General features: G+C 64.3%; 41 protein-coding genes (2 of these 41 only partly in view). 26 read left to right on the top strand and 15 right to left on the bottom strand.

Going from position 1 to position 57,671, the window contains the following annotated elements:
- The 10 genes from JVX90_RS03895 to groES all read left to right on the top strand — a co-directional run.
- Window positions 1-745 carry the 3' portion of an alpha/beta hydrolase gene (locus tag JVX90_RS03895; protein ID WP_205331136.1) on the top strand. 155 nt of this gene lie to the left of the window's left edge, so the window shows 745 of its 900 coding nt (coding positions 156-900); its start codon lies off the left edge, out of view; it ends in the stop codon at window positions 743-745.
- An 18-nt stretch (window positions 746-763) separates the two neighbouring features.
- On the top strand, window positions 764-2,626 hold the full coding sequence (gene glmS / locus JVX90_RS03900) for a glutamine--fructose-6-phosphate transaminase (isomerizing) (RefSeq protein ID WP_205331137.1): 1,863 nt from the start codon (window positions 764-766) through the stop codon (window positions 2,624-2,626).
- Between the two features lie 12 nt (window positions 2,627-2,638).
- The gene (locus JVX90_RS03905; protein WP_205331138.1) at window positions 2,639-4,111 is read left to right on the top strand and encodes an NAD(P)H-hydrate epimerase; all 1,473 of its coding nucleotides are present in this window, start codon (window positions 2,639-2,641) and stop codon (window positions 4,109-4,111) included.
- On the top strand, window positions 4,108-5,268 hold the full coding sequence (gene alr, locus JVX90_RS03910) for an alanine racemase (RefSeq protein ID WP_205331139.1): 1,161 nt from the start codon (window positions 4,108-4,110) through the stop codon (window positions 5,266-5,268). Before JVX90_RS03905 ends, alr begins: the two co-directional genes overlap by 4 nt.
- Before the next feature lies 1 nt (window position 5,269).
- Entirely contained in the window at window positions 5,270-6,463 is a 1,194-nt protein-coding gene (locus tag JVX90_RS03915; RefSeq protein ID WP_205331140.1) for an alpha/beta hydrolase, read from the top strand.
- Entirely contained in the window at window positions 6,460-6,951 is a 492-nt protein-coding gene (gene tsaE, locus JVX90_RS03920) for a tRNA (adenosine(37)-N6)-threonylcarbamoyltransferase complex ATPase subunit type 1 TsaE (protein ID WP_205331141.1), read from the top strand. Before JVX90_RS03915 ends, tsaE begins: the two co-directional genes overlap by 4 nt.
- Window positions 6,948-7,709, top strand: coding sequence for a tRNA (adenosine(37)-N6)-threonylcarbamoyltransferase complex dimerization subunit type 1 TsaB (tsaB, locus tag JVX90_RS03925; protein ID WP_205331142.1), 762 nt, complete (start codon window positions 6,948-6,950; stop codon window positions 7,707-7,709). The genes tsaE and tsaB overlap by 4 nt, the downstream gene beginning before the upstream one ends.
- A complete protein-coding gene (gene rimI / locus JVX90_RS03930) occupies window positions 7,702-8,199 on the top strand; it encodes a ribosomal protein S18-alanine N-acetyltransferase (RefSeq protein ID WP_205331143.1) in 498 nt (165 codons plus the stop codon). The genes tsaB and rimI overlap by 8 nt, the downstream gene beginning before the upstream one ends.
- The gene (gene tsaD, locus JVX90_RS03935) at window positions 8,196-9,224 is read left to right on the top strand and encodes a tRNA (adenosine(37)-N6)-threonylcarbamoyltransferase complex transferase subunit TsaD (protein WP_205331144.1); all 1,029 of its coding nucleotides are present in this window, start codon (window positions 8,196-8,198) and stop codon (window positions 9,222-9,224) included. Before rimI ends, tsaD begins: the two co-directional genes overlap by 4 nt.
- A 159-nt stretch (window positions 9,225-9,383) precedes the next feature.
- Complete coding sequence (groES, locus tag JVX90_RS03940) at window positions 9,384-9,680, top strand: co-chaperone GroES (protein ID WP_008379778.1); 297 nt, start codon at window positions 9,384-9,386, stop codon at window positions 9,678-9,680.
- Window positions 9,681-9,749: 69 nt separating this feature from the next.
- Here the strand turns inward: groES and JVX90_RS03945 are convergent, their stop codons facing one another.
- Entirely contained in the window at window positions 9,750-9,989 is a 240-nt protein-coding gene (locus JVX90_RS03945; protein ID WP_052005413.1) for a WhiB family transcriptional regulator, read from the bottom strand.
- Window positions 9,990-10,485: 496 nt separating this feature from the next.
- Here JVX90_RS03945 and JVX90_RS03950 point away from each other — a divergent pair, with 496 nt between their 5' ends.
- The 3 genes from JVX90_RS03950 (at window position 10,486) to JVX90_RS03960 (ending at window position 12,880) form a co-directional block, all read left to right on the top strand.
- Window positions 10,486-11,373: a hypothetical protein gene (locus tag JVX90_RS03950; protein ID WP_240194048.1), complete on the top strand. Its 888-nt coding sequence runs from the start codon at window positions 10,486-10,488 to the stop codon at window positions 11,371-11,373.
- Between the two features lie 122 nt (window positions 11,374-11,495).
- Complete coding sequence (locus JVX90_RS03955) at window positions 11,496-12,071, top strand: sigma-70 family RNA polymerase sigma factor (protein ID WP_205331145.1); 576 nt, start codon at window positions 11,496-11,498, stop codon at window positions 12,069-12,071.
- Complete coding sequence (locus tag JVX90_RS03960) at window positions 12,068-12,880, top strand: anti-sigma-D factor RsdA (protein ID WP_205331146.1); 813 nt, start codon at window positions 12,068-12,070, stop codon at window positions 12,878-12,880. The genes JVX90_RS03955 and JVX90_RS03960 overlap by 4 nt, the downstream gene beginning before the upstream one ends.
- Window positions 12,881-13,054: 174 nt before the next feature.
- Here JVX90_RS03960 and JVX90_RS03965 read toward each other — a convergent pair whose 3' ends face one another.
- Window positions 13,055-13,444: a DUF5319 domain-containing protein gene (locus JVX90_RS03965; RefSeq protein WP_205331147.1), complete on the bottom strand. Its 390-nt coding sequence runs from the start codon at window positions 13,442-13,444 to the stop codon at window positions 13,055-13,057.
- 65 nt (window positions 13,445-13,509) lie between these two features.
- Between JVX90_RS03965 and guaB the strand changes: the two genes are divergently transcribed.
- The 5 genes from guaB (at window position 13,510) to JVX90_RS03990 (ending at window position 18,853) form a co-directional block, all read left to right on the top strand.
- Entirely contained in the window at window positions 13,510-15,021 is a 1,512-nt protein-coding gene (gene guaB / locus JVX90_RS03970; RefSeq protein WP_008382074.1) for an IMP dehydrogenase, read from the top strand.
- Window positions 15,022-15,054: 33 nt separating this feature from the next.
- Window positions 15,055-16,218: a GuaB3 family IMP dehydrogenase-related protein gene (locus JVX90_RS03975; RefSeq protein WP_205331148.1), complete on the top strand. Its 1,164-nt coding sequence runs from the start codon at window positions 15,055-15,057 to the stop codon at window positions 16,216-16,218.
- A gap of 213 nt (window positions 16,219-16,431) precedes the next feature.
- Entirely contained in the window at window positions 16,432-16,722 is a 291-nt protein-coding gene (locus JVX90_RS03980; RefSeq protein ID WP_205331149.1) for a DUF4287 domain-containing protein, read from the top strand.
- 50 nt (window positions 16,723-16,772) lie between these two features.
- Window positions 16,773-18,503 (top strand): GMC family oxidoreductase, encoded by a 1,731-nt coding sequence (locus JVX90_RS03985; protein WP_205331150.1) that lies wholly within the window; start codon window positions 16,773-16,775, stop codon window positions 18,501-18,503.
- Window positions 18,504-18,514: 11 nt separating this feature from the next.
- Window positions 18,515-18,853 carry a DUF1801 domain-containing protein gene (locus JVX90_RS03990; RefSeq protein ID WP_205331151.1) on the top strand — a complete coding sequence of 113 codons (339 nt, stop codon included), beginning with the start codon at window positions 18,515-18,517 and terminating at the stop codon, window positions 18,851-18,853.
- Between the two features lie 322 nt (window positions 18,854-19,175).
- On the opposite strand, the gene JVX90_RS03995 is transcribed toward JVX90_RS03990, so the two are convergent.
- The 3 genes from JVX90_RS03995 to JVX90_RS04005 form a co-directional block, all read right to left on the bottom strand.
- On the bottom strand, window positions 19,176-19,772 hold the full coding sequence (locus JVX90_RS03995) for an energy-coupling factor transporter transmembrane protein EcfT (RefSeq protein ID WP_205331152.1): 597 nt from the start codon (window positions 19,770-19,772) through the stop codon (window positions 19,176-19,178).
- Window positions 19,773-19,851: 79 nt separating this feature from the next.
- Window positions 19,852-20,538, bottom strand: coding sequence for an ABC transporter ATP-binding protein (locus JVX90_RS04000; protein ID WP_205331153.1), 687 nt, complete (start codon window positions 20,536-20,538; stop codon window positions 19,852-19,854).
- Window positions 20,531-21,136, bottom strand: a complete 606-nt coding sequence (locus tag JVX90_RS04005; RefSeq protein ID WP_205331154.1) for a biotin transporter BioY — start codon at window positions 21,134-21,136, stop codon at window positions 20,531-20,533. The genes JVX90_RS04000 and JVX90_RS04005 overlap by 8 nt, the downstream gene beginning before the upstream one ends.
- An 87-nt stretch (window positions 21,137-21,223) precedes the next feature.
- On the opposite strand from JVX90_RS04005, the gene JVX90_RS04010 reads away from it, so the two are divergent.
- Window positions 21,224-21,946 (top strand): AAA family ATPase, encoded by a 723-nt coding sequence (locus JVX90_RS04010; RefSeq protein ID WP_275889938.1) that lies wholly within the window; start codon window positions 21,224-21,226, stop codon window positions 21,944-21,946.
- 177 nt (window positions 21,947-22,123) lie between these two features.
- On the opposite strand, the gene JVX90_RS04015 is transcribed toward JVX90_RS04010, so the two are convergent.
- Window positions 22,124-22,954 (bottom strand): sigma-70 family RNA polymerase sigma factor, encoded by an 831-nt coding sequence (locus JVX90_RS04015; RefSeq protein WP_205331155.1) that lies wholly within the window; start codon window positions 22,952-22,954, stop codon window positions 22,124-22,126.
- Window positions 22,955-23,069: 115 nt separating this feature from the next.
- Here JVX90_RS04015 and JVX90_RS04020 point away from each other — a divergent pair, with 115 nt between their 5' ends.
- The 4 genes from JVX90_RS04020 to JVX90_RS04035 all read left to right on the top strand — a co-directional run bounded on the left by JVX90_RS04020 (window position 23,070) and on the right by JVX90_RS04035 (window position 28,670).
- Complete coding sequence (locus JVX90_RS04020; protein WP_240194050.1) at window positions 23,070-23,516, top strand: carboxymuconolactone decarboxylase family protein; 447 nt, start codon at window positions 23,070-23,072, stop codon at window positions 23,514-23,516.
- Between the two features lie 278 nt (window positions 23,517-23,794).
- Window positions 23,795-24,328, top strand: coding sequence for a hypothetical protein (locus JVX90_RS04025; RefSeq protein ID WP_205331157.1), 534 nt, complete (start codon window positions 23,795-23,797; stop codon window positions 24,326-24,328).
- A 170-nt stretch (window positions 24,329-24,498) separates the two neighbouring features.
- On the top strand, window positions 24,499-25,869 hold the full coding sequence (locus JVX90_RS04030; RefSeq protein WP_205331158.1) for a serine/threonine-protein kinase: 1,371 nt from the start codon (window positions 24,499-24,501) through the stop codon (window positions 25,867-25,869).
- Between the two features lie 902 nt (window positions 25,870-26,771).
- Window positions 26,772-28,670: a hypothetical protein gene (locus JVX90_RS04035; protein WP_205331159.1), complete on the top strand. Its 1,899-nt coding sequence runs from the start codon at window positions 26,772-26,774 to the stop codon at window positions 28,668-28,670.
- Window positions 28,671-28,731: 61 nt separating this feature from the next.
- On the opposite strand, the gene JVX90_RS04040 is transcribed toward JVX90_RS04035, so the two are convergent.
- Window positions 28,732-29,247, bottom strand: a complete 516-nt coding sequence (locus JVX90_RS04040) for a hypothetical protein (RefSeq protein WP_205331160.1) — start codon at window positions 29,245-29,247, stop codon at window positions 28,732-28,734.
- A gap of 66 nt (window positions 29,248-29,313) precedes the next feature.
- Window positions 29,314-29,874 (bottom strand): Uma2 family endonuclease, encoded by a 561-nt coding sequence (locus JVX90_RS04045; RefSeq protein WP_205331161.1) that lies wholly within the window; start codon window positions 29,872-29,874, stop codon window positions 29,314-29,316.
- Window positions 29,875-30,014: 140 nt separating this feature from the next.
- On the opposite strand from JVX90_RS04045, the gene JVX90_RS04050 reads away from it, so the two are divergent.
- Window positions 30,015-30,944 carry an HNH endonuclease gene (locus JVX90_RS04050; protein WP_205331162.1) on the top strand — a complete coding sequence of 310 codons (930 nt, stop codon included), beginning with the start codon at window positions 30,015-30,017 and terminating at the stop codon, window positions 30,942-30,944.
- 46 nt (window positions 30,945-30,990) lie between these two features.
- Here JVX90_RS04050 and JVX90_RS04055 read toward each other — a convergent pair whose 3' ends face one another.
- The 7 genes from JVX90_RS04055 to JVX90_RS04085 form a co-directional block, all read right to left on the bottom strand.
- Complete coding sequence (locus tag JVX90_RS04055; RefSeq protein WP_205331163.1) at window positions 30,991-32,667, bottom strand: AAA family ATPase; 1,677 nt, start codon at window positions 32,665-32,667, stop codon at window positions 30,991-30,993.
- 115 nt (window positions 32,668-32,782) lie between these two features.
- Window positions 32,783-35,005 carry a 3'-5' exonuclease gene (locus JVX90_RS04060; protein ID WP_205331164.1) on the bottom strand — a complete coding sequence of 741 codons (2,223 nt, stop codon included), beginning with the start codon at window positions 35,003-35,005 and terminating at the stop codon, window positions 32,783-32,785.
- Window positions 35,006-41,392, bottom strand: a complete 6,387-nt coding sequence (locus tag JVX90_RS04065) for a DEAD/DEAH box helicase (protein ID WP_205331165.1) — start codon at window positions 41,390-41,392, stop codon at window positions 35,006-35,008.
- A 51-nt stretch (window positions 41,393-41,443) separates the two neighbouring features.
- Entirely contained in the window at window positions 41,444-42,739 is a 1,296-nt protein-coding gene (locus tag JVX90_RS04070) for an ATP-binding protein (RefSeq protein ID WP_205331166.1), read from the bottom strand.
- A 437-nt stretch (window positions 42,740-43,176) separates the two neighbouring features.
- Entirely contained in the window at window positions 43,177-44,379 is a 1,203-nt protein-coding gene (locus JVX90_RS04075) for an SIR2 family protein (protein WP_205331167.1), read from the bottom strand.
- Window positions 44,380-44,448: 69 nt separating this feature from the next.
- Window positions 44,449-49,065 (bottom strand): DNA methyltransferase, encoded by a 4,617-nt coding sequence (locus JVX90_RS04080; RefSeq protein ID WP_205331168.1) that lies wholly within the window; start codon window positions 49,063-49,065, stop codon window positions 44,449-44,451.
- Window positions 49,066-49,068: 3 nt separating this feature from the next.
- Entirely contained in the window at window positions 49,069-51,951 is a 2,883-nt protein-coding gene (locus JVX90_RS04085) for a helicase-related protein (protein WP_205331169.1), read from the bottom strand.
- Window positions 51,952-52,104: 153 nt separating this feature from the next.
- Here JVX90_RS04085 and JVX90_RS04090 point away from each other — a divergent pair, with 153 nt between their 5' ends.
- Together JVX90_RS04090 and JVX90_RS04095 are read left to right on the top strand one after the other, a co-directional pair.
- Entirely contained in the window at window positions 52,105-55,512 is a 3,408-nt protein-coding gene (locus JVX90_RS04090; RefSeq protein ID WP_240194051.1) for a hypothetical protein, read from the top strand.
- A protein-coding gene (locus tag JVX90_RS04095; RefSeq protein ID WP_205331170.1) for a DEAD/DEAH box helicase crosses the window boundary here: on the top strand, window positions 55,509-57,671 show its start. 2,769 nt of this gene lie beyond the right edge of the window; the window shows 2,163 of its 4,932 coding nt (coding positions 1-2,163); the start codon lies at window positions 55,509-55,511; its stop codon lies off the right edge, out of view. Before JVX90_RS04090 ends, JVX90_RS04095 begins: the two co-directional genes overlap by 4 nt.

A 57,671-nucleotide genomic window follows, 5' to 3' on the forward strand; every position in this document is an offset into this window, starting at 1 on the left:
CGCTTTTGCACACGACTGGCTCGCCGCCAGCAGTCGCTACCGGGACCTCGCGTTCCACCTCGCGTCGTGGGGCATCGTTGTCGCCGCACCCGACAGTGAGACAGGTGTGTTCGCGTCCGACGTCGAGCTGGCCACTGATCTCCGCGCCGCGGTGACCGTGCTGCAGAGCGTGCAGCTGGGTGACGGCAGCGTGACCGTCGACCCCGACCGGGTCGGCGTCGCAGGTCACGGCTTCGGTGCCGCTGCTGCGATTCGTGCGGCATCGGACACCGTGCTCCTCGGACGCCCGCCGATCCGATTGCGCGGCCTCGCCGCGGTGTTCCCGTCGCCGACCACCTCCGACCTGCTGTCGACTGCTTCGACGGTCACGGCGGCGTCGCTGGTCCTCGCTGCAGGCGGGCAACTCGACTCGATGACCAGCAACGCTCTCGCCGTCGCGGACGCACTGGGCGGCGATGTGGTGTTCCGCACGATCCCCGGAGCGGACAATCGGGGCCTTCTCGAACGTCGCAGCCTCAAGTCGTTCATCGGCGTCAACGGCGCAGACAAAGCCACCCACCGCCCGGTCCGTGCCCAACTCGCCGGATACCTCCTGCATACGCTCACCGGCGACGACCGCTACGCGGCGTTCTCCGATCCCGAGGCCACCACGGGAGACGCGATCGCGACGCCTGTCGCCGACACCGAACCCGCCGAACTCGACCACCTCTCACAGCTCCTCGGTGCAAAGCCGCCACGCAAGTAGCCGGTAGTCTTAACGACTATGTGCGGAATCGTTGGATACGTGGGCTCGCGTCCCGCGCTGGACATCGTCGTCGACGCCCTGAGGCGCATGGAGTACCGCGGATACGACTCCGCAGGTGTTGCCATCCTCGACGGTGAAGGCGGCCTGACGGTCGAGAAGAAGGCCGGTCGCCTCGAGAATCTCGACAAGCAGATCGCCGAGGTGGGACCCGACGCGCTCACCGGCACGACCGGCATGGGCCACACCCGGTGGGCCACGCACGGCCAGCCGACCGACCGCAACGCGCACCCGCACGTGAGCCACGACGGCAAACTCGCCGTCGTCCACAACGGCATCATCGAGAACTACGCGCCGCTGCGCGCCGAACTCGAAGACTCCGGCATCGAGTTCTCCTCCGACACCGACACCGAGACCGCCGTCCACCTGCTCGAACGCGAGTACAACTCGGGTGAGCACGCAGGCGACTTCGTGGCGGCCGCCTACTCGACGCTGCGCCGCCTCGAAGGTGCGTTCACGCTGGTCTTCACCCATTCCGATCACCCGGACACGATCGTCGCCGCACGCCGATCCACCCCGCTCGTGGTCGGTGTCGGCGACGGCGAGATGTTCCTCGCGTCCGATGTGACCGCATTCATCGAGCACACCCGCGAGGCCGTTGAACTCGGCCAGGACGAGGTCGTGGTGATCACCGCCGACAGCTATGCCGTCACCGACTTCGACGGAAACGTCACCGGCGGCACCCCGTTCCACATCGACTGGGACCTCGCCGCCGCCGAGAAGGGCGGCTACGACTACTTCATGCTCAAGGAGATCGCCGAGCAGCCCGCAGCGCTCTCGGACACCCTCCTCGGACACCTGCAGAACGGTCGCATCGTGCTCGACGAGCAGCGGCTCTCCGATCAGGACCTCCGCGACGTGGACAAGGTGTTCGTCGTCGCATGCGGCACCGCGTACCACGCGGGCATGATCGCGAAGTACGCCATCGAGCACTGGACCCGTCTGCCCGTCGAGGTGGAACTGGCGAGCGAGTTCCGCTACCGCGACCCGGTGCTCGACCGGTCGACGCTGGTGGTCGCCATCAGCCAGTCCGGCGAGACCGCCGACACCCTCGAAGCCGTGCGCCACGCCAAGGACCAGAAGGCGCGCGTTCTCGCGATCTGCAACACCAACGGTGCACAGATCCCACGTGAGTCCGACGCCGTCCTGTACACCCATGCGGGTCCGGAGATCGGTGTCGCATCGACCAAGTGCTTCCTCGCGCAGATCGCCGCCGCCTACATGGTCGGCCTTGCGCTCGCACAGGCTGTCGGCACCAAGTACCAGGACGAAGTGGTTCGCGAATTCGAGGCGCTCGAGCAGATCCCGGCGGCTGTCGAGAAAGTGCTCGAGCAGATGGAACCGGTGCGTGACCTGGCGCGTTCGTTCGCATCGTCCGACACCGTCCTGTTCCTCGGCCGCCATGTCGGATACCCGGTGGCCCTCGAGGGTGCGCTCAAGCTCAAGGAACTCGCCTACATCCACGCCGAGGGCTTCGCGGCAGGCGAGCTCAAGCACGGCCCGATCGCTCTCATCGAGGACGGTCTGCCGGTGATCATCGTGATGCCGTCGCCCACCGGCCGGGCGCTGCTGCATTCGAAGATGGTCAGCAACATCCGGGAGATCCAGGCGCGCGGTGCGACGACGATCGTCATCGCCGAACCCGACGACACCGCCGCCGCCGCCGTCGCCGATCACCTGATCCCGATCCCGCCGACGCCGACGCTGCTGCAGCCGCTCGTCTCGACGGTCCCGCTGCAGGTGTTCGCGGCGACTGTCGCGCAGGCGCGCGGGTACGACGTCGACAAGCCGCGTAACCTCGCCAAGTCGGTCACCGTCGAATAGGGCGTCTCCGCCGTGATCGCCTACTACAGGTCTGACGACATCAGATCAGCCGAGCAGGCCACGGCCGGATGGGCCGACGGCGCCCTGATGGCGCGGGCTGCTCACGCTGTCGCGTCGACGATCCTCGCCGAGCTCCGGCTGAGGACGGGCGCCGTGTACGGGCGGACCGTGGTCCTGCTCGTCGGCGCGGGAGACAACGGCGGCGACGCGTTGTACGCCGCGCGTCACCTGCGTGCGCGGGGTGTTCGGGTACTGGCGATTCGCACGTCGAGCCGAGTCCATGACGCGGGTCTCGCCGACTTCCTCAGTGTCGGCGGCCGAGTCGTCGAACATCTGCCGGAACAGGTTCATCTCGCAGTCGACGCGGTGGTTGGGCTCGGGGGCCGCGGTCCGCTGCGTGAACCCGCTGCCGGACTGGTCGCCGACCTGGCGGCGCGTCACATTCCGATCGTCGCGGTCGACCTGCCGTCCGGCATCGACGCCGACACCGGCGTCGCCGGAGAGCCCTCGGTGAAAGCCGACGTGTCCGTGACGTTCGGCGTGCACCGCATCGCGCATCTCCTCGCCGCACCGAACTGCGGCCGGATCGTGGTGGCCGACATCAACATCACGCCATCCGGCGGGTGGGACGAGCCTGCGGTGACCAGTCCGAGTGACGCGGAGGTCGCAGATCTGTGGCCGCTTCCCGGGCCGGACGACGACAAGTACAGCCAGGGCGTAGTCGGAGTGATCGCGGGGTCGGCCAGGTATCCGGGTGCCGCCGTCTTGTGCACCGGCGCTGCGATCGCGGCGAGTTCGGGGATGACCCGGTACGTCGGGCCCGCAGTGGACGAGGTCTTGGCGCGCACACCGGAAGCGGTCGCGGTGACCGACATCAGCGCCGCCGGACGTGTCCAGGCATGGGTTGTGGGCCCCGGATACGGCACAGACGCGCACAGCATAGAACTGCTGGAACGTGTTCTCGATCACGACGTGCCGGTGCTTGTCGACGCCGACGCACTCACGGTCCTGGCTGCGCACGAACACGTTCGGGACGTCGTTCGGGAGCGCACGGCGCCCACGCTTCTCACCCCTCATGCAGGGGAGTTCGTCCGAATCGCGACCGCCGCCGGTAGTGACGCGGCCGAGCTCATCACCACCGATCGGCTCGCGGCGGTACGTCGTCTCGCCGCCGATCTGGATGCGTCTGTGCTGCTCAAGGGGCGGGCGACACTGGTGTCCGATCCAGATGGAACCACTGGAGGCACCGAAGCGGGCTCGTCGTGGGCGGCGACCGCCGGGTCGGGTGACGTTCTCGCAGGCATCATCGGCGCACTCCTCGCCGCGGGTGTCGATCCGCGGGCCGCGGGTGTCGCCGGAGCACGTGTTCACGCTCGTGCAGCGGCGCACGCCAGTGGGGGAGCGCCGATCGGTGCGTCGGAGCTGGCCGCGGCGGTCCGTCCGGCTCTGCGTGAACTCATGCGTTTGCGACAATGGACTCGATGACAACCGCCAATCTGATCGCCACCGTCGACCTCGACGCCATCGCGCACAACGTCGGGGTACTCGGCGAACGCTCGGGCGCCGGGGTGATCGCCGTGGTCAAGGCCGACGGATACGGTCACGGTGCGGTGCCCGTCGCGAAAGCAGCATTGGCCGCCGGAGCCGCCGCCATCGGAACCGCAAGCATCCGCGAGGCGCGTGAACTCCGCGCAGGCGGCGTCGACGGTCACGTGATGGCGTGGCTGCATCGGCCCGACTCCGACTTCGCAGGCGCCGTCGCGGACCGGCTCGACATCGGCATCAGTTCACCCCGACAACTCGACGCGGTCGTGGCCGCGGCACGTGCTGCCGGCACGACGGCCACAGTCACCGTCAAGGTCGACACCGGTTTGGCGCGCAGCGGCGTCGCCGCCGAGGAATGGGACGCCGCCGCGTCCGCCGTCGCGGCGGCCGTCGCCGAGGGCGCGGTGGAACTGAGCGGCGTCATGTGCCACCTCGTATTCGGCGACGAGCCCGACAACCCGTTCAACGACGCACAGGCCGAGCGGCTCGACGTCGCCGTCGCCGACCTCACCCGCCGAGGAGCCCCACCGAGGATCGTGCACATGGCGAACTCGCCCGCAGCGCTGGCTCGACCCGATCTGGCTCGTGACCTCGTCCGACCGGGCATCGCGGTCTACGGCTACTCGCCGATCCCGTCGATGGGCGATTTTGGTCTCGTCCCCGCGATGACCCTCGAAACGCAGGTCTCACTGGTCAAGAAGGCCCAACAGGGCCAGGGTGTGTCGTACAGCCACACCTGGCATGCGCCGGCCGGCACCGTCCTCGGAGTGATTCCGGCAGGCTACGCCGACGGTGTGCCGCGTTCGCTGTCCGGCCGCCTGCAGGTGCACATCGGGGACCGACTGTTCCCGAACGTCGGCCGGATCTGCATGGACCAGTTCGTGGTCGACCTCGGCCCGGACGGCGGAGGCGTCGCCGAAGGCGACCGCGCAGTGCTCTTCGGTCCGGCGTCTGCGGCACCGGGCGAACGGGTTCCCACCGCTACGGACTGGGCTGACGCCCTCGGCACCATCGACTATGAGATCGTCTCGCGCATCGGCTCGCGACCGGAACGCCGCTATGTCGGCGGGCCGTTCGGACAACCTCAGGAGGGCTGACATGGCGCAGCGAAAGGTCTTCAAGCGGAAACCCAAGACCGCCAAGCGGACGCCCGCGTGGCGGTCCGGGCTGACCCAGGTCGGCTCCCTCGGAGCAGAGGCTGCGGGCGGTGTGATGCGGCGACGTCGGACACGGAAAGTGATCGGCGGCGTCGACCCGAACGAGCACATCGACTTCAAGCAGATCTACCGCGACGAGTCGTCGACCGTCACCGCGGACGACGGAGTGGCCCTTGCTGTTCGGTCGTTCGTGACCGGCCCGGACACGGACGACGGGCAGCCGTGGGGCCGGACCTCCACACCAGAGCTCACCGTGATCTTCGTCCACGGCTTCACCCTGCGGATGGCCTCGTGGCACTTCCAGCGGTACGCGCTCGCGCAGCGGTGGTCCGACCGCCGCATCAAGATGGTGTTCTACGACCAGCGCGGGCACGGCGCCAGCGATCTGTCGGCGGCGGAGACCTCCACGATGGCGCAGCTCGGCGACGATCTCGCAGCCGTCATCCGAACCATGGCGACCACCGGACCGGTTGTTCTCGTCGGCCATTCGATGGGCGGCATGTCGATCATGTCCCTCGCTCGGCGGCACCCGAGGCTGTTCGGTCACGGCGGACGGATCGCCGGTGTCGGGCTCGTCTCGACCGCGGCGCGCGGCATCACCGAGGCCGGCCTCGGTGAAGGGTTGAACAACCCGATCGTCGACGCGCTGGGCCTGTCGGTCCGGTACGTTCCCCGCGCGGTGCAGGCCGGCCGCGGCATCACCCGCCGGGTGGTGGAGCCGGTGCTGGTGGCGGCGAGCTTCGGGCCGGAATATCACAGTCCAGCCGCAGGTCGCGCCGTCGAATCGATGATTCAGAACACGCACATCGCGACGATGGTCAACTTTCTCAAGGTCCTCGAGAGTCACGACGAAGTGACGGCGCTGCCGGTGATCGCTCGGGTCCCGTCTGTTGTCATGTGCGGCGACGCCGATCGCCTCACGCCGCTGGCGAACTCGGTGGCCATGTACTCAGAGCTCGGGCAGGATTCGCGGTTGATCGTCGCCGAGGGCTGCGGGCACATGCTGCCTATGGAGTACCCGGAGCTTGTCACCGACGGCATCGAGGATCTCGTCAACCGCTCAAGGGTCGCGCTCGGCCGCCCGGTGATGCCGTGGCGCACGGCACGCCGCGACGAGATCAGGTCGCGGCCGTGAGCGCGCAGCGCCATGCAGGGGGACATCGGCTCGGGGGACGCCGGGACCTGCCCGACACCGCCGACACCGAAGCTCTCGGACGAGAACTGGCCGCCGGCCTCCGCGCGGGCGACCTGGTGATTCTCGACGGACCTCTCGGTGCAGGCAAGACCGCGCTGACCCGAGGCATCGGCGCCGGACTCGGAGTTGTCGGACGCGTGTCGTCGCCGACGTTCATCATCGCCCGACAGCACGCACCAGGTGCCACCGGACAGCCCGGAATGGTGCATGTCGACGCCTATCGGCTGGCCGACGCGAACGGGACGGCGACCCTGGACGACCTCGACGCACTGGATCTCGACACCGACCTGACCGACAGCGTGGTCGTCGTCGAATGGGGTGAAGGCGTCGCGGAGCGTCTCGCCGACGAACATCTCCTGGTGCGACTGCGCCGCGACGACGAGACCGAGACACGGCACGCCGTGTGGGAGTGGGTGAGCACCACATGACGACTGCAGGCGATCCGGTGAGAGTGCTGGCGATCGACACGGCCACCGAAGCGGTGGTGACCGGTGTCGTCAGCGTCGCGGGCGACACGATCACGACGCTCGCCGAACGCTCGATAACCGAGAACCGGCGGCACGCCGAGATCCTGACCACCCTCATCCGTGAGGTGCTCGACGAAGCAGGACTTGCCGGAAGCGACCTCGACGCGGTCGTCGTCGGTGCGGGCCCGGGCCCGTTCACCGGGCTGCGCGTCGGTATGGCGACTGCGTCGGCGTACGCCGACGCGCTCGGACTTCCCGTACACGGCGTGTGCTCCCTCGACGGGATCGCCGTCGACGCCGCCCTCGACGGCGAGACGCTCGTCGTCACCGATGCGCGCCGACGCGAAGTGTACTGGGCGCGCTACCGCGGAGCCGAGCGGATCGACGGGCCCGGTGTCCTCGCACCCGCCGCACTCGAGACCGGCGGCGCCACCATCGTCGGGCCGCAACGTCTCCTCGAGACCATCGATCACACCGACTCTCGCGAGCTCATCGCCCCGACGGCCGCAGGTATCGTGACGGCCCTTTCTACTCGCCAGCTCGCTCAAGGAGCAGAAGACGAGTCGAAGAGCGAGGCCGACCAGCTCTGCTCCTTGAGCGAGCTGGCGAGTCGAAAGGCCACGCACGCCCTCGAACCCCTCTACCTGCGCCGTCCGGACGCGGTGGAACTGAAGGATCAGCGCCGGAAGTCGTTGTTGCCGGTGACCGGCGGTGAGTGACCTGCCCGTCATCGACGCCCTGACCGAGGAAGACCTGCCGCGATGTGCGGAGTTGGAGGCCGAGATCTTCGCCGATGAGTCACCGTGGCCGCTGAGCGGCTTCGTCGCCGAACTGCGCGCGCCGCACAACCGATACTTCGCGGCGCGGACCGCGGCGGGAGAACCGGTCGCCGGATACGCGGGCATCAGTGTGCTCGGTCCCGCGGACGGCCGGGAATGCGAGATCCACACGATCGCCGTCGATCCGGTCCATCGTGGATCTCGCTACGGCTTGGCGCTGCTGGAGACGATGCTGGCGGTGGCCGACGCGGAGTCGGCGCCGACCTTCCTCGAGGTCCGCACCGACAACCGGCCCGCCATCGACCTGTACGAACGCAGCGGATTCCGCGTCGTCGGAACCCGACGCAACTACTATCAGCCGTCCGGTGCCGACGCCTTCACCATGGTGCGGCCCGCCTGCGGCACATCTGACCAGGAGGAACGCCCGTGATCGTGATGGGCATCGAGAGTTCGTGCGACGAGACCGGCGTCGGTGTCGTCTCATGGGACGGCGAGACCGCCACTCTCCTCGCCGACGAGGTCGCGTCCAGCGTCGACGAACACGCCCGCTACGGCGGAGTGGTGCCGGAGGTCGCGTCGCGCGCTCACCTGCAGGCGATGGTCCCGACGATGACGCGTGCGCGTGAGGCGGCGGAGATCGACCGTCCGGACGCGATCGCAGTGACGATCGGCCCCGGCCTGGCCGGTGCGCTGCTCGTCGGCGTCGCCGCGGCCAAGGCGTATGCACTCGCCTGGGACGTGCCGCTCTACGCGGTCAATCATCTCGGTGGACACGTCGCGGTCGACACCCTCGAGCACGGCCCCATGCCGTCGTCGGTGGCGCTGCTCGTCTCTGGTGGGCACACTCATCTCCTCGGCATAGACAGCCTCGATCAGCCGCTCGTCGAGATGGGCACCACCGTCGACGACGCGGCGGGGGAGGCGTTCGACAAGGTTGCGCGTCTGCTCGACCTCGGATACCCCGGCGGCCCGGCGCTCGACGAGGCGGCGCGAGAGGGCGACCCGACGGCGATCAAGTTTCCGCGCGGCCTCACCGGTCCGCGCGACGCGCCGTACGACTTCTCGTTCAGCGGCCTGAAGACTGCGGTCGCCCGGTACGTCGAAGGTGAGGTGCGTTCGGGGCGAACGGTGTCGATTCCGGATGTCGCCGCGTCGTTCCAGGAAGCGGTCGCCGATGTGCTCACGGCGAAAGCCATCCGCGCATGTCGCGAACGCGACGTCTCGACGCTGGTGCTCGGTGGCGGTGCGACGGCCAACTCGAGGATCCGCTCGCTGGCCGACGAACGGACCGCCGCCGCGGGGATCGAACTCCGTGTCCCGAAGCCTCGCCTGTGCACCGACAACGGCGTCATGGTCGCGACCCTCGGCGCGCACGTCATCGGGGGCGGAGCGCCTGCGTCGCCGTTGACCGTGGCCACCGATCCCGGAATGAGCGTCCAGATCAGCAAGCTGTGAGCGAAACTCCCGCCCGACCTTGATGGTTTAGCACTCCCATGGGTAGAGTGCTAGATGGCTCTGGTGCACCGTCCACGGCACCCGCGACGACGCGGACGTGTGCACCGATACAAAGAGCCGCGAACGTTATTCGGTAACACGAAGAGAAGGAATGACATCGTGGCGAGCGTGAACATCAAGCCGCTAGAGGACAAGATCCTGGTGCAGGCCGTTGAGGCCGAGACGACCACCGCTTCCGGTCTGGTCATCCCGGATTCGGCTAAGGAGAAGCCGTCTGAGGGCAAGGTCATCGCAGTTGGCCCGGGTCGGGTCACCGAAGCCGGCAACCGCGTCCCCGTCGACGTCGCCGAGGGCGACGTCGTTATCTACAGCAAGTACGGCGGCACCGAGGTCAAGTACGCAGGCGAGGAGTACCTCATCCTCTCTGCACGCGACATCCTCGCAGTGGTCGGCTGATACAGCCTTCCCGACGCAGCAGAACGCCCCGACCGGATTCCGGTCGGGGCGTTCTTTGTCTGTGGCCTGCTAGCCGGCGAGGCGGCGGGGCGAGCGGCGGCGGAGAAGGTTGCGCTCAGACTCCGTCATGCCGCCCCAGATGCCGTACGGTTCGTCGACGCTGAGGGCGTGTGATCGGCACTGGTTGAGGACGGGGCATGCACCGCAGACCTGCTTGGCCCGGCGTTCGCGCTGAGTGCGTGCCTGGCCTCGTTCGCCTTCGGGATGGAAGAACACAGAGGAGTCGAGTCCGCGGCAGCTGCCGTTCATCTGCCAATCCCAGAAATCGGAATTGGGTCCAGGCAGGCGGTCGAGCGTGGTGATCAATCTTCTCTCCCTGACGTGATTCTCGTGCGACGCATTCTGCATCTGCCAGCAACGGTAGGGGGTTGATGAAAAGTGAGTCAAACCCCGATTCGCAGGCTTTTCGACACGTTCTCGACGTCGTTCGGTGAACAAACGGTGGTTCGCCTGCGATTGTCACGTACCCATGGAAAATGCAGTCCAGATCACAGCCGATCGGACATATCGTCTCTGCTACCTGGCCTTTTAGGGCTGGTGATGAGGGGCGTGAAGGTGGATCGGTAACCTCGACCAAGCGCATGCATCGGTCCATCAGGGTGTGACAAAGTGAATTGCAAACGAATGAACGGTTACCGATGATGGAATCCATCCACCATGTTGTCACTCGTTGTTACATGAAGTTAATTATCGGATGTCGCGGCATTCCTTCACTGCGCACACAACTCTTCTAGAAGGCGGTTCGATGCGGTTGGATGGTGAGCGGTGGGCGCGCGAGGCGTTTGGTGTCGACGATCTGGGGGTGGGCGCCCCGGAGGGGGCGGATCAGTGGGCGCGGGCGGTTGCGTTGGGCGCTGGTGGCCGTGCCGCCAACGCGCGGTCCGTTCTAGCGTCGCTCGATCCGCGGTCGCCGATCCTGCAGAGCCTCGCATCCTCCACGCGCGGATCTCTTGTCAGGCAGTCGGGCCGGCACTCTGACGCGCGGGTGGACGATGGCCGGGCATGTGCGACCGTCGTCTCGCGAAATGTGCACGCCACAGCGCGTACGACGTCGCATACGGCCGCGTGTCCGCTCAGGCGTGCACATTTCACGGACGGCGACGACCTGTGGGCGAGGGCGGCGTGGCTGGACGGGCTCATCGGCCTCGCCGCGGACAATCTGGGCATCGGCGCGTTCGAGGCGTCGCATCGTCTGCTCGGCCGCGTCGGCGACGAATTGGGGTCGATCCCGACGACCGGCGATGTGAATTGGATCACGATCCCGCGAGTGACGCTCCGGCATGCGTGGGTCCGAACCGAACACGCCCTGTACTCGGGAGACATCCCTGCGTCGTCTGTTTGGGCGACACGAGCGGACGAACTGGCTGCGGACTCGCCGTCGCCGCGCCATCGCATCAAAACCGACCTGATCGGCGCCGCCGTCGACTCTGCGAACGGCAGGCTCGACTCTGCCGTCGCCCGCGCGCACGATGTCGAAAAGCGCTGCGTAGATGGGAAACTGCTCCCACTTCAGTGGGCGGCCGCCACGATGCTGGCCGGCATCGACCCAGTTGACGTCGGCGCCTCGCGGCGTGCGTCGGATCTCCTCACATCGATGTCATTCCTCGGCATGTCATTTGCAACGGGTGCATGAACGGTGGTGTCGGATCGATACAGTGAACCGGTGGATCTCCGATGCCGCGGCACGTCGTCGCACCCGAATGCTCTGGAGAACTCGCCTTTGCCAATCCGTAACACTTCGAGACTCGATGGACGATGAAACTGACAGGTGATGCGTTGGGCCAGGCGGTCCAGGCGGCCGCCAACGGCGACCGCGATGCGCTGAGCTCAGTCCTCGAGAGTGTGCGTGAACCAGTTCTGCGCTACTGCCGGGGACGGATGGGTGCCGGTGAACGGCACTTGTTCTCCGCTGACGATGTGGCTCAGGAGGTGTTGATGGCTGTGATGACCGCGTTGCCCCGGTACCAAGACCAGGGTCGCCCGTTCATGGCATTTGTCTACGGCATCGCCTCCCACAAGGTCGCCGACGCGATGCGATCCGCATCTCGCATCAAGGCCGATCCCGTCGACGAGCTGCCCGAGACCGTCGACTTCGCGAACGGCCCCGAGCAGTCCGCACTCGAAGCGGACGCCGGCCGTCAGATGCGTCTGCTTCTCGAGCATCTGCCCGAGAAGCAGCGAGAGATCCTGGTACTCCGACTTGTTGTCGGTCTGTCCGCGGAGGAGACGGCCGACATGGTCGACTCCAGCCCGGGCGCCGTCCGAGTCGCACAGCACCGTGCGCTCTCGAAACTCAAGAAACTAGTGAATCAGGGAGGTGGGCGTCGATGAGCAACTGGCGAGAACCGCGTGATGCTGATTCCGGCCCCATCGATGTCGGAGCGGTCGGACGCGACGACACGTTCATCGACGATCTTGCGGCAGGACGGCCCACGCCGGTCGCCGACGACGTCGAATACGACCTTGCCGTGATGATCACGGCCTGGCGGTCGGACGCGTTGAGCGCGCCGATCCCCGCCGAGCCGACCCTCGCGCAGATCGACGACGCCATGAAGGTGCGGGAAGGACGCGGCTCGCTGTCGCGCCGCCTCCGGATCGTCTCCGGCGCCGCCGCGATCATGGCGGTCCTCGGTGCAGGTCTCATGGTCCTGTCCGAAGGTGCTGAGCCCGGCGATCCGCTCTGGGCCGTGAAGCAGGTCGTGTTCTCCGAGCAGGCCGAACAGACGCAGGCCAGGGTGAACGTCGAAGACAACCTTCGCGCCGCCGAAGCCGCGTTCCGTGCGGGCGATGAGGACAAGGCTCGCGATCTGATCAGCAAAGCCGAGGCGGATCTGGGTCCGGTCAACGACAAGGACATGGCGTCGAAGCTCCGTGACCAGATCAACGACCTGCGGGTGAGCGTCCCGAACCTGCCGACGGTGACGGTGCAGACGAGCCCGTCCGACCGTCCTGACGATCCGTCGGACACGACGAAGCCGGGGGAGCCGTCCGACACCGACGATCCGGATTCGCCTACGACGAGCCCGACGAAGCCGCCGACGTCGTCCAGCAAGCCGTCGACGTCGACGCAGCCGTCGAAGCCGCCGACTCGACCGAGTCTGCCGTCGTTCTCCTTCACGATCCCGATCCCGATCGGCTGACAACCGCACAGAACCCCGGGGGTTCGAAGATGAGGCCACCGCGCGAGCGCGGTGGCCTCATTCGTCTTGCGGTCCGTGCGCCTTGAGCGCCTTTCGTCTCGCAGGCCCGCTCAAGACCCGCGAAGCGAGTCGAAGGCCCCACTGCTCCTTGAGCGAGCGAAGCGAGTCGAAAGGTCAGATACGCGGTTCGTTGTACCGGAACACCGCGTCGGCGTAGCCGCGGCAGTAGTCCCACGTGACGTAGTCCTCAGGGTGAGGGTCGACGGCGGGCTCGTGCGGCCGTACGGTCCCGTCTACCAGGAGCTGCTTCAGGTTGGCGCGGAGCATGTCCCAGTCGTGATAGTGGTCCTCGTTGCAGTCTTCGCACACGACAACCAGCCCGAGCACACCGCGAGGCGCCAGCAGACGTTCGTACACGTCGAGGTCCGCGAGGTCCTCTTCGACGGCGAGACGTTCGCCGTCGTCCAATGGGATGCCCGGATCGAGTCCCTCGAGCGCCGCTGCGGGGTCACTCGGGTCGTCGGCGAAGGGGTCCGGCGGAAGTCCGGGGAATTGGTCATGCACACCTCCACCGTAGCCGATTGCCAGGCGGAAACTCGCCTGCGTCGGATACTCGGTACGATGGGGAAATGACGCAAGTTCGCACTGGTGGAGATGATCCCGGCAAAGTCGCAATGCTCGGTCTGACTTTCGATGACGTCCTGCTGCTTCCGGCGGCGTCTGAGGTGGTCCCTAATGCGGTCGACACGTCGTCGCAGCTGACCCGCGAGATCACTCTTCGTGTACCGCTGGTCTCCTCCGCGATGGACACCGTCACCGAGGCGCGCATGGCGATCGCGATGGCACGCGCAGGCGGTATGGGCGTGCTGCACCGCAACCTGTCGGTGGAGGCGCAGGCTGGAGCCGTCGAGACCGTCAAGCGGTCCGAAGCCGGCATGGTGACGAACCCGGTCACGGCACTGCCGACCGACACTCTCGCCGAGGTGGACGCCAAATGTGCGCGCTACCGAATCTCGGGTCTCCCCGTCGTGAACGAGTCGGGCGATCTGGTCGGCATCATCACCAACCGTGACATGCGGTTCGAGGTGGACCAGCAGCGCGCCGTCGCCGACGTCATGACGAAGTCGCCGCTGATCACCGCGCAGGAAGGTGTGTCCGCCGAGGCGGCACTCGGCCTGCTGCGTCGCCACAAGATCGAGAAGCTTCCGATCGTCGACGGCAACGGCAAGCTCACCGGCCTGATCACGGTCAAGGACTTCGTCAAGACCGAACAGCATCCCGACGCCACCAAGGACGCGGACGGTCGTCTGCTCGTCGGTGCGGCCGTAGGTGCGGGCGATGAGGCGTGGACTCGCGCGATGGCTCTTGCCGACGCCGGCGTCGACGTGCTCGTCGTCGACAGCGCACACGGCCATTCGCGCGGTGTGCTCGACATGATCGGCAAGCTCAAGGCGGAGATCGGCGGCCGTGTGCAGCTGATCGGCGGCAACGTCGCCACCCGCGGCGGTGCGCAGGCGCTCATCGAGGCCGGCGCAGACGCGGTCAAGGTCGGTGTCGGGCCGGGCTCGATCTGCACCACGCGTGTGGTCGCGGGCGTCGGAGCACCGCAGATCACCGCGATCCTCGAAGCGTGCGCCGTCGCGAAGGCCGCCGGTGTCCCGGTGATCGCCGACGGTGGACTCCAGTACTCGGGTGACGTCGCGAAGGCGCTGGCCGCCGGTGCCTCGACCGCGATGCTCGGTTCGCTCCTCGCCGGAACGGCTGAGTCGCCGGGTGAACTGATCCTCGTGAACGGCAAGCAGTTCAAGAGCTACCGCGGCATGGGTTCGCTCGGCGCGATGCAGGGACGCGGCCAGGGCAAGTCGTACTCCAAGGATCGCTACTTCCAGGACGACGTCCTCGCCGAGGACAAGCTCGTCCCCGAGGGCATCGAGGGGCGGGTGCCGTTCCGCGGTCCGCTCAACCAGGTGATCCACCAGCTGACCGGCGGCCTTCGTGCGGCGATGGGCTACACCGGTTCGCACACGATCGCCGAGCTGCAGGAAGCTCAGTTCGTGCAGATCACCGCGGCCGGACTCAAGGAGTCGCACCCGCACGACATCACCCTCACGGCCGAAGCGCCGAACTACACCACCCGCTGATCAGCGGTTTCACCCTCAAGAAAGGGCGCAACGTTGCGTGACCTCGTCGAGTTCGGCATGGGCCGGACGGCTCGTCGGACGTACGAACTGGAAGACATCTCGATCGTCCCGTCCCGCCGGACGCGCTCGTCGAAGAACGTGTCGACGGCCTGGCAGATCGACGCTTATCGGTTCGGCGCGCCGATCCTGAACCATCCGACCGATGCGCTCGGTTCGCCCGAGGCAGCGATCGAGATGGGTCGGCTCGGGGCACTCGGTGTGCTCGACGGCGAGGGCCTGTGGGCGCGCCACGAGAACGTCGAAGAGAAGATCGCCGAACTCGTCGACATCGCCGAGAACAACCCGGACCCGGCCGCAGCCGTCCGCCACCTGCAGAAGCTGCACTCGGCACCGATCAGCGACGACTTGCTCTCGGCTGCTGTCCGTCGGGTTCGCGACGCCGGTGTCACCACCGCCGTCCGTGTCAGCCCGCAGCACGCCGCCGAGCTCGCGCCGACCGTCATCGCGGCTGGTGCGGAGATCCTCGTCGTGCACGGCACGATCATCTCGGCCGAGCACGTCGTCCTCGTCGACCGCGGCGATGATGAGCTCGTCGCCGAGCCGCTCAACCTGAAGACGTTCATCTCCGACCTCGACATCCCGGTGATCGCAGGCGGCGTCCACGATCACCGAACCGCGCTGCACCTCATGCGGACCGGTGCCGCCGGTGTGATCGTCGGCTACGGCTCCGCCGAAGGCGCGACGACGACCGGCGAGGTGCTCGGCATCGGCGTCCCGATGGCGACCGCCATCGCCGACGCGGCCGCGGCACGTCGCGACTACCTCGACGAGACCGGCGGACGCTACGTCCACGTGATCGCCGACGGCGACATCCACACTTCGGGTGACCTCGCGAAGGCCATCGCCTGCGGTGCGGACGCCGCGGTGCTCGGCACTCCGCTCGCCGCCGCGTCGTCGGCGCCGGGCAAGGGCTGGTACTGGCCATCGGCTGCCGCCCACCCGGTGACCCCGCGCGGAGCGCTGCTGCAGGTGGCCGAGGAGTCGGAGCGGTCCTCGCTTGACGTCGTCCTCAACGGCCCGTCGGATGATCCGGACGGTCTCCTCAACTTCGTGGGCGGTCTCCGCCGCTCGATGGCGAAGGCCGGCTACTCCGACCTCAAGGAGTTCCAGAAGGTCGGACTCTCCGTCCGCGCCTGACTTTCACGCTGCATCCGAAGACGCTTCGACTCGCTCCGCTCGCTCAACGAGCAGGGAGAGTCGGAGCGTTCTTCTTCTCATTACTGCTCGTTCCACCAATTCTGCTCGTTGAGCGAGCGAAGCGAGTCGAAGCGACTTTCCCCAACACCGATCATTTTCCGCGACCGGCCTGGTCTATATCTGTGAGAAGCACACCGACCACAGGAGAACACCATGTCGTTCCAGGCGTACCTCGACGCAGTCGAGACCAAGACCGGACTCACCCCGCGACAGCTCGTCGAGAAGGCCACCGAGCAGGGGTTCGGCCCCGACACCAAGGCGGGCCCGATCCTGGAATGGCTGAAGAACGACTACAATCTCGGGCGGGGTCACGGGATGGCGATCGTCCACGTGATCACCAAGGGGCCCTCGATCAGCGCCAAGCACGTGGGGACCGGCGGGACGCACAGCGATGCGTCCGACACCCTGTGGTTGGACGGCGCCGCGTCCAACCCTCTCGGGTAAGGCTCGACTTACTATCGGGAATGTCACAATGATCATTAGTATGTTCGCTTATGCAGCAGACTGACTTCGACGTCCTCATCATCGGCTCGGGTTTCGGCGGCAGCGTGAGTGCGTTGCGCCTGGTCGAGAAGGGCTACCGGGTCGGCGTGATCGAAGCCGGTCGCCGTTTCGAGGATGATCAGTTCGCGAAGACCAGCTGGCGACTCAACAAGTTCGTGTGGGCGCCGAAGTTCGGTCTGATGGGCATCCAGCGTGTGCACGTCCTCAAGGACGTGATGATTCTGGCCGGTGCGGGCGTCGGTGGTGGTTCGCTCAACTACGCGAACACGCTGTACAAGCCGCCGACTCCGTTCTTCACCGATCCGCAGTGGAACCACATCACCGACTGGGAAGCCGAGCTCACCCCGCACTACGAGCAGGCGCGTCGGATGCTGGGCGTGGTCACCAACCCGACGGTCACGAACTCGGACTTGGTGATGAAGGAGATCGCCGAGGAGATGGGCGCGGCCGACACGTTCACCTCCACCCCCGTGGGTGTGTTCTTCGGCGCCAAGACCGGCGGAGAAGGTGCACCGGGGGAGAAGGTCGCCGATCCCTACTTCGGCGGCGCCGGACCCGAGCGCACCGCCTGCACCGAGTGCGGCGCGTGCATGACCGGTTGCCGCGTCGGCGCGAAGAACACACTGCTCAAGAACTACCTCGGCCTCGCTGAGCGCAACGGTGCAACGATCGTCGACCGGACCACCGTCGACCGTCTGGAGCAGCGTTCGGACGGGTCGTGGATCGTGTCGACGCACGGGTCGTCCTCGTGGGGTCCGTTCGGTGCGCGTCGTCGTCAGTTCACGGCGGGACAGGTGATCGTCGCCGCGGGCACGTTCAACACGCAGAAGATCATGCACAAGGCCAAGGGCTCGACGCTGCCGAAGGTGTCGGACTCGATGGGTGTTCTGACCCGCACGAACTCCGAGGCGATCCTCGGCGCGCAGGCGCGGTCGGTCGACCCGGCGAACAACTTCTCCGAGGGCGTCGCGATCACGTCGTCGTTCCATCCGACCCCGAACACGCACATCGAGCCGGTCCGCTACGGCAAGGGCAGTAACGCGATGGGCCTGCTGCAGACCGCTCTCACCGACGGCGGCAGCATCGCGAACCGCTTCGGTCAGTTCCTGAAGCAGATCGTGACGAACCCGTTGCTGCTGGTCCGCCTGCTGATGGTGCGCAAGTGGAGTGAGCGCACCGTCATCGCGCTGGTGATGCAGAACAACAACAACTCGCTGACGACGTTTGTGCGCAAGCGCGGCCCGTTCAAGTACATCACCACCAAGCAGGGCATCGGCGAGCCGAACCCGACCTGGATCCCCGAGGGCAATGAGGCGACGCGTCGGATGGCAGACAAGATGAAGGGCGGCATCGCAGGCGGCACGTGGGGCGACATCGCGAACATGCCGATGACCGCGCACTACCTCGGTGGATGTGTCATCTCCGACGACCCCGCCACCGGCGTCATCGACCCGTACCACCGCGTGTGGAACTACCCGACGCTGCACATCACCGACGGCGCGGCGATCACCGCGAACCTCGGTGTGAACCCGTCGCTCTCGATTTCGGCGCAGGCCGAGCGCGCGATCTCGCTGTGGCCCAATAAGGGTGAGGCCGACACGCGTCCCGAGCAGGGTGCCGCGTACGAGCGGCTGGCGCCCGTCGCACCGGTGAGCCCGGTTGTCCCGGCGAACGCACCGGGCGCCCTGCGTCTCTCGATCACACCCGTCTCGAAGGACTAGAGTCGGTCGCTATGAGCGACTGGCGGGAAGACCGCGTCCAGCACATCCGCGAGCTGATCAACCGCGCCGAGCCCGACATCGTCGAGGAGATCAAGTGGGTGAAGCCGTCCAACCCGGGCGGCGTCCCCACCTTCTCGATCGACGGCCTCGTCTGCACTGTCGAGACGTACAAGGACAAGGTGAAGGTGACGTTCGCCAAGGGCGCGTCGCTCCCTGATCCGGAGAAGGTGTTCAACGCGAGCCTCGACGCCGGCACCCGCCGCGCCGTCGACACCCGCGAAACCGATGCCTTCAACGACGACGCCTTTGTCGACCTCATCCGCGCCGCCGTCTCGCTGAATCGTTCGTAGGTTCTCGGGTTCTCGGGTTCTCCGGTCCGGGCTCGGGCGTGGAGCCGTGGGCTTTCCGTCACCCATTTCCGACACGGCGTCGGCATTCCGTCACCTTCTTGCGAGGTGAAGTGACAAAAAGTCCGGCCCGTGACGTCAATGGGTGACGGAACGCGGTGGGGCGTCGCCCTGTACCTGTTGCGAGCGCCCGTGCTGCTTGCCGTCTTTCGATCACCCATTTCGGACGCAGTGTCGGTACTCCGTGACCTATCTGGATGTGGAGTGACGGAAAGTTCGGTCTGTGACGCTATCGGGTGACGGAACGCCGAGCAGAGGAGTCGGTTCAGTCGAGTCCGCGGGCGGCGAGGGTGTCTGCGAAGCCGTCTGCCGTCTGCAGCGTCGCGAGAATCACCGGTGCGAAGAGGATGCGGGGGCCGGGGCGGAGGCCTCGGGCACGACGTGCCTCGTCCACCTGCGAGAACACCTCCGCGATCAGCGGAATGCTGCGGATCGTCAACGCGAAGGCCATCGCGATCAGATCAACGCGGACGCCGAGTCGGGCGAGCGGCGACATCGCGCGCACCAGTGCGTCGAGGATGTCCGCGGTGCGTGTCGTCAGCGTGACTACAGCTGCGAGCGACGCCGACGCGAGAAGGATCGAACACACGACGACTGCCCGCTGCCAATCGGTGATGATCAGCTGGAACACGAACAGTGCAGCGAGCATCCAGACCACACCCCGGACCTGCATCCACACCACGCGGAGCGGTACCCATGCGACGACGAACATCGCCGTCGAGACGCCGATCGCGATACCCGCGGCGACCGGCGTTCGGACCACGAACGTCATGACGATGATCGACGCCGCCAGCAACAGGAACTTCAGCCCCGCCGGTAGTCGATGAAGCACCGAACGCCCGGGAACGTAGACGCCGATCACGACGTGGCCCCGACTGGTGTTTCGTGCGGGTTCAGCCTGCTGGACGTTGAGCGTGCGGAGCGAGTCGAAGCGTCTGTCGTCACGACATCGACTTCCGGTAGTACGCGAGCGCCGAGGCTGGTTCGTCGTCGGCCACTACCCGGCCGTCGTCGATCACGAGGATGCGGTCGTAGTCGGTGAGGATGTCGAGGTCGTGCGAGAGGACGATCAGTTGTTCGTCGAGTCCGGCGAACACGTCGCGCAGCATGAGAGTGTTCCGGAGGTCGAGCATCGTCGTCGGTTCGTCGGCGACGAGGACCGACGGTCCGAGAACCATCACTGACGCGAGCGCGAGAAGTTGTTTCTGCCCGCCGGATAGCTGATGTGCCGGTTGGTCGGCGTGGCCGTCCAACCTGAAGTCGGCGAGTACCTGCAGCGCCCTGGAGTGGCGGATCGCCTTGTCTTTGACGCTCCGCGACAGGGACAGTTCGATGTCTTCGACGACGGTCGGCATGATGATCTGTCGGTCCGGGTCGCTGAAGATGAATCCGACGTCGCGTCGGACCTGCCGTTTTTTCTTGCGTACGTCGCGGCCGTTGACCGCCACAGTGCCGCGGTCGGGGAGGATCAGCCCGTTGATCATGCGGGCCAGGGTCGACTTCCCGGACCCGTTGGCTCCGACGATGCCGATCCGACGCTGCGTCAGGTCGAGATCGATGCCGCGGAGAACATGACGGTCGCCGAACGAATGCTCGATGCCGTCGAAGACGATCGACGTGTCAGGCATTCTTCATGCGGCGCAGGGGAGTGATCAACCCTGGGCGTCCACGGTGGACGGGAGCCGCGACGAGCGCAGCGATCGTGGCTTTGATGGCGTCGCCCGCGAGGAACGGCCCGTTGGTCTTGATGGCCGCGAGCAGGGACATGTCGGTCTTCAGGAGCAGGCCGATGATCCCGAAGGCGTACACCACCGCTACGCCGCCGACGATGTTGAAGACGATGCCCGCGAACACGTTGTACCGGGGCATGAGATATGCCGTGAGCAGGCCGATCACCAGGACTCCGGGCAGGAACCCGATGAAGTAGCCCGCGGTCGGTGAGCTCAGTGCGACGAGTCCGGTGCGTCCGCCGGACAGGATCGGGAGTCCGGCGATCGCGAGGACCATGAAGATGAACACCGCGAGTGTGCCCTTCTTCGGTCCGAGCACTGCGCCGGCGAGCATCACGCCGAGTGACTGCAGGGTGATCGGCACGCCCGATGCGAGGTTGATCTGGCCGGGGAGGCCGAGGACGGCGATCAGCGCAGCGAAGACGGCGGCCTGCGCGAGGTCGGGCATCGAGAGCGCCCAGGGGCGGGAGGCGGGAGCCTTGGAGAGGTCGGTCACACGTCTATCGTATTCGGGCGGCCTCGCAGTACATCTACCGGGCCTGTACGTCGTACAGGATTGGCGTGATCGGTCTACAGGCAACGTGTGGGGTTACGGACCTTCGCCGGCTTGATTCTCGAAGAGCGAGACTCCTCACAAGCGCCACCCGGTACACGATCAACCGGGTACAGGTCCGCCGGAGGAGAATCTGTTGACAGGAGTCAGTCGGTCGAAGAAGACTTGTCCGTTGGCCAAGTGCCGCGGACACTACCGGAGGGGCTCCTGATGGATGGAAACGTGATCATTCTGACTGGTCCGCCGGGATCGGGAAAGAGCACTGTCGCAAGCTCGCTCGCCCGAAACTTCGCGCAAGGTGTGCATCTGCATGCTGACGACTTCTGGCACTACATAGTTGCCGGAGCAATCCCTCCGTTCGATCCAGCATCCGCTGCTCAGAACCAGACAGTCATGGATGTCATCGCCGGAGCTGCTATCCGCTACGCAGCAGGAGGATTCACGACCGTGCTCGACGGTATCGTCGGCCCGTGGATGCTCCACCACTTCCGCGACCGCACGTTAGACATTGCCGTCCACTACGTGGTGCTCCGACCCAGCCGAGACGTTGCATTGACGCGGGCTCAGTCGCGCACTTCACCTGATGCGCTCGTCGACGAGCAGCCAGTCCTTGCGATGTGGGACCAGTTCGCGTCCATCGGGGAGTTCGAGCCGAACGTGCTTGACACATCGACAGACGACACCCGCCGCACCATCGAACGCGTCATGCATGCCGTTGCTACCAATACGTTCCGCCTCGATGCCAGACCCTAACGGGGCCCCAAGGCGCACCGTCACCCGGTATCAACATCGTCGCCCGCAATGCAGAAACTCGGACGCCCCCGGCTCGCGCGGGCCAACGCCTCACCGCGCGAGTCATGAGAATTGGGTCCGGTCTTTCGCTGCTTCCTGGCCGTACGTGAAGTCGGTGACCAACAGCGAAGGTCTCAGTCACTCAACCGGAGTGACATCAACGATGGCTAGTTCATCGGCCCGCAGCACAGAATCGATCGCCGCAATCGTGCCATCGGCGGCGAACGTGATGTCCATGACGAGGTACAGGGATCCGGGAGTGCCAGACGGGTGCGGCACCATGACGCCGATCCGGCCGTCGACGAGGACGGCCACCGCGGTCTTTGCCCGGAACATGAATGCTTCGGCGATCGCGGGTGCGCCGCTGACGAGTTCGAGCGGCTTGTCGTCGGTGTAGGTGCGGAAGACCGCGTCGGGGTCGAGGAGTTCAACGAGGGCTGTGAAGTCCCCGTCGCGCGAGGCTGAGAGGAACGCGGTCACGGCCTTCGCGCGACGGGATTCGGCCGTCGGCGGCTGGCCGGAGACCCGCTTGCGGGCGCGACTGGCGACCTGCCGTGTCGCCGCGGGCGACTTCCCAAGAATCGATGCGACGTCGTCGAACGGCAGGCCGAATATGTCGTGCAGAACGAACGCGACACGCTCGGCCGGGTTGAGACTGTCGACGACAGCGCCCAGAGCGGATCCGAGAGCGTCGGCGAGTTGAGCCTCGTCGCCCGGGCCGGCTTGGAGGTCGACCGGCTCAACAGTGTTGATCGGCGCGGTGTCGCGTCGTGCCCTCAACATGTCGAGGCAGATGCGGGAGACGACGGTCGTGAGCCATGCCGTCGGATTGTCGATCTCGTCGTCCACACTCGCGGTCCGAAGCCACGCCTCCTGTACGGCTTCCTCTGCGTCCGTGGGCGATCCGAGGATCCGAGTCGCCACGGAGAGCAGTCGTGGGCGGGCGGATTCGAAGTCGTTGATCTGCATGTGTCACATCCTTGTCGGTTGATCCGTCATATGTGTGACGGAGCAAAAGCTTCGTGTGTGACACCCCGGCGACACTGCCGACCTCGATGCAAGGAGAACCACCGTGAACGCTCGGATGACCAACCCCGTGATGCTGCTGCCCGGCCTGTTCAACGGGATGAACGAGATCGGAAAGGCGATCGCTGCGACCGGTGTGCCGCAAGACCTGTGCGAGATGGTGAACATGCGCGCCAGCCAGATCAACGGCTGCTCGACATGCATGGACGGACACTGGCGGATCGCCCGCAAGCTCGGCGTCAGCGACGAGAAGCTGTTCGCGGTCGGCGCCTGGCACGACATGCCGTACTTCTCCGACGCCGAGCGCATCGCGTTGGAGATGACCGACGAACTCACCCGCCTCGCCGACAACCCGACGGTCGTCTCCGACGACCTGTGGGACCGGGCGGCCGACGAGTTCGACGAAGCTCAGCTCGCCGCGCTTGTCGTCGCGATCGCGAACATCAACATGTACAACCGCATCAACCACGCAACCCGTCAGGTCGGGGGTTCGTGGAAGCCGTGAACTTCTCGGAATGCTCCTCGGCGAGGCGCGTCGATGTGCGGAGGTCGGCAGTCTCCGGGTGAAGGAGGAAGTTCCGGGCGATACTCACACCGTGAGTCAGACGGGTGCCTGGCGATTGGTGTTCCGTCGGGCGGTCGGCATCCCTAGGCGATGAACCCGACGGAGTGGTCGTTGGTCGTAGTCGGCACCGTAGCGCCGACCTACGGCAGATTCAGTGGTAGACACAACTGCCGGTCGTACTCATTCGTACCGGATTCGACCGACCATTTGGAGCGACCGTGGAGCACACACTGGCCCTGGGCGATCCGCGATGGGCGACGCTGACCCACCGCGCAGGAGTCGGACCGACAGATGAGATCGACATCGCGGCCGAACTCACGGCGCTTCTCGCAGATCCGACCGATGACGAGCGCATCCAGGATCTCTGGCCGTACCTGGCGTCGGAGGGGTCGACGTGGGATTCCGCGTACGCCGCTCTTCCGTACCTGGTCGAGATCATTGCGCGACGGGTCCCAACGAACCGCGGCGAACTGCTTAGCGTCGTCGGGATCATCCTCACGGGAGGGTCTGACGATAACGTGCCCGCGGACCTCGAGGTCGGCTACCGCGCGTCCCTCGCTGCGGTGTATCCCTTTCTCGGCGAAGCGATCCCGTTCATCACGCCAGCTGACCTGCCGTGGGTTCTCGGCACTATCGCGGCTCTTCGCGGAAACCGGGAACTAGCGGAAGTGCTCCAGGAACCCGAGTCTCTCGACGCGACGTGCGACGAATGTGGTGCCGACGTTCACGTAGAGGTGCCGGGATTGTCGTGAGGTCAGCAGTTCGCATCCGATTCTCCAAGAGCACGCGCCGACTCACGTCGTCGGGTGACCGTATGGACGGCGTCGGACAATTGGCGTGTGCTTAGTCGCCAGTGTCCTTCGACCGGATGGACTCGCGGGGCCGGCTTCCTTCTCAGAGAGAAGCCGGTCAGACTCTTTCGGTGGACTTCACGGAGATCGCCGGGTATCGCATCGTTCGCAAACTCGGCGCGGGCGGGATGGGACAAGTCTTCCTCGCGGAGCACCCGCGACTGCCGCGTATGGATGCGCTCAAGCTCCTAGACGCGGGAGTGACGCGCAGCGACGACTTCAAAGCACGGTTCGTGCGCGAGGCGGACATGCTCGCGAAACTCAGTCACACGAACATCGTCACGCCCTACGACCGAGGCGAGTTCGATGGACGACTCTGGATCGCGATGGAGTACGTCGACGGGACTGACGCCGCCGAGCTCGTGAAGGAGCGGGGGCCGCTCGACGTCGATCTTGCCCTGCGACTCGTCGACGGTGCCGGAGCAGCACTGGACTACGTGTGGCGTAAGGAACGGGTCACGCATCGCGACGTCAAACCGGCGAACATCCTGGTCGGCATCGACGATGGACAGGTCGAGTCGGTGAAGCTCGCCGACTTCGGAATCGCCAAAGCCGTCGGCGAGGGGACGGCACTGACGTCGACCGGAATGACGGTCGGCACGATGCAGTATGTGTCGCCGGAAGCGATCGAGGGCCACGACCTCGACAATCGTGCAGATGTCTATTCCCTCGCCTGCACTGCGTTCCACCTGCTTGCCGGCCATCCTCCGTTCGACGGTCCTTCGATCACGGCTCTGCAGTCGGCGCACCTCACCAAGGCCCCGCCGCGGATCAACGAGGTGGCACCGCACCTGCCGGCTGCTTTAGACAGCGTCTTCGCTCGTGCCCTCGCCAAGAATCCGAACGATCGATACTCGACGTGCGCCGACCTTGTGGGCGCACTGCGGAACGCACTGAGCGGGATAGCGGAGCCTGCGTACGCGGGGACCATCTCAGCGCCGGTCATGCCTGCCCCAACCGCCGTTCAGAAACGCCGAACGACTGTATTGGCCGCAGCGGCAACGCTGTTGGCGATCGCAGTGGTGGCGGGCGCGGGGTATGCGGCCTTCCAGGCTCGAGGAAGCAGTGACGATGTTGCCGTCCCGGCAACGTCCGCCAGTCGGACGCAGACGACGACGGCGTCGCGCGTAACCACGACAACGACGGTGGTCCCGGAGCCAACCTGGACTCCGGAAGTGACAGTCGAAACGACGACAGAGACACCCGTTCCGTACGAGGGGATGCCGTGCTCTTCGGCTGAGTTCAACACCGAGAATGCCGACGGAACTCTGTACTGCAGTGCCCTGGAGGGGGCGTGGACAGACAAGACGCACCAGAGTCGAGGCGCTGTGGAGCAGGGGTCCGAATGCTCTGAGCCGGGCACGCGAGCTCGAATCTCGCGGACAGAAGCGATCGCCACCTGCAGCCCAGACTCGTCGGGTGGATACTCCTGGCAGTACTGATCAGCGTCGCATTCGACACAAGTGAGGGCGCACAGATGATTGGGCGAGTCTAGAAGACGAGGGCTTGATGAAGAGCGAGGTAGGCAAAGGTGTCAACCATGCCGGACACCGGATCCGGGAATCCCTGACGGAATGAGTCTGATCCACTGTCGTGTTGGAGTCGCTTTCGCCGTGGTGCGGCCGGGTATGCGGCCACGGAACGCGTCGCTGCAATTATCGCAGAATCGCTTGGGCTGACCGACGGTCCAGCACTTCTTACGGCAGTTTTGGCACGTGAACTCGATTCGGTGAGCGAGCGGGCGAGCTGTGCGCCGCCGACGGCGCGGGCCCGCTGCTGGCTGAACGACGACGATCGGCGTTGTAGGTGACGACTTCTTCTTGGTTTTGCGTTTCGGCTGTTCCCACAGGGCATCACGTTTAGTGATGAGGTCCGCCAGGCGCCGTCGAGCACCGTCGTTGAGCTCGTTCGGCAGACCGCGCGAGCGGATGGCCACAATCTGGGTGCAGAGGTTTCGATACTGCGCGTGACGCGGATGTGCGGGGTCGGTCAACGGTATCGACATGGACTTCTCCTTCGGGCCGCTGTGAGCGATGAATCGGACGATATGCGACACCACTGACAATTCTCGATCTATTCGACTCGTTCGGCAGAAGTTCAGTGGTCGCCCTGTACGGTGCCGACGTCCGGCAACTCGCGCGCACCCAGTTGTCACTGTCCTACGTTCGGAGGTACTCGCGGCGCCTGCTTCCGTTGTGATGAGAACCCGGTCAGACTCTTTCAGTGGACTTCACGGAGATCGCCGAATATCGCATCGTTCGCCAACTCGGCGCGGCCGGATGTTCGATCTCGAACGCCGGATCGCCGGCGCGCAGTTTCGGCGTCGAATAGGGAAGGGCATGCTGTGCGCAGCAGTTTGAGGGTCGGAGCCGTCAGATACATCGAGGCCATGCGGGCGGCAGGTCGAGGAATCGATCATCCGGATCACCATCTCGCACGCTTCCATCCGGTCCCGGGCAGAGCTGAGACGTTGACGCTGCCCGAGCCGCGTGGCTTCAATCCGCTGATCGGCCTCGGCCACCGCCCAGGCTTCGACTGCATCGTGTATCAGCAGCATCTGCCTGGTCCGGATGGATTGTCGGTGAGAGCATTTATCGTCTGTAGCGACGGTTCGAACGCGGTTTGCTTCGCAACAGAGGATGAGCCGATCGAGCTGAGTGACGGCGGTCTCGACTCGTTCCCTGAACTGCGAATGGTCCTCGAGAAGCTGATGTTCGGTCGAGTGCTCGTATCGGCGGATCATTCTCCGCTGGCCTGGATGGTGCAGGCCAGCGTTGCTGCGATCACCGGTGCCATGGCGTCGAGCGGAGTCGACGATGGTGAGGACGCTCGGTGGCTGATCGACCAGTTCATGTTTCGGGAAGTCGCGCAACGGCTGTCGGCGATCAGGGCAGCGCGAAATCCGATGAGCACTCTCATGCCGGTCCAGCGCGTGCGCGAGTCGATTCTTGACGCACTCGGAGTTCTCGACGGCCTGCAGTGGCCGGACCTCGACGCGGCGACGCTGGCGCCCGTCCTGCAGATTCCTTCGGACGACGCATGGTGGTGGGAAGCGCAAGGACTGGTCGAGCTGGAGTATGTCTCGATGCCGCGGATGGCCGATGCCGTCACTTTCCTGACTGACAAGTATCCGCAGGCTCTGGATGCGCTGACCCGAACGCTCGCTGATTTTGACAGTCGCGTCGATGCCGGGGTCGCTCGGCAAGCGAGTGGTACCCGCCAGCTTCGGGACTACCTGCGCCACCAGTTCGCGGCGACGCTGGTCGACGGGCACCTAGGGTCGACGGTGTACGGATACCGAAACGAGGCCGATGGGACTGCGCACGTGATCGCAACCCATGCGGTGCCCGATTCCGCGGACCGCACCAGCCTCGACTTCACGCAGGTGCCGGACCTCGACGGCGCTGACGGGGTCCTGTGGATTACGCAGCGTCCACGGCAGGGAACCGGCTGGACGGCGGGATTCCTGGAACGTGACGGGCACTCCGGAATGACGACCGGAGCCGCGGACCATGGTGCCGAATTCGCCTATCGGATAGAAGATCCAGCACTGCTCGCGGCGATGCGGCGAGTGCTGTTGGGAGAGGCAGTACGCGAACGGGACCGAATCGGCGTCATCGAATGGGTCGGGCGCCGCGCGTTGTTCGACCTCGTCGATGACATCGAACAAGGGCGGGCCAGGGAAAGGCTTCTGGCCGCTCTCGACGACGCAGTCGCCGGTGACCCTGTTGAGCCGGCGGCCGGTGAGGGCAAGGCGTTCGACGACGACATGCTGCAGCGATTCACCGACTTGTCGATCGATGTTCTGTTCGCTCAGAAGGTCGCCGACGCGCTTCTCGCGCTCGCGAACCTGATCGAGGATCTTCCCGAACCCACCGATGATCCCCTTGAACTGAACGTGTGGTGGGAGGAAGTCGCGGAGCTGATCGACGCGTTGATCGATGAAGCCAGTTGGACCGATTACCCGATCGACGACCTTTCGGTGCTGTGGAACGTTCCCGTGATCGAGGCGCGGTGGTGGGGACAGGACGGGCTGGCCTATCTGCAGTCGCTGCACTTGGCAGATGCGAATGAGTCGATGCTGCGCTTGGCGATGCGAGTCCCCGCCGCGACTCCACAAATGCTGCGTCGTTGGCAGCAGGCATTTGCCCGCGAATGCCCTGTTCAGGACGACTTCATCGCCGAGCGCGCGAGGCTTGTCGCCGCATCGCGTGGCTTCGACAACGAGGCAGCCGAGGCGTGACGGCGGCCGGTGATCGTGGGATTTCGGCGTTGCGTGACGACTCGTTCAGTGAATCGTTGTCTTAGCCGCCCCATAGCGTCGCAGGAGTTTGGAGGGCTAGCCCGATTGTGGTGACGATCAGGCTCCAGCCTGCGCTGCGGAGGTTGACTATGGTTTTTGCGCGCTCGTCCTCAGCCGCTTGGGTAGGAATGCGGGCTACTGCTGTGGCTATTTCGTCGATCGACTGCTTCAGAACTGACATCTCGCTTCGGATGTTCGCATTGGATTCTTGGGAGCTGCGCTCGATTTCCGTAAGCGCTGCTTCCAAGTCCTCCAGACGCACCTCGGTTGGCCGGGAGCTGTCGAATCGGCGGGTGACAATCGCAGCGTCGGTGCCACGCGAATTCGAGGTAGCGGTAACCGCGTAGACCTGTACGTCAACTCTTAAGCCGAGCCAGCGGCGGACTGAGGTCGGGACAAAATAGTCCGTTGGGCCAGATACTGCAGCCCATTCTCGATAGACCGCATATGCCGTCCACGCTAGGCCGAGGGTTGTTACTACCGTGCCGACAAGTGCGAGCACGTCAAATATGTTCACTGGGATATCGCCTTGCTGCCTGAAGGTTGGCGAATTGCTGGGAGTGGCGTCCCTAGTCGTCGACGTTCAGTCGACGAGGTCGGCGGGCTTGACTGTTACGGTGATCGGCGTGACAGCGGAGAAGGCCTCGTGGCCGGTCGAGTGCGCCACAAGCTGGTAGTCGCGGCCGTTGAGCTCCCAGGCCCTGATCGAGGGTTCGGATGGATCGACGATCCAGTAGTGCGGGCAGCCCGCGCGGGCGAGGCGGTCCTTCTTCAGCAGTTCGTCGACGCTCCGGGTGGACGGCGACAGCACTTCCACAGAAAGAAGCGGTGCGCCCGGCAAGTCGCGTTCGGTGAGGTCCGACTTTCGCGCGACGACGATATCCGGCTGGATCACGGTGTCCTCGGACAACACGACATCGAATGGTGCAGTCAGAACCTCGACATCCTCGGGGCTGGCGTTGTACAGGGCGACGGCGAGTCGTAGGAGTGCGCGTTGGTGTCGGGTGATCGGCGCGGGGCTCACGATCAACAGCCCGTCGAGGAGCTCATAGCGTTGACCGTCGTCGGGCATATCGCCGAGATCGGCGCGCGTCATCGGTCGCCCGTGAGGCAAGCCGACGATCTGCGTAGTCATAGTGGTCATGATAATCGCTGTCCCCCTTCATGCGGTTCAGTGAACTACACCGCGGTGGTGATGACCATGGGGTCCTTGCAGGCTGTGGACAACTCGGCTGCGGTGCAAAACCTGAAGTGTGGAAGCGGCAGGACTGCCAGAATGGACGAATGCGCGCATATGTCGGTGTGACGGATATCGGTTGGTACCGGTACTTGCTCGCGACCGGACCCGTTCACGACGAGGTGAACTTCTGGTTCCCGAGCGCCACAACGGGTTTCGCGGCACTCTCGGCCGGTGAGCCGTTCCTGTTCAAGACGCACATAGACCGCTCCAACGACGACGTGAGCGACAGCGTGGTCGGTGTCGGACGATTCTCCGGCTTCGCTCGTGCGTCGATCCGGTCGGCGTGGGAGCAGTTCGGCCACGGCAACGGTGTGGCCTCGGAGGAGGAGCTTCGATCGCGGATCGCGCACTATCGGAAAGTACCGATAGGCAAGTATGAGGACCCTCTGATCGGGTGCGTGATGCTGCACGACGTCGTCATGTTCGCGCCAGCTGACACGCTCCCTCGTCCGGACGGATTCGCGTCGAACTTGGTGCGAGGCAAGGTGTACCGCGATTCAGACGCCGGGATGACGTCGATCGTTGAAGTGATGCTCAAGCATCAGATGCTGACGCAAGGAATCGATCTCGGTCCGACTCAAGGTGCGCCGATCGAGGTGATCCCTCGCATCGGTCAGCAGGCGTTCAAGCTCGTCATCTCCGAGAAGTACGGGCATCACTGTGCGATTACCGGGGAGAAGGTTCGGCCCGTCCTCGAGGCCGCTCACATCCAATCCGTCTCCGCGGGTGGGCAGCACAGGGTCGATAACGGACTCCTCCTTCGATCCGACGTCCACACCCTGTACGACCGCGGCTACATCGGCGTCGACACCAAATACCGACTGCGCGTGAGTCCAGCCCTACGCGAGGAATTCGGAAACGGGGATTGGTTCTATGCGCGCGAAGGTGAGCAGATCACGGTGCCGCACAAGCGGATCGACCGTCCGAAGGCCGAGTTCCTCGAATGGCACAACGATGAGGTGTTTCGGGTGTGACGAACCGCCGGAAATGACACTGGCGATCGGCTGCGGCGATCCTGAACTATCCGCGTGGGGCCACCGCGAATGCGGCCTCGATGTCTGCGGAAGTGATGGTCGCAAGGGTCTGTCGGTCGTGAGTCGCGGGTCCGGGGGCCGAGAACAACCGTAGGTCACGTCTCCGATTGGCTTCTTCGACAACGTTCCGAATGAACCGGCCGTTGCCAAACGAGGGCGCGGCGAGGTCTCCGGTCATCGCCATCAGCTCAAGCCGAGCACCCAGTGCGGCGCGGGCAGCGTCATCGAGGCGGTTCCCGGACGCCGCAGCCATCACATCGGCGATCTGCGCGAGCTCACGCCATGAGTACGGCGCAAAATTGACCGTTGTGGTGAACCGGGATCGCAAGCCGGGATTGGTTTCGAGGAACTGCTGCATCGGTTCGGGATATCCGGCAGCGATCACGATGAGTTGGTCTCGGTCGTCGTCCATCCGTTTCAGAAGCGTGTTGATCGCTTCCTGCCCGAACGGGTCGCCGTCCGTGAAACCAGTGCCGGAGAGTGCATATGCCTCGTCGATGAAAAGCACGCCACCTATCGCCTCATCGAGCTTTGCCTTGGTCTGTGCGACGGTGTGCCCGTGGTACTTGCCGATCAGGCCGGAGCGATCGACTTCCACGACATGGCCATCATCGAGGATGCCGAGGGCCTTGTACAAACGCGCGAAGATCCTCGCGACAGTTGTCTTGCCGGTGCCGGGTGGTCCCGAGAATACGAAGTGGCCGGTGAGACGTTGACCGGGAAGACCTGCCTCGCGGCGTGCGAGTTCGGCACGCGCCTGCGCGACGACCATGCGTGCCTGCTGTTTGATTGCGTGCTGCCCGACTTGGCGATCGAGGTCGGCGAGGATCTCGTCGACAGTCTCCAGGGGGTCTTCGACGGGCGTCGCGCGAGCCGGCTCACTGTCCACAGGCTCGGGCCGATTCAGAGTCACGGCGACTGGAGTGACGCTCGCCTGCATGGCGTCTTTCAGCCCGGGAAGGGATGGGTTCCGTGCGTACGCGAACTCGAAGAATCTCTGCGCTTGAGTCTCGTTCTCCTCCGCTCGAGCCGCCATCCCGCGGAAGAATGCGGCCTCGGCGTGCAGTTCTGGAGCAAAATTCTGCTTCAATAGGACGTCAAGGTGCGCCTTTGCAGGTCCGAGAACACCAGCTTCGATCAACAGCGCTCCGCTGTAGAGCCGCGATCCTGCTTCAAGGAACTTGTCTTTGCCCGCGAGCACGCGGAAGGCGCGGATGGCGCGATCGGAGTCGTTTGTGTGGAACGCATGGCGACCGTGCAGATACCAAGTGGGATCGTCTGACTGGTCGAGTGTGTCGATCACCTGCGCAGCAGTCGCGAACTCTCGACGGTCGAGGTGGCCTGCCGCTACCGCGCAACCGAGCTCGGAGTGCGACCTCAACCTGTAGGTGATGTGCGTGTCGAGGTGAAACCGGGACTGCAGGGGGATGCCAGTCCGCTGACGTTCCTCGCTGTACCGATCGAAGTTTGCGCTCATCGCAATGAGCGCTTCCTCCTGTCGCTGGCCTGTCGCGTGCAGGCCCAACCACGCATCGGCCATCCCGGGATCGTCCGAGACGGCTGCTGAGAACTTGTCCGACGCGAGACGCGTGTTGCCGGAGTTCAACGCCTGCACGCCGTCCATCCACTGCGTACGCGCCCGTCGTCGCTCGAGGATCCCCACCCTCAACTCCCATTCGTCGTGATGATCGGTGCGGACCTATGTGTAGCAGGGGCCGCCGACAAACTAGTGGTCAACCGTGCCTGGCTAGAAGCTGCCGGTCTGGTCAGTTCGGACACTAGCCCAGCAGGTCAGATTTCCGTCCACTCCAGGTAACGACCAGTGCGTCACGGGCACGACTGGCCGCAACGTACAGCAAGGACCGTTCGCGGAGGAGCGCCTCAGTTCGTTCCTCTTCCGGAACTGATTTCAGGGTTGCCGCTGACGGAACATGGACATCGTCGACTCCTGCGAGGACGACACAAGAGAATTCCATTCCCTTTGATCGGTGCATCGTGAGGACCTGGACGTTGTCGTTGGCGATGTGCTTGTTGTCCAGCGCTCGGGCCGGTGTTCCGCGCTCGCCGAGTGCGCGAACGAACTGGTCCCGTGTGGCTTCCGAGCGAGTCAGGATCGCTATTGACGAGGGGTCAACGTCTGCGCTGATCCAGGACTGAATCTGGGTCGCGACCTTGTCGAGTTCCTCGGCGACCGACGCGCACTCGACGAGGGTAGGTGTCGGACCCCTACGTGCCGACCGATAGTCGGTAGTGGATTCAGCGTCTTGTTCCAAGTCGTGGTACTCGGCTCCGCTCAGAATGCTGACCGCAAAGTGAAGGTTCTCCGCAGTGGTGCGGTAGTTCAGCGTCAGGCGGCGCGATCGGCCAATGATCTTGATTCCAAGGCGACCAAGAACGACGGGCTGTCCGTAGATGCGTTGGTGGGAGTCCTCGGAGATGAACATGTCGTTCACTCCATCGTCGACCAGGGCCCGCAGTAGAGCCCAGTGCGTGGCGTGGAGGTCCTGGGCTTCGTCGACGATGACGTGATCGGCCAAGTACCCGCGGCCTTCTTCAGAGCGCAGACGTAGAGACTCGGCGGCCAGCGCCAGGACTTCGGCGTAACTGAGCGAACCATCCATCCGTGCGTGCCGTCGATACGCCTCGACCATCTTCCAGACCCCAATGCGCTGTGGCCTGCTGAGGCGGACACCGCGACCTGCGCGCGCGACTTTGACGTACTGCTCAAGACTGGTGATTCGGTTGGCAAGTACGACAGCGACGTACTCGCTGTCGAGAAACGCAGGTGTTGCGAGCTTGGTATCGATTCCGGCGTCGACCTCGGCGGCCACATCGCGCCACACAGACGAACGGGTCCGGGTGCTCAGGGAATCGATTCCGGTGTAGCCGAGGATCGATTGTGCTGCGTGGGTGACATTGTCAGCGTTCTTGAGGACTGCGTATCCGACGGCGTCCACTCCGCCGACGTACACACCGACGTCGCCAGGCTTCTCTGCCACGCGGATGTCCGGATCGAGCATTGTCAGGTCTGTCAGCAGTGCCTGCGCGAGGGTCTTGTTGTACGTCGTCAGAACGATGCGGGACTCGGGGTTCCGCTGGGCGAGATTCCGGGCGCGATGGATGGCGACCACTGTCTTGCCTGTGCCGGCTCCGCCCGACAGGCGGAACGGTCCGCTGTAGTCCTTCTCGGCGTACTTGCGCTGCTCTGGGTGGAGGAATACACGCCACGCTGCGAAGGTCTCGCTCTCGATCACCCGACGGAGCTCGTCGTCGTCATCGATGTAGGCGAACTGCATCTTTGATGCGGGCTGGTCGAGGGCCTTGAGGATCTTCTCGTCCTCATCGAGTTCATCATCGACGGGCGGCGCGTCGACGAGACCGTACTTGATGCGGAGTTCATCAATCCCGATCCCGGTGGCGAGGTCGAGTAGGGCACTGCCCTGCCAGGTGACGGCCCTGCCGATCACATCCATGAGTGAGTCTTCGTCGGGCGCGGCGAGAGCGGCTGTCGCGATCTCTGGATCCAGCCCTAACTGGTCGATGAAGTCGTTGAGCGTGAATCCGAGGTCGGCCAGGAATCGGGGAGTAGTCGCAGCTGTCAGAGTGCCATCGGGGTCGGGGACAACTGTGCGCTTCTTGCGATCATCGTTCCCGTCGATCTCGCCGATGACGCCCTCGAGTACACCGTTGATCGGGTTGACCCGAAGAATCGACGTCTCGGCCAGCTTGTTTGCTTCGTCGTGAGGCCATGTCCCCATGTAGATGAACGTCGGTTCGGTGCCAGCTTTGTCGTCGACTCGAAAGAGGATCGCGCGGAAGTTCAGATCAACGCGGCCTGTCCGGACCCGTTTGTCCGCTGCCCCCTTGATGGGCTCGATGTGAAGGCCAGGTGCCGTGTGATCGACCGACAGCTTTTCGATGAAGGTCCACACTTTGTTTTTGATTGAGCCGTCGAGCTTTGGCATCGACTTGTTGTTCGATGCGACGACGAGGTTCGCCATCTAGATTGCTCCATTCTTGATGAGCGCTTCGAGAATCGCTGCTGGATCGGGCGGGCAGAACGTCCAGCCGTCGGCTGCCATCGTATGGGCCGTCTGAGACATCTCGTCGATTACGACTGCGACACGAGCCTCGCTCCACACAAAGTCGATGACGTCACCGTCGTCTGTTTCGTATCCGACTGTCGGCGTTGGCATTTCCGGATCGGCGGTCGCGAGGGCGACAACGAGGGCCTGCTCGGCTGAGGACACAGTCTCAGCGAGAACGGCCTGCCACTCCGCGGATAGCTCTCTCCGCGCGGGCTTCGGTGCGACTGGTGGGAGCAGAGCTGCGTCACTCAGCAGGGTTCGCGTGGTGATGCGGTGATGGTCGCTGAGTCCGAGCCAGTTGGAGAGACGGAGCCACTCTTTCCATGCCTGGCCGTCGAGAACTTCGAGTGCATCGTCGCGATCATCGACTGCTAGGAGCGCTCCGAAAACGTTCGGTGACTCCATGCCCGCGGTCAGTGCTAAGCCGCCCTCCACGTGTGTCCAGCACACGTCGGTGCCCGAGCCAAAAGTCGCCGTCGCACCGTCGAGTAGGGCTTCTGCCGCATTCGACAACGATGATCGATCACCCTTGACGCGATTGTCTGCGCGGACCATCGCCATGGGCAGCCAGCGTCCGACGTCGCCCCACGCAGTGGTGTCAGGATCGGTGAGGAACGCGAGTAGAGCGGTTATCGGGTCGGATCGTAGCTGTTTGACGATCGCAGGGCGAAGGTTGCCGGCCTTGATGGCGACGGCGATGCCCTGATCGGTGAGCCACGTCGAAGCAACTGTTCCTCCACTGTGGAACCGCTGCAGATCTTCGTGGCCGAATGACCACACAACGTGGCCGCGCTCGCGGAGGGTCGCTCGCTTCTTTGCATCGTCGGCTACGCGATTGCAGCGGGAACTTGCATGGAAGGCTCGGCCGTCCGCGAAGATCGCAATCCGCGGAATGTCAGGATCTGTGGTCGCAAGTTCGAAGTCAGGCTTCGACGTTGCCATGTTGACCTGCGGAGTCAGTTTCCAGGTTCGGATCTTCTTGCCTGGCATCACGATGGTCGCGGACGGGCCGTACGTTCCGGGGGTTTCCTTGATCGTGGCGCCCATTGCTCGGAGCCGAGCGACGACGGCAACGTAGAACTCCTTCTCGAGGGGCGACTCATCGCTTCCAACGGACTTCGCGGGCATCTTCTCGGAGACGTCAGCGAGCCACGTCTCTCGATTCGGTTCGGCATTGTCGACTGCGAGAAGTTGGTCGAGAATTCGGAGCGCCGTAGTTCGGGAAACCTTGTCGAGATCGTGCGGTGGCGCGAAAGGCAGCAGGCATTTGTGGCACGCGAGCCGGTCGTGATCGGCGCAATCACAGTCATGAACAACATTTCGCGCGGCGTTGAGGACGGCCCACACTTTCGTGGGGTCCGCAAAATCGGCGAGGTAGCCGGTTCCGCCGGGCACGGTGTCGTGGATGAGCAGCGCTCGCTGGTTCGGGGCGTGCAGGGCGTCGGTGATGGTCGCGACATCCAGGTGTTCGGGGGAGCCGCCGATCACCTGCCGCAGCCCGAGCAGGATAGCGGCAGACAGGCTCGGGTGGGCAAACTGGTCGTATTCCAGCGAGCGGGGGAGGTGTAGCAGAACGCCTTGAGTTCGGAGGGTTCGGGCCAGCGCGATCTCACGAACGTGCTCAGTGCTCGCATTGCGGTGCCGACACCAGGTGCGGTGCTCGTAGCGACTGTTGCGGCCGGCAGCGGTGTCGAGTTGTCCGCAGGCCGAACAGACCCGGAAGAGTCCGGTCGTGGTGTCTTGCCCTGCGATGGTGCGGCTGCGGCCTTGCGAAGTACGTCGGCCCATATTCAACCAGCGAACGTCGAGTCGCTGAAGGTACTCGGCGCCGAATGCGAGGTCGCCGATGTACCAGGATCGCCCGACGTTCACGGGGTCGATGTCTGCGGCTGTGACGACGGTGAACGACTCTTTGTGTCGTTCGTCGCGGGAGTCGTTGATGGAGGCTTCGTCGCGTCGTACTTCGGCGGAGACCCGTGCCATTTCGACCACGTGGAGCTGCTGGCTGACGTCGGCGATGCCGGTGTTCCCGCAGCGGGGGCACGCGGTGATCGTCGGAGGATCTTCGCCGGAGAGGGTGACCGCCGCCCACCCGCACTGCGGACACAGCCGCCACGTGTGGATGTTCGATTCACCTGCGCCGAGGTCGACGGCGTCGATTTTGGCGGCGAGACCCTGTGCGTAGAAGGTGGCACCGGGTGCGAGCTCGGTGAGGGCGACGCGTGATCCTCGTTGGTAGCTGGTGGCCTCGCCCATGTACTGGTTGGTGTCCGGGTCGATCCAGGTGACGCCGACGTCCAGGGTGACTGAATCGTCGAGCAGCGTGTAGTTGGGCAGAACGCCGTACCGTTCGAGGACGCTGATCCAGTAGTCGTCGGTGAGGTCGTGGATCTGCCCGCCGAGCAGCCGCAGTGAGCCCTTGGCTGCGCGGAGGTCTCGCATGTCGTCGTCGGTGGCGGCGGGGGACGACGCGCGGCGTTCGAATTCCGGCATCTCCGCTTCGACCGCGGCACGACGTGAAGTGATTTCGGTTAGATCCCGGTTCCAGCGGTGCACGGCTTCCTGTAGATCGGTGACGAGTCCGCTCGGGCCGCCGTCCAGATCTGGAGTTGCCCAGGTACGCAACGATTCCCGGGTGGACTCGTCGAGGACGTCGTCGAACTGGTCGAGGAATCGGTCGACGAGACTGTCGGCGTCGGCGTCGACCGCGGTGAGGAGATCGGCCATCCAACTGCCCGGATCGAAGCTGCCGAGTGCCGCGCGGGCACCGCGGGGTGCGACGGTGCTTGGATCGCGGGCCATCCGGTCCATCACGTGCGCCACGTACTGGCGTTGGAGGATTTCCTCGGCGGTGAGGAAGGTGGCAGGTGGGCGGACGTCGCCCTGGATCACTGACGTCGGGTCGTACAGCTTGGGCAGGTGTTCGCCGCGGCCGCGGACGAATGCGAGGACCAGCGAGTTACCGGTCAGGCGTCCGGCGCGGCCCACCCGCTGTAGATACGACGACACGGTCCGCGGTAGGGACCCGAGCATCACCGTGGATAGGTCGCCGATGTCGATGCCCATTTCGAGGGTGGGGGTGGCGACGAGGACGTTCGGGGCTTGTGGGTCGGCGCCGCCGCGTTTGAACGCGGTCTCATAATCCAGTCGGGTCGCTGTGGGCAGCAAGGACGTGTGTTCGCGAGCGACGACGCGCTTCATCTCGGCAGTGTCGTAAAGCCGACGGTAGAAGTTCTGCGCCTTGGGTGCGCGGGCGAGGGTGCCTGGGCAACGGACGAGTAGGCAGGGGGCGCCGTCCAGTTGGTCGATGACAGTGGCGGAACCGGGCGTCGGCGTCTGGCAGATGCTGCACACAAGCAGGTGCCGAGCGGCGACGAGATCTTCATCGGCGGGTGTGGACACGATCACCGCGGCGGCGGGGAGCGAGTAGGCGGTGAGTCCGGCGTCGGTGAGGTCGGCGGTGAGCACCCGCTGCTCGGCAAGTACCCCGAAGAGTGACTTGGCGAGGAAGCCACCGTCGACAGGGGAGACGTTGAGACACTGGGATGCCCACCGCGCGTACCACGATGACGGCGCTGTGATCGCGTCGAATCCCTCAGGGACGGTGCGTGATCCGGCGGCAGGGAACGCGGGGGCGGGCCGCCCTTTCGGGAAGGCCGGCATGCCTTCACCCTTAGGGCGGGCACCCCAGACCCAGCGCCGGTTGGCGTCCTTCTCGACGTACTTGCGCAGCCACGGGTGGTGGATGGCGCCGCGGGTCCGGACGCGTTCGACAGTGCCGCGGACCCAGCGGGTGATCGCCGCAGCGTCCGGGGCCTCGAAGGTCAGCTGGTGTTCGGTGGCGTTGAGGGCGGCGCGACCGAGCCGGACGGGACGTTCCGGGCCTCCTAGGTCGACTTCGGCGACACTGCTGCCCGTGAGTTCAAGCGTGCGGCCGAGGCGGGACTGCAGGCCGAACTCCAGGTCGATGTCGAACTCGAGGCGACGCAGCACCTTCGCGGTGGCCTTCTTGCGGGCCGCGGTCGTCGTATCCGGTTTCCAGAACGGGATGAAGTCGTCGTGGTCGACGATGTCCGGGGAGAGGAGATGATAGCGGCGACTTGGATCGTCGCCGGCGCGGGAGATGACGGCTTCGCAGAGCTCCGGGAGCGTGCGCACGGAGTCGCCGATCGCACTCCGAAGGGTGGAGCGCAAGCTGAGGGTGTGCGAACGGGCCTGCACGAAGCCGGCGCGGTGCGCGGCGTCCTGCACGCTGTCGGTGAACATCAACGCCTTCTTCTCGTCGGCGTCGAGTCGGGCGTCCCCGAACAGGTTCGACAGGGTCACTGATAGCTGGGTGGCGACGGCACTGCCGAGAAAGCGGATACCGTCGGCGGCGCCGCACGCCGGGCACATGTCGTTCTTGGAGTTCTCCTCGACGCTCTCACCGGTGAGGGTGAGGACGGGGAGGACCTTGCCTTCGAGTTGTTCGGTGCTGTCCGGATCGGGCGCAGCGTCGGAGATCTCGCGGTCGTCGATGCGGAACCAGCGCAGTCCTTCGATCTGCTCATCCGGTTGCGTTGCGGCGAGCAGCGCTTCGGCGGGTGCCGAGATCAATGCGCGGAACCGGGAGGCACCGGAGGCGTGGTCGGCGCGGATGGATTCGTCGGTGACGTCGAGGGTGTGGCCGGTCGGGGCGAGGCGAGCACCCCACCCGGAGCGCCCGCAATGCCTGCAGTACACGGCGGGCAGGTGCATCACGTCGCCGTACTCGTCGACGCCGTCGTCGGACCAGCGGTAGGCGGTGTTCGTGGCGACGGCCCGGTCGATGCGGGAGAGTTCCCGAATCCACAGGTGCACATCGACGTTCAACGCGGTACGCCCGATCTCGGCGCGCACGTGTGACAGCGCGGCGAAGAGGTAGTCGAGGAACCGCTGCTGTGCGGCGCGAACACGGCGGGTGTCGCGCTCGGTGGCGGATACGTCGAACAGTGTCGTGGAGAGGTCAGCGAGGGAGGTTGCGTCGACGGCGTGGTCGAGGAGCCGCGTCAGCAGGGGGTGCGCCTTGAGCAGGTGCAGTTGTTCAACGGGTGTGAGGGATCGTAGGTCGGTGGGGGTGAGGCGACGATCGGTGTCGAGGTCGTCGGTGGCCGCGAACAATTCGGTGCGCGCGAACACCTCCGACCGCTCGAACAGCTCGGCAAGCACGGCGGTGGTCAGCGCTGCGTTGGTTGGTGAGCTGACGGCAAACTCGTCGAGGCGCGCGGCGGCGTCAGCGATCGGCGGGTTGGGAATGGGCTGGTACAGCCGGTCGAGCGCGGTGTCGCGGGCGGCGAGCCATTCGGCGGCAGTGAGCCGGGTTTCGCCGATGACGGCGTCGGCGTCGAATTGCTCGCCGAAGACGGTGTGCGCAAACCCGAGCATGTCGGTGGGTTCAGCTTTAGAACCGAGGGTCGCGGAAGTGGCGACAGGGGTGATGCGGCCGAGGGGACGGGCACGGTCGTCGTCGGTGACGGGGGAGGCATCGGTCCAGTGCGCCTTGACGGTGAGTCCGAGGCGTCGGAGCAGCATGGCGACGTCGGTGCCTTGTGCGCCGTCGTAGGTGTGGAACTCGTCGAGGACAACGTACTGCAGCGAGTCGGCGGAGAGGCGCCAGATGTCGGCGCGATCGGGGTGCAGCAGCAGGTGGTCAAGCATCTTGTAGTTGGTGAGCAGGATGTCTGGGGGAGCGGCGTGCATCAACGAGCGGTCGGTGATGAGACCTTCGTCGCTGACCTTGGTGCGTCCGCCGGTGGACTGTTCACCGGTGTAGAGGCCGGCAGAGACGCCGGAGAGCTCGGGGTGCTCGGCGACGAGGCGCGCGAGGCGTTCGGCCTGGTCGTTTGCGAGCGCGTTCATCGGGTAGAGAATGAGCGCCTTCATCCCAGTGACGCCGGCGGCCTTGGCTCGCAAGACGTGGTCGAGGATCGGATAGAGAAAAGCCTCGGTCTTGCCTGAGCCAGTGCCGGTGGTGACGAGCGTCGGCTGTGGGCGTGTGTGGAATTTGGTGGAGAGGCGCTCGAACGCTGCGGCCTGGTGGCCGTAAGGGGCGAATCCAGCTGGCCACCAGTCCAGGTGCATGCCCCAGTTGCCGCTCGCCGGGGCGAACGGCAGCCGCACGCGGACGTAGGGGCCCTTGAACATGCCGGTGGCGGGGTGGCCGACGAAGTCTGACAAGGCGCCCTGTGCGTCGGGGTCGGTGAGGGCGAAAGTGGTCGCGAGGTAGTCGGTTAGGCCCTCGCGCAGGTGGTTGGCCTGGAGCGTAGGAAGTAGAGCCCCCACAGTGGTTTCCTTTCACAGCCAGAACAATCGCTCAGTGAATCGCGAATCTGACTAGGATTTGGTCGATACAAGATTACGGGTCCATCCAGTCCTAAACCTGGGACCGTCGGACTCAGGAGGGTGGGCAGGGCGCTGCATGTGAACACTCATCGGAACAGGGAAGTCAACTCCCATGAATACGGCTTCACCTGGCACAAGACCGGGAAGCAGGCGCAACGCGGATGCGTCGAGCTCCGCAGCAGCTTGCTCAACTCGTTGGCGATCACGTCCGTCCGCCAGACGGTGGACTATGAGCATTCCGACCTGGCTTAGTACGCCCGGGGGTAGGTCGCCCGGTCGCTGCGTTGCAAGGCAGATAATGAGGCCGTACTTCCTCCCTTCCTTGGCGATAAGATCGAAAGCATCCAGGTATGCGGTTACTTCGTCTCCCACGGTGACATTGAAAAACTGATGAGCTTCGTCAAGAACCACAACCAACGGGTTCTGTAAGAATTTTCCTTGTCTGGCCAATGACATCAATTTATGGCCGAAGACATTGACAACTATTTCGCGCAGGCTGTGGCTGAACGTAAGATTCCGCAACGATACGCGCAGGATCCCCGACTTTCCCGTAGCGATCCAGTTTTCAGTTTCAGTGAGCAGGCTTTCGCTTGTTTTCTCGCCTCCGACCACCGACATTACTTCTGGTGTCTGAACGAGATCCTCAATTCTATTGACCATGCTCGCCACGTATCCCTGGGAATTTTGGTCCGCTCGTCCGAAGGAGGTGCTTCCATTGCCGCCTGTTGGGAAAATGCACTCATTCAGAACTTGATTCGCCAAGCATCGAATATCGAAGGGAGCGTTCGCATCCTCGATCTTATTCGCGTAGATGCGGGCCGCGTCGTCAAAAGCTTTGCGTGCCTTGCTGGCTTTCTCGAGTGTTCCGTCTGGAAGCATGTACTCGAAGAAAGGCTTGGAATTGTCGACCCCAGCGTCTTCAGCCACTCTACGCAAGCGTAGGGAACGAATTGCTGAGCGCAGTTTGGGAAGCTGAGATCCGCTTGAAGGTGAAATGAATGCGTTCCGATCGGACTCTCGCATATGCCAGTGTGGCACTCCAACGAGCTTTGCATCGGGTTCTTGGTCGGTGGAGCCGAGTGCCAGATGGTCGGCAGACGTTCCTAGCGTGTGATACTCGCCCGTGGCATCAATGACGACAACGCGCCCTCCTTGGGAGGCGATACTTGATGTGAGGTGAGCCAGTGTCCAGCTCTTTCCAGAGCCGGTCGCCCCGACTACCGCAGTGTGACGCCCAAACAGTCGCTGAACATCAAGTTTGATTTCGATATCAGTTCCGATGCTCATGGATCCCATCGAAATTTCTTGCGCTGACGTGCCTGTTGACCCAATCGAAATCGCGGCACTAATGGACTCGATGCTCGCTGCGTAGACCCTTTCGCCAATTCTTGGGTAACGCTTGATGCCGCGTTGCGACGACCCGGATGGTTCTATAGTGCATAGAAGATGCACCAATCCCTCTCCGGGGCGGCGATCGCGTTCAGGTTTGCCGGGGTCTCGGGTGGCCTTCGTTGCTGTCCCTATCTCTACTAGGCGACCGAAGATGCCAATGTGGCCCACGTCAGCGATGAGAAACTCGCCGACCATACCGCGCTCGACCTGTTGACCGAAGTAACTTTCGGCTAGTCCGGCGGCGTACGGGAATTGAACCGAAATATATGAGCCAGTTACTTGGGACACCGTGCCGACCAGTCGTTCAGGCGAAAATAGATGAAGTATCGGCACTAGCTACCTCCCTGCTCAGTTCGCTGGATGCGATCGGCATGCGCCTGTCGTTCGTCGTATTCGGCTGAGTCGGGAAGGAGTCGAACCAGATCGCTGAAGGTGCCTTCAACTAGGGTTATGCGGTGGTCCCCCGCCAGAGCTAGGCGCTCGAGCCATGTCAAGAACTCGCTGCGCTTCTGCTCATTTCTGATATTTGGATCTACGACCACAAGTCGAAGCCCAACATTACCCCGGACTGCGGACTCGATCGGCGCAACGATATGTTCGTCGTTGAACCCAAATCCGGATACAATTAGTGCTGAATTAGGCTGCCGGAGTGCGATCTGAAATCGGGACATCATTTCAAGGTAAGGCTGCCTGAAGCTCATCTGGTACTTGTTAGCGGAAGGATATATGAGAACAGGCGTGGCAGGGCTGGTTGAAGTTCGTCGTGTTTCGGAGGCGTGACCGTCCCAATTAACAGATCCGTGCAACTTTAGTAGGTGCAGCACGTTTCCCTCAAGGGAAATGTTTCCGTTGCTTCCTCGGCGAACGAAATCAAGGTCAAATAGACTGGCGTCAAACTCGTTGATTGTGGAATTTGCAAACCCGTCGATAAAATGGAACCGGGAACGGGCTGCAGCCACTTCGAATGCTAGGTCGTAGTTGGTTGTAAACAATTTCGTGCGCTCGTGGCGAGGTGATCGCCGCCCCACCTTTCGTAGGAACAACTCATGAACATCTAGTTCGGAGTCCGAGTCGATAAAGCTGCAGGATGCCAGTATTATGGCCTGGGCATTTTGAAGAAATCTAGCGAGGGTTGCGTCAATGGGGTGGACGTTGATTCTAGCTTGCACATGGGACAGAAGGTGTTCAATGTTTTGGCTATTTAGAATATCTTGGGGTGTCTGCGGCTCTATCGAACTGAACTCGGGTAACGCCGCTACCGAGTTCCAGAGGTCCCACATTGTGGGGGCTTTGGCGCCGCTATTCGGCGGGATGCCCAGCGAGGTTCCGAGTCCCGTGAGGATCGAGAGGCTTTCTGAATTGAGGCACCGGAGAAGTTCCTCCTGAACCTGCTTTTGCTCGTACCCGGCAAGCGGATCAGCTGGCCCATCGGTTCGTGATGGCTCAAGCTCGGACCATCTCGCGTTTCGCCCGCGGAGAGCATAGTTTCCGGCCGCCTGAGCTAACGCAGCATCCTCGGCTGCGTCAACTGTCACGACGACCTCCCCCGTTTCACTCATTGTGATCGAATCCTGTTCTGGCTGAGTCGTTTGCTGATGCGCGAACTAGTGTGTGGCGTCGCTGCCGGCGGCAATCTGGATGAAGTGTTTGTGTGCAAGCTCCATGTCCCGTTCGCGGTCGACACCAGTGAAGGGTTCCTGATACGCGATGCCGTCTACTGTGAGGTCGACTGGCTTGAGGGAGCCCTTCTTGCGGAACTCGGACGCGAGCTTTGTTGGGAGCTGGCGGCCGGTTGCGTCGTACAGGGCCTCGCGCTCGTACTTCTGCAACACCGGGAACTGGGTGCGGTAGATCGTCAACAGTTCCTCGGCGGTAATGCCGAGCATGATCGCGACGATCGCGTCTATCTCTACGAGCGCCTGGCGGCGATCGGCGGCGCGGCGGAGGGGAGTGGCCCATTCCCATTCTGGTGCGACTTCGCCGAGCGGCGTGCGGTCGGCGTAGTCGACGCCGACTTGCGGAACCCATGAATCCTGCTGCCAGGCATCGTTGTACAGCTCCTCCCAGAGATCGGCGTACGGGCGAGCAACGCAGTTCAGGCGGAGGGTTCGGAGTATTAGCTCGCGTTCGAGTGAATGATCTCGGACGAAGGGGATCTTCTCCAACGTGGATGTCTTGATGTGGCCGACGCCCATGACTTTGATAAGAAAATCCGCAGTTAGTGAACCGGTGAAAGCTCCCAACACGACAAGATTATTGGGGTCGGCGACTCGCAGCGATAGAATTCCACCTACATGTGTTGGGCCAGGCGGAAAAATCGCCGAATGAAGTGTACGTACGGTGGCGGAGTCGCACATTTCGCGCCATGCGAGCCGAAAGAAAGATGAACTCGGTTCGTCTTGCCACTCCGGGTACCCTGCTATGTACTCGTCGTACGGCTTTGCTACCTGATAATTCGTGCGAGGTATGAAGTCTTCATCGATCGCTTCAATTTCTATCGGGGCGTAGTCTTTAAATGTCTTGTAGTCGTGATCTGGCTGTTGATAGAGTGGCGTGGCAACCGTAATGTGCGGTCCCTGGAATATGATGTCTTCCCATCGATCAGCGGCGATCGTGCTGGCGCTAAAGAATCCCGATTTTCGATCGCGGTCTTCTTCCCATCCGCGAGTCCACTCATAATTGATCGACTCAATGCGTGGTGCTGCAGCTATTTTGTCTAGCACTTTTGCGCTGGCGCGATTGACCGGGTATATTAGTCGCGCTTCGAGAGGGCGTGTGCTGATGCCGTCTGCAAGATTTGCCCAGGTGGACAATTGGCTTTCGGTTACTTCGATTACCCGCTCGGAATGCGGGCGTTCACTCCACCTTCCGTCGGCATCCTTGATTCCCGGCGCAGAGCCGGTGCCATCGTGGGTTAGTGATCGTTCAGCGGTCTCCGGGTGAAAGAGCGTTGATCCCTGGATGAATCGGGGTTTCTGAGCGCTCCCATAGATGTGGACGCCGTATTCTCGGGTGTTGCCAATTTCGAAGAGCTTGCGTTCGTTTCTGAATTGCCAATGCCGTCGAAGTCGAATGTATGTTGCAGCCCGCAAGTTTCGTGCTCGGAGTTCGGTAAAGTGGCTTTCTGGATGGATGAGGGCAACGATCCCGAATTTATTCATTGATTGCCACGTGCGTTCAATGAAACAGCGATAGAGGTCGGGATGTAGCCCTGTGAGGACGGGTCTATTGACGCCGGACCCGAGGTTCTCTTTTGTGCCTGCTTGTTCTGCCCGCTCATCAAGAACGGCGTCGAGTACGTGGGGGTGGGCGAGGACCTCTTCGTGCTTGCGGCGTCTAATCGGCTCCGCAGGTTTGTCTGTCAGCTGCCACCACGGATCAAACTCGGCGAGTACGCCGGCCTCGTCCCAGTCCGGCCGCACCCACGGCGGGTTACCGACCTGCAGGTCGAAGCCACCGCGCGCGAACACCGGCGCGAAGTCGAGCTCCCAATGGAAGAATCCCTGACGCTCAGCGATCTCTTGAGCAACGTCGAGCCACGGGAACTGGTGGTACGCATGCCCGACCGCCATCGCCCGAGACAGCAGCAGGTCGTTCTCTTCAGCGAAGCCGAGCTCTTGCCAGCTCGTGTCGCGGCCGATGCTCATCTGGCCGCGACGTTCGGCCGCGGTCTCCTTCACGGGCACGCCCAACACAGCTTCGAGGCCGCCGACCCACTGATCCCAATCCGGCGGCTCGGTACCCGTCGTCAGCGGCCAGGACCAGATCGCGCACCATGCGTCCATCACCCGACGCAGGCGCTGATACGCACCATTTGGGTTGCTCAGGACGTTCTCGATCTCCTCACGCGTCACCGCAGGGGTTTGCTCGACCGGCTCCGAACTCCACAGGTGAATGTCACGTTGAACTTCCGACTCCGCGATCGTCAACCGACGAAGCGTGAACTCCCACAACGTCTCCACCCGCTGCGCCAACGCCTGCAAACGCTTCACGATGGCCTTGCTCGGCGACTTGCGGATCTCGTTACGCCACAGACGCAACTCCTCACGCTTCTCCGGCGCATACGTCTTCGCTTCGGCGGTGTCGATCACCGCACCCCAGCCCTCCGACGGCAGCAGGAAGTGGTGGATGCCGGCGGCGGTCTGATTTCGACCAGGCTCACCCAACGAGGAGAGAGGCACGTCCTTCGCAGGTTCCTTAAGCCACTGCTTCTTGGTCAATAGACTCGGCGCGTACACCGACCGGCGCGCGCCGATCAGCGAGTTGCCGCGGCGCAGGTGCAGGCCGAACCATGGGGCGTGCAGGCCTGCGACCATCGTGTCCAGCCAAAGCGAGATCTCCGCCAGCTCGACTGCGGTGGCGTTGAGGTCCACCCCGTACACCTGGTGCAAGGCGATGTGCGCCTTCACCTTCTGCAGCTCCACTGGGTACTGATCGGCGTCGATCAGCTCACCCAGATCCTCCTGCTTCCGCTTGAGGTACTCCGCGGCGAGTTGGCGGACCGCCTCGATCGCGAACGCGCCCGACCCGAGGGCGGGCTCGCAGATCGTCAACTCCAGGATCTGTTCGGGCGTTGTCCGCTCGTCGTTCTGGTCCAGCAGTTCTTCGAGGGCCTGCGAGACCACGAACTTCGTCAACACCTCGGGCGTGTAGTACGAGGCTGACTGCTGGCGCTCGCGGCCGGCGAGCCGGAACACGAAGGTGCCCTTCTCGTGCAGTACTGGTTTCTCCTCGCCGGTGGCCTCGTCGACCTTGCGGACGAAGTCCTTCGGATCCAGGTGATCGGAGCGGTTCGTCGGGACCACCCACGAACCTTTCTCCGGGTCACCGTTCTTCGCGACTTCGTACAGGTCTTCCTCGGCGAAGAACCCGGTGTAGCTCATCAGGCCCTCGTACACCGCGCCCAGCTGGTTGATGCCCAGCTCCGCGTACGAGATGAAGCCGCGGTCGGCGCCGCGGCGGCCCTTCGATTCCTTCGACAGCAGCAGGTACTCGAGCACCCGCTGCGTGGCCTCGTTGCCCAGGCCCACCTCGTCGATCAGGGCGGTGGACTCCGGCTTGAACAGGTCGGCGCGCAGCGGTTCGAACTCCAGTCCCGGCGCCGGATCGTCCGCGACATTCTCCCGGACGGCGGGGGAGTGGCCGAGGTCCACGAGACGGAACAGCGTTGCGAGGGACTCGTACAGGTGCGTGCCGGTGCGGGACTGTTCCGACACCAGCTCGGTGAGCGTCAGTTCCCGCAACCGATCCAGGCCGTAGCCTTCCTCGTACTCGGCGGCACCGGTCGGCAGTACCTGCATCTCCGGGGATGCCTCCGCGTACAGCAGGAACAGGATCCGGTAAAGAAACCGCAGAGAATGCTTCGCGAGATCCTGCCCGTCGATCCCGTCCAGCGTCAGATCCTGAGCGGCTCGGCGCTTCACTACCTCGTTGGCGATGATCTCGATGGACAGCCGGATGCCCTCGCGCAGGTCCTTCGACACACCGACGGTGTGCTTGACCGAATCTTCCAGCACCCCAGTCCACCAGATGCTGCCGTCCGCGTCCGGTAGCAGCGCCTGCTTGCCGAACATGGCAGCGACGCGGTCGACCTCGCCGCCCTTCGCCTCGTGCCTGCGTTCGGCGACCACCAGCAGGTCGGCGGCCAGGTAGCGGCCCTCCGCCCACCGTTCCGCTTCGGCGAGCAGCAGCCACTGTCCGGCCTGTACCACCACGAACGCCGGCGGCGAGTCCGAGCGGAACGCTGCGGAGACGGCCTTGGACGCGGACTTGATCGGCTTGCCGTCCTCGACGGCAGGGGTGATCAGCAGCCCGGTATCGGGATCGAGAAGATCCTCGATCGATGCCACAGGAACTGCCTGCAGGAACAGCACACTTGAGTTGCCGTCGAGCTTCGCGTCAGGGATCTCCAGATCGGAGCCGGCCCGCTCGGCGGTGAACGTCGACAGTCCGGCAGCGTAACCGAACGTGGTCCGCGTCACGGCGTGCGCCTCGGGTGCGGCATCAGGGTTCTCCGCGAGTCCGGCCAACGCTGTCTGCAGCTCCGTGGTGGCCCCGAGCAGGTCGTCGCGGACCGTCGACCTTCCAGCCTTCTTCTCGGCATCCCACAGTTTGCGCTGCTCTAGCACCTTTCCGTGGAACGACTCCTTCGCCGAGTCGGTGGTGAAGTAGTGCTCGCTGATCCAGTCCTCGCCGATGACGATGGAATCGAAAGACGCCACGATCTACTGGTCCTCTCCGGGAACAATCAAGAGCAGTGGGCGCACCAACTGCTGGGTGGGAGCGAGGGATTCGGCGAGGCGCTGCTCCTCCGCGATGCGGCGAGACAGGGTGTCCATCTTCTTCTTCTGCCCGGTCGTCAAGTCGAGTTCGAGCTGTTCGGCACCCGAGTGCCAGCGATCGGCGCGACGCCGCCAGTTCGCGAGTCGCTCGGTGGCGGCGGTCTCCTGCGCGTCGAGCACCATCTGCATCGCTGTGGTCGCCTCATCCACCGCGATCGGGACCAACGCACGGTATCGTTCGGCGTCGGCGACCGCGCCGGGATTGGCCGACCCGGGTCGGAGTCCGGTGTCGGTGGTGAGGAAGTCGAGATCCGCCAGTGTTTCCACCATGCAGAACGAAGCGTTGTTCGGGTTGGGGAATTGGGCGGTGGAGAACACCCGCGAGATCAGCTGACCGCGCTGATTCATCAGCGTGCCCATCAGCAGCACCGTCGGCGCGTCCACGTCGCCGCGGATCACGAAGATCTGGTTGCGGCCCAACGCGCTCAACGCGCGGTCGCTCGCCCAGTCCAGCACCGGGTGCAGTGGGCCCAGGAAGTGGGCCTCCGGCCACGTCGTGCCCGCCACGCCCTTGCCCTCCTTGGCCGCGGCGAGCTGCGCGTTGCCGACCTCCGGCGAGGTGGCGAGGGTGAGGCGTTCGAGGACCCGTCCGTGCTGCAGGTAGTTCTGCGGCAGTTGTCCGAGCCGCTGGCGCAGGTCCCGCGGCGGCGTCAACTCGGCCACCGCATGATTGGCGTGGATGGTCCAGCCGACGCCGCCGGCCTCGATGCTCGCGTGCGGAACGTCGTGGAACGCGGCCTTGAGTGCCTCGTCGAGGAAAGTGAGGTCGTCGGCGTACAGACTCTGCCGTGGCGCCTGCGGTAATGCGGCTTCCGGGGCGTCGTCCGCGGTCTCCTCCAGGTCGAACTGTGCGAAGAACGCATCCAGGTCGTCGCCGGCGGCCACGTCGTCGATGTCGCGGATCTGCTCGTCGAGGGTGGACTTGCCGACCAGCACGTCGCGGATCGCGTTCTCCTCGTCAGTCACCGAGTGCCTACCCATCAGTGAAGCGACGTCGCCGAGGGTGCCGTGCGCCTGATTCTCCCGCTCCAACAGCCGCGAGAGCACTCGCAGGTCGCCGGAGAAGTCTGGATCCGACGGTTCCAGAATCAGCGACGAGATCACCGGCGGATGCTTCTGCCCATATCGGTCGACGCGGCCGTTTCGCTGCTCGATCCGGATCAGCGACCACGGGATGTCGAAGTGGATCAGGTGATGGCACTGCGCGTGCAGGTTCACACCCTCCGACGCGACGTCGCCGGTCACCAGCACCCGGATCGGGGAAGTCTCCAGCTTGAAGCCGTCAACGATCTCCTGCTGCTCCACGTCCGAGAGGCCGCCGTGCAGCATCGCCACGTTCTCGGCCTTAAGGCCCAACTCCTTCGGCAGGTGCTCGGTGAGCCAGCGCAGCGTCGCGACCCGCTCGGCGAACACCACCGCCCGGGTGCTGGACTTTGCGCCGACGCCGATCTCCTTCAGTCGCTGCACGAGCGCGGCCTGCTTGCCAGCTGAGTCGTTAAGGGCCTGCACGTTCAGTTCGTTGAGTGTCGTGAGCGCAGCGACTTCGGCGGCCTGCTCGGGCACGGATACATCCAGCTTGCCGCGGCGCTGCTTGATCGACTCGGCGAGCGCGGCGGGGGAGGAGAGGAACGCCTTCGCCAGCGTCCACGGGAACAGCGCCTTCGTCTGCCCTGAGTATGGGGAGCGCCCCGCCGCCGGGTGCAGCCAGGTCTGCGAGAGTTCCTGTGCGACGGCGTCTTCCGCGGGCGACGGCGTGACGAGCATGTGAACCGGGTCGGCGCGTTCGGCCCAGTCGCTGCCCACCTCCGCGGCCACCTCCGGGTGGTGCCGGTGCCGGCGAATCAGCAGCGAAGCGACGTCGTCCTTGGTGAACGAGCCGTCCGCCGCGACGGCCGTCGGATCCAGCAGCCGCAGCAGCTCCGCGAACGACTCTTCTTTACCGTTGTGCGGCGTCGCCGACGCCAGGATCAGGGCCTCCGTGTTCGGGGCGAGAACGCGGGCCAGCTCGTTGTTCTGAGTGCCGACGTTGGTCAGGTTGTGCGACTCGTCGATCACCACCGCGTCCCAATGCTGACGCTGCAGGTGTGCCTTGTAGCGGGGGCTCTTGAGAGTGTCGACTGAGATGATGGCCCGCTTGAAGTAGGTGAACGGGTTGCGGGTGGCCGGGAGCTTCTGCCGCACCTTCTGGATGCCCGCCGAATCGAGCCGGACGAACGGCAACGCGAACCGGCACCACAGCTCGTGCTGCATCTGTTCGAGCACGTGCTTCGGCGTGACGATCAGGATCCGCTCGCCGCGCCCGCGTCGCACCAGCTCCGAGAGGATCATGCCGATCTCGAGCGTCTTGCCCAGGCCCACCGCGTCGGCGATCAGAATGCGTGGGCGGATGTGCTGCGGGTCGAGGGCCTTCGCCACGGCTGCGCGCTGGTAGCCGAGCGAATCGGCAAGCATCTGAGTCGACACCGTCAGCGTCTGATCGCCGTAGGGGAACGGGGTCTTGCGCAGCAGCGCTTCCAACCACAGTCGGGAATCGCGATAACCCGACGAGCCGTCAGCCACCACACGCGCATCACGCGGGTCGAGGACGTCGATGGTGTCCAGGCTCGAATAGAAGGTCGCAGTGGTGTCCGCGACGAGCTCTGATAGCCCGCGACCTCGGACAAGCCAACCGTCGGAACCACGCTCAGCCGACGTGACGAGCCATTCTTCGTCTCGCACAACGACGATGGAGCCGGGTGCGACGTTGAGGTCGGCTCGTGTGGCCATGAGGTGCGCCCTTCTCGGAACTGCTTGGGCCATCAACGTAGCTGATGCGGCGGCGGGTGTTGGATCTGGGTGATCTTGGCGTGTTGACCTTTCTGTCGGTGGCGTGTGACACAGTCTGAATCGTTGTCAACGAGACAGAGGAGGGCAGGTTCCGTGTCGACATTTGTGACCGGCCAGGCCGAGGACGAGAACTATCGGCTGGCGCGTGAGTTGGAGAAGGCCGACCTGTTCTTCGAGCTGAACTTCGATGAAGATGCGATCCTGCGTGCGCAAGACCTCTTTGGGCGGGTGGCTCGGCAGGAACTACGGCTGTCCGGCTACGAAGGAGTCGTCAAGAAGTACCCCGCCCTCACACTGGTGTCACTGATCGGCCATGCCGGTGTCGCGTACGACCAGGGCACCTACTGGGAAACGTACTGGGAAGCTGTCGGTCTTGAGCCAGATCTCGACTTCGCAGCGTTCCTGCGGCATCGCCTCAACCGCCTGCTCTACAAATTCCGGATGCAGCCGTTCGCCGACCTTCTGTCGGACAGCAAGTACGTCATGGTCATGGCCCTGCACGCCGGTATACCGGTAAATTGCCTTGGCGACCTGGTCGACGTCATCGAAGAACATGTTCGGCACGGGCGAGACGCCAGTGGTGTTGCCGTACTCGAATGGCTCCTCGAGCCAGGAATGGAGTACCGGCTGAACAGATTGGACGTACCGGTTCGGAACTTCCTCCAGCTCGGCGGTGGCGTCGCCGTCGACATCCTCGACCGGATCGTGGAGTTCCTGATCTTCACCATGGACCACGCTGATCCGTGGAACGACCTGACCCTGGAAACCTCGACTACCGGCCTGCCGACGTTGGTCCTCGACGGACTCATCAACCGGCTCAAAGACCAGCCATTCGGCGGGGACGCCTCGCGTGGAGACCGAGGGGTGCCACGACGGCACGGCCCCACGATTTCCTACGCCGCGGAGACCGACCAAGTCGTCGTCGGCGTTCCGTACCCCGAAAACAACAGCCAGGTGCCGTGGCGGGTGACGATCGCCGGGGCCACCCGCGAGGTCTATGCCGAACTGCCGTGGGGCTGGGTCGAAGGTGAACAGGCCCCGCCTACACCCGTCGCAGTGAACGCGCCCGCCCGCGACGTTGTGATGCGGCACGAGGCTTCCGGCGCCTACCACCGTGTGGCCGTCGTCGACTCCGCAGGCCCGATGCTCCTCTTCACCCTCGCCGGGCGACTAGTCAAGACTCGGGCTGCGCTGCCCCGAGGCGAAGTATTGGCCCTTGTGCCAGACGACGCCTCCGTCGTCGATGCGGCATCCGGCGAAGAGTTGGTAGGTGTCGGTGACGACCGCACACCGTCGGGATGGCAGGGTTGGCGAGCTCGAATCCTGGATCTGACATCGCACGACGCGATCCAACTACGGCGTGGTGGTCAAAATCGCGGGTCGATTCGCGGGGTGCGCTCCGTCGGTTCCCCACGAATCGACCTCGGAGACCCGGTTGTCGGATTGCGCAGTGCCGACGGTCTGCGCGTGTACGCGCAACGGCCCGAGGTGACGTTGCCTCCGCATCTCGGTGTTGAGCCCGTGACCTGGCGGGTCAAGGCTCGGCAGCACGGACAGTCGTACTGGCTGGCCGACAACGACTGGGACTCAGAGACGGTCGACGCGAGCTTGGACCCATTCGACGGTGTCGGCCCCGGACTGCTGGGCTTGTACGAGATCTGGATCAGCGGCCCCATCGGTTCGGACTTGCGATACACGGCGTTCATTGCGGAAGGCGTCGAACTCGACCACGGCGTCTCGTTTCGCGAGCCCGTAGCTGGTGGTCTCAGCGAGTCGGTCACTACTTTGACCACCGTCGATTCGCTGACGGCGGAGCGCAACCGCATCGAGTTCGGCATCGACGAACGAGACAGCGCGATCAGGATCACGGCGGGCGGTCATGGCTACCGGCTTATCGTGACGCCGCCACACTTCGAGGCTCGGGTGGACGTACTGGGTGCTCCCGCTCAGTGGCGCACGTCCGCGCAGGTCCTGACCCCGGCTGACTTGGAGGCCCATGCGGTGGTCGCCGCCCGTATTCCGGCTGACGTCTCGGCCAGCATCGCTCTTATTGATGCCGCCGGAGCCGTAGTGCAGGAGGAGTACCCGGAGACTCCCGCGGACGGCGTGTTTCAGGTCCCCACTCGTACCTTCGTCGACACGGCCCGTCGAGTGGGGGCGTGCCGGCTGGTTGCGCTCGTCGACGAGTTGGAGGAGACGCACGAACTCACTATCGCGCACGTCCGCCCAGCTCGGCTGTGCGAGTCGGTGGAGTTGTACGGCAACTACCTCACCTTCTCTGGCCTTGCTGACGAGGAAGAACTAGCGGCGTGGGTGTGGTCTGTGACGGCACCCTGGCGACCGGTCGAGCGTCTACCTATCTCGAACGGGCGCGCGGACCTGCCGGTGGAATTGCGCGACGCAGGCGCACTGCTAGTCCAGGTGTTCGTCGATGATCCGTGGGTGACGATCGCTCGGCCAGGAAAACCGGATGGCACAGCCGCTATGCGCGTGGCGCAGGAAGGTTGGGCCACCGGCGCGAGCCCCGCTGCCGACGAACTCGCGCAGTTCCTTGCAGGTCAGGGCAGCCCGCCGCTGGCCCCGGAAGCGGTTCCTGGAGCCTGGGCGGCGTTAGCGATGCATGACTTCACCCGGACCGACACGGAGAGCCGACGAGTTCGCGACGGACTCCTGCGGATTCTCGGGCGGCACCCTCGTGTTGCGCTCGAAGCTCTCGGCAGCAGCACGATTCCGCCTGAACAGAAGATGATGCTGCTCATTCGAACGAACCTCGTCGACAAGCCCTTCTCGGCACTCACCACCTGTGACGACATTCTCCCCGATGCCTGGGTGGGCTGCATGGTCTCGATCTCGGATCTGCCATCGCTGTATTCGCGCCGGGGCAACGTTGTCACCGAGCGCGCGGAGACACTCGGGTATCTCGAAGCTACTGGAGGTGTCGCGCTGGTCACGCTGCTACGCGAAGGGCGACTTCAAGATCCGCTTGCGGGAACGTTCGATGCCATCACGATCTCCTTGGATGCTAAGAGCGACGAAGAGATCGACAACGTGTTTCGGGCTTGTGAGCTCGTCCCTGGTGCGCTGCTGGACCGCGATACGCGAGTAAGTGCCGTTGCGAACGCATTTCGTCGGCGGTCCATGTGGAGCCGCGAACCCGTTTGCAGGGAACTGTCTCAGCATGTCAATAGTGTGCTCAAAGACGTGAAACGAGTGGCGCCAGCGCTCTACAGCATGATTGCCGAGCGAGACGAGAGGCTGAGGGGGATCGATGTCGTCGAGTACCCCTGGACGCTCCTCTCTGTTCAGTCGCTGACCCTTGCAGTCGTCGCACGACTCGAGTCGCGTGGCGAGTTCGACTACTCACCGATGACCGCGGACATGTACGAGGCGTGGGTGACCTTTGCCGAGTACTTCCCGGACTTGGTTGCCACTGACCTGCTGATCGCAGAGGCAGCCGTTACCTACTTGGTCCACGATGACCTGATCGGAGTTACAGCATGAGCGACCGACTCGATCCGCTCGCAGCGGGAATCGGTATCGAGACCAGCTACAAGCGGTACTTGAAGACACTTCTCGCGCCACGCGATCCCCAGCTGGCAGTCGCATTCGACGACGCAGTAGACCAGTCGCGGCTCCTGACGAAAGGTCCGCTCCTGGAGCTGACTCCGCCCTACGCGCCGGGTGCGTCGCTCAACGACCTCGTGGATGCCAACGTGCTGCACCGCGACTTTCGGCTGCTCCACAGCGACGCCCTGCCGATGGATCGGCCCCTCTACCAGCATCAAGAACGCGCGATTCGCAAGGTTGTGGCAGGCCGCAACCTCGTCGTCAGTACCGGCACCGGCTCGGGTAAGACGGAGAGCTTCCTGCTCCCGATATTCAACGCCCTCATCGAAGAGCGAGCTGCTGGGACGCTCGGCCCTGGAGTGCGGGCGCTGCTGCTGTACCCGATGAATGCCCTGGCCAACGATCAGCTCAAGCGCCTTCGCACACTGCTGGCCGACATGCCCGACATCACGTTCGGCAGATACACCGGTGAGACGAAAGAAGACGCGGACGAAGCCGAGGCGGTCTTCAAGGCCATGCACTCCGGACAGAAGCGGCTGCCGAACGAACTGCTCAGCAGGCAGGAGATGCGTGCCGAGCCGCCGCACATCTTGCTGACCAACTACGCGATGCTCGAATACCTCTTGCTACGACCGGCCGACCTTGATCTGTTCGACGGAGGGGACCGCGACACGTGGAGGTTCATCGCCCTCGATGAAGCGCACGTCTACGACGGGGCGCAGGGTTCCGAGGTGGCGCTCCTGCTTCGACGCCTCCGAGAGCGGGTTGCGTGTGGACGGCAGTTGCAATGCATCGCGACATCGGCGTCGTTGACCGGCACGACACCTCAGACGCAGGGACTCGAAGCTGTGGCGTTCGCCCATCGTCTGTTCGACGCGCCGTTCGAGTACGTTGAGGACGACGGCGCGCGTCAGGATTTGGTCATCGCGACGAGACAGGAATGGCGCGAACCACCCACGTGGACGCTGTCGGCCGACGAACTGATGTCGCTGTCCGCAGATGACGCGGACATGAGCTCCCTCGGAATACACGGAACCGGAGACCCCGCTCAGGCACTACGCGCGGAGTCCACGATCGCCGAGCTCACGTCGATCCTGTCGCGAGGCCCAGTAGCGGTCGATGACTTGCAAGCGAGGCTGTGGCCACACGACCCAGCCGCAGGTGCGAAGCTCGAGGCCATCGTTGCACTTGGGTCGAAAGTGCTTGATGTGAGCGGCAATCCGGTGTTGTCGGCTCGCTACCACATGTTTGTGCGGGCCACCGAAGGCTCGTACGTCTCGTTCGCCGATGCCGGCCCCACTGTTTTGCTTGGGCGCCACTTGCACGATCCAGATACCGGACGAGCCGTCTTCGAATTCGGCACCTGCACGCGGTGCGGAGCCGTCCACCTCGCTGGGGAAGTGGAGTCGGAGAAGGGGCTCCGCTACTTCCGCCCCGTTGCCACGGACTCTCGGGTCAGATGGCTCGTCATCACCGACGCGGATCAGGTGGGCCTGTTGGACGAAGACGAGATCACCTTGTCCGGTGATGAGGAAACTGATGCGACCACTGGTGTCGCGCATTTATGCACCGGCTGCGGAGCGCTCGGCGGTGGTCTCTGCCAGTCGGACCATTGTCCGGGCGGTCCGGTGCTGCGCGTCCGGGAGCATCCGCAGACAACCCGAGTGATGAGCAAGTGCACCGAATGCGGAGCACGCGCTCGCCAGGTGATCCGCAGACTGCGCACAGACGTCAATGCGGCACCGGCCGTCATCACGACCGCGCTGTACCAGCATCTTCCCCCGGCCTCGGACGAGTCCGTGGAGGAAGTCGGCGAGGGCCGGAAGCTGCTCATGTTCTCCGACTCGCGGCAAGCAGCGGCGTTCGCGGCACCCTATCTGGATAAGACGTACGGTCGAATGCTGCAGCGGCGGTACCTGACACAGGTGATCACCGACCCGAAGTACGCAGACGAGGACCTGGCCGCCGACGACCTCGCCGCGCTGGCTGCAAAGAAGGCGAAGCAAGCCCAATACTTCCCTGAGACGGCGACTCGGTTGCAGATCGAGCGCGAGGCGAATCCTTGGGCGATGGCCGAACTGATGGCGATGGAC

Source organism: Gordonia sp. PDNC005 (assembly GCF_016919385.1).
In the GTDB taxonomy this organism is placed as follows: domain Bacteria; phylum Actinomycetota; class Actinomycetes; order Mycobacteriales; family Mycobacteriaceae; genus Gordonia.

Bases quoted from the DNA above. Each gene is read 5' to 3' on its own strand.
- glmS (WP_205331137.1), top strand. From the start codon at position 764: ATGTGCGGAATCGTTGGATACGTGGGCTCGCGTCCCGCGCTGGACATC.
- alr (WP_205331139.1), top strand. From the start codon at position 4,108: ATGACAACCGCCAATCTGATCGCCACCGTCGACCTCGACGCCATCGCG.
- JVX90_RS03915 (WP_205331140.1), top strand. From the start codon at position 5,270: ATGGCGCAGCGAAAGGTCTTCAAGCGGAAACCCAAGACCGCCAAGCGG.
- tsaB (WP_205331142.1), top strand. From the start codon at position 6,948: ATGACGACTGCAGGCGATCCGGTGAGAGTGCTGGCGATCGACACGGCC.
- JVX90_RS03945 (WP_052005413.1), bottom strand. From the start codon at position 9,989: ATGAACGGCAGCTGCCGCGGACTCGACTCCTCTGTGTTCTTCCATCCC.
- JVX90_RS03950 (WP_240194048.1), top strand. From the start codon at position 10,486: ATGCGGTTGGATGGTGAGCGGTGGGCGCGCGAGGCGTTTGGTGTCGAC.
- JVX90_RS03955 (WP_205331145.1), top strand. From the start codon at position 11,496: ATGAAACTGACAGGTGATGCGTTGGGCCAGGCGGTCCAGGCGGCCGCC.
- JVX90_RS03960 (WP_205331146.1), top strand. From the start codon at position 12,068: ATGAGCAACTGGCGAGAACCGCGTGATGCTGATTCCGGCCCCATCGAT.
- guaB (WP_008382074.1), top strand. From the start codon at position 13,510: ATGACGCAAGTTCGCACTGGTGGAGATGATCCCGGCAAAGTCGCAATG.
- JVX90_RS03980 (WP_205331149.1), top strand. From the start codon at position 16,432: ATGTCGTTCCAGGCGTACCTCGACGCAGTCGAGACCAAGACCGGACTC.
- JVX90_RS03985 (WP_205331150.1), top strand. From the start codon at position 16,773: ATGCAGCAGACTGACTTCGACGTCCTCATCATCGGCTCGGGTTTCGGC.
- JVX90_RS03990 (WP_205331151.1), top strand. From the start codon at position 18,515: ATGAGCGACTGGCGGGAAGACCGCGTCCAGCACATCCGCGAGCTGATC.
- JVX90_RS04000 (WP_205331153.1), bottom strand. From the start codon at position 20,538: ATGCCTGACACGTCGATCGTCTTCGACGGCATCGAGCATTCGTTCGGC.
- JVX90_RS04015 (WP_205331155.1), bottom strand. From the start codon at position 22,954: ATGCAGATCAACGACTTCGAATCCGCCCGCCCACGACTGCTCTCCGTG.
- JVX90_RS04020 (WP_240194050.1), top strand. From the start codon at position 23,070: ATGACCAACCCCGTGATGCTGCTGCCCGGCCTGTTCAACGGGATGAAC.
- JVX90_RS04045 (WP_205331161.1), bottom strand. From the start codon at position 29,874: ATGACCACTATGACTACGCAGATCGTCGGCTTGCCTCACGGGCGACCG.
- JVX90_RS04050 (WP_205331162.1), top strand. From the start codon at position 30,015: ATGCGCGCATATGTCGGTGTGACGGATATCGGTTGGTACCGGTACTTG.
- JVX90_RS04060 (WP_205331164.1), bottom strand. From the start codon at position 35,005: ATGGCGAACCTCGTCGTCGCATCGAACAACAAGTCGATGCCAAAGCTC.
- JVX90_RS04070 (WP_205331166.1), bottom strand. From the start codon at position 42,739: ATGAGCATCGGAACTGATATCGAAATCAAACTTGATGTTCAGCGACTG.
- JVX90_RS04085 (WP_205331169.1), bottom strand. From the start codon at position 51,951: ATGGCCACACGAGCCGACCTCAACGTCGCACCCGGCTCCATCGTCGTT.